General features: G+C 47.3%; 40 protein-coding genes. 24 read left to right on the top strand and 16 right to left on the bottom strand.

The window, feature by feature from the left end; translation table 11 throughout:
* Positions 1–928: 928 nt before the first annotated feature.
* Both NE536_RS18715 and NE536_RS18710 read right to left on the bottom strand, forming a co-directional pair.
* The gene (locus NE536_RS18715; RefSeq protein ID WP_006083558.1) at positions 929–1,834 is read right to left on the bottom strand and encodes a helix-turn-helix transcriptional regulator; all 906 of its coding nucleotides are present in this window, start codon (positions 1,832–1,834) and stop codon (positions 929–931) included.
* A 69-nt stretch (positions 1,835–1,903) separates the two neighbouring features.
* Complete coding sequence (locus tag NE536_RS18710; RefSeq protein ID WP_106649093.1) at positions 1,904–2,770, bottom strand: formate dehydrogenase accessory sulfurtransferase FdhD; 867 nt, start codon at positions 2,768–2,770, stop codon at positions 1,904–1,906.
* 319 nt (positions 2,771–3,089) lie between these two features.
* Between NE536_RS18710 and NE536_RS18705 the strand changes: the two genes are divergently transcribed.
* The 12 genes from NE536_RS18705 (at position 3,090) to NE536_RS18650 (ending at position 16,802) form a co-directional block, all read left to right on the top strand.
* Complete coding sequence (locus NE536_RS18705) at positions 3,090–3,554, top strand: DUF3305 domain-containing protein (RefSeq protein WP_006083560.1); 465 nt, start codon at positions 3,090–3,092, stop codon at positions 3,552–3,554.
* Complete coding sequence (locus NE536_RS18700) at positions 3,554–4,204, top strand: DUF3306 domain-containing protein (protein WP_261273633.1); 651 nt, start codon at positions 3,554–3,556, stop codon at positions 4,202–4,204. The genes NE536_RS18705 and NE536_RS18700 overlap by 1 nt, the downstream gene beginning before the upstream one ends.
* A gap of 189 nt (positions 4,205–4,393) precedes the next feature.
* A complete protein-coding gene (locus NE536_RS18695; RefSeq protein ID WP_261273636.1) occupies positions 4,394–6,055 on the top strand; it encodes a 4Fe-4S binding protein in 1,662 nt (553 codons plus the stop codon).
* Positions 6,056–6,065: 10 nt separating this feature from the next.
* On the top strand, positions 6,066–6,743 hold the full coding sequence (locus NE536_RS18690; RefSeq protein ID WP_261273632.1) for a TorD/DmsD family molecular chaperone: 678 nt from the start codon (positions 6,066–6,068) through the stop codon (positions 6,741–6,743).
* A gap of 175 nt (positions 6,744–6,918) precedes the next feature.
* Positions 6,919–7,116, top strand: coding sequence for a twin-arginine translocation signal domain-containing protein (locus NE536_RS18685; protein WP_006083564.1), 198 nt, complete (start codon positions 6,919–6,921; stop codon positions 7,114–7,116).
* Positions 7,117–7,133: 17 nt separating this feature from the next.
* Complete coding sequence (locus NE536_RS18680; RefSeq protein ID WP_261273635.1) at positions 7,134–9,986, top strand: molybdopterin-dependent oxidoreductase; 2,853 nt, start codon at positions 7,134–7,136, stop codon at positions 9,984–9,986.
* 26 nt (positions 9,987–10,012) lie between these two features.
* Positions 10,013–10,609, top strand: a complete 597-nt coding sequence (gene fdh3B, locus NE536_RS18675; RefSeq protein WP_006083566.1) for a formate dehydrogenase FDH3 subunit beta — start codon at positions 10,013–10,015, stop codon at positions 10,607–10,609.
* A gap of 49 nt (positions 10,610–10,658) precedes the next feature.
* On the top strand, positions 10,659–11,687 hold the full coding sequence (locus NE536_RS18670) for a formate dehydrogenase subunit gamma (protein WP_006083567.1): 1,029 nt from the start codon (positions 10,659–10,661) through the stop codon (positions 11,685–11,687).
* Positions 11,688–12,069: 382 nt separating this feature from the next.
* On the top strand, positions 12,070–12,270 hold the full coding sequence (locus NE536_RS18665; protein ID WP_012090499.1) for a twin-arginine translocation signal domain-containing protein: 201 nt from the start codon (positions 12,070–12,072) through the stop codon (positions 12,268–12,270).
* Between the two features lie 17 nt (positions 12,271–12,287).
* Positions 12,288–15,140, top strand: coding sequence for a molybdopterin-dependent oxidoreductase (locus NE536_RS18660; RefSeq protein ID WP_261273631.1), 2,853 nt, complete (start codon positions 12,288–12,290; stop codon positions 15,138–15,140).
* A gap of 29 nt (positions 15,141–15,169) precedes the next feature.
* Positions 15,170–15,739, top strand: a complete 570-nt coding sequence (fdh3B, locus tag NE536_RS18655; RefSeq protein ID WP_006083570.1) for a formate dehydrogenase FDH3 subunit beta — start codon at positions 15,170–15,172, stop codon at positions 15,737–15,739.
* A gap of 79 nt (positions 15,740–15,818) precedes the next feature.
* The gene (locus NE536_RS18650) at positions 15,819–16,802 is read left to right on the top strand and encodes a formate dehydrogenase subunit gamma (RefSeq protein WP_261273634.1); all 984 of its coding nucleotides are present in this window, start codon (positions 15,819–15,821) and stop codon (positions 16,800–16,802) included.
* 80 nt (positions 16,803–16,882) lie between these two features.
* On the opposite strand, the gene NE536_RS18645 is transcribed toward NE536_RS18650, so the two are convergent.
* Positions 16,883–18,940: a TonB-dependent receptor gene (locus NE536_RS18645; protein ID WP_261273630.1), complete on the bottom strand. Its 2,058-nt coding sequence runs from the start codon at positions 18,938–18,940 to the stop codon at positions 16,883–16,885.
* A 664-nt stretch (positions 18,941–19,604) separates the two neighbouring features.
* Between NE536_RS18645 and NE536_RS18640 the strand changes: the two genes are divergently transcribed.
* Positions 19,605–21,188 (top strand): methyl-accepting chemotaxis protein, encoded by a 1,584-nt coding sequence (locus NE536_RS18640; protein ID WP_261273629.1) that lies wholly within the window; start codon positions 19,605–19,607, stop codon positions 21,186–21,188.
* A gap of 117 nt (positions 21,189–21,305) precedes the next feature.
* Here the strand turns inward: NE536_RS18640 and NE536_RS18635 are convergent, their stop codons facing one another.
* On the bottom strand, positions 21,306–22,424 hold the full coding sequence (locus NE536_RS18635; RefSeq protein WP_261273628.1) for a hypothetical protein: 1,119 nt from the start codon (positions 22,422–22,424) through the stop codon (positions 21,306–21,308).
* Positions 22,425–22,649: 225 nt separating this feature from the next.
* Here NE536_RS18635 and NE536_RS18630 point away from each other — a divergent pair, with 225 nt between their 5' ends.
* Together NE536_RS18630 and NE536_RS18625 are read left to right on the top strand one after the other, a co-directional pair.
* A complete protein-coding gene (locus tag NE536_RS18630) occupies positions 22,650–24,191 on the top strand; it encodes an esterase-like activity of phytase family protein (RefSeq protein WP_261273627.1) in 1,542 nt (513 codons plus the stop codon).
* A 132-nt stretch (positions 24,192–24,323) separates the two neighbouring features.
* A complete protein-coding gene (locus tag NE536_RS18625; protein WP_261273626.1) occupies positions 24,324–25,214 on the top strand; it encodes a hypothetical protein in 891 nt (296 codons plus the stop codon).
* Here the strand turns inward: NE536_RS18625 and NE536_RS18620 are convergent.
* Positions 25,177–25,368: a hypothetical protein gene (locus NE536_RS18620; RefSeq protein WP_261273625.1), complete on the bottom strand. Its 192-nt coding sequence runs from the start codon at positions 25,366–25,368 to the stop codon at positions 25,177–25,179. The two genes, NE536_RS18625 and NE536_RS18620, sit on opposite strands and share 38 nt — an antisense overlap.
* A gap of 395 nt (positions 25,369–25,763) precedes the next feature.
* On the opposite strand from NE536_RS18620, the gene NE536_RS18615 reads away from it, so the two are divergent.
* Positions 25,764–27,155: a tetratricopeptide repeat protein gene (locus tag NE536_RS18615; RefSeq protein ID WP_261273624.1), complete on the top strand. Its 1,392-nt coding sequence runs from the start codon at positions 25,764–25,766 to the stop codon at positions 27,153–27,155.
* A 69-nt stretch (positions 27,156–27,224) separates the two neighbouring features.
* Here the strand turns inward: NE536_RS18615 and NE536_RS18610 are convergent, their stop codons facing one another.
* The gene (locus tag NE536_RS18610; RefSeq protein ID WP_261273623.1) at positions 27,225–28,136 is read right to left on the bottom strand and encodes a bile acid:sodium symporter family protein; all 912 of its coding nucleotides are present in this window, start codon (positions 28,134–28,136) and stop codon (positions 27,225–27,227) included.
* Between the two features lie 379 nt (positions 28,137–28,515).
* On the opposite strand from NE536_RS18610, the gene NE536_RS18605 reads away from it, so the two are divergent.
* From NE536_RS18605 to NE536_RS18595, 3 genes are all read left to right on the top strand, one after another.
* Positions 28,516–29,853, top strand: a complete 1,338-nt coding sequence (locus NE536_RS18605; RefSeq protein WP_261273622.1) for a coproporphyrinogen III oxidase family protein — start codon at positions 28,516–28,518, stop codon at positions 29,851–29,853.
* 132 nt (positions 29,854–29,985) lie between these two features.
* Entirely contained in the window at positions 29,986–30,219 is a 234-nt protein-coding gene (locus NE536_RS18600; RefSeq protein WP_261273621.1) for a helix-hairpin-helix domain-containing protein, read from the top strand.
* Between the two features lie 46 nt (positions 30,220–30,265).
* Positions 30,266–31,207 (top strand): DUF4424 domain-containing protein, encoded by a 942-nt coding sequence (locus NE536_RS18595; protein ID WP_261273620.1) that lies wholly within the window; start codon positions 30,266–30,268, stop codon positions 31,205–31,207.
* Positions 31,208–31,263: 56 nt separating this feature from the next.
* On the opposite strand, the gene NE536_RS18590 is transcribed toward NE536_RS18595, so the two are convergent.
* The gene (locus NE536_RS18590; RefSeq protein WP_261273619.1) at positions 31,264–33,264 is read right to left on the bottom strand and encodes a ligand-gated channel protein; all 2,001 of its coding nucleotides are present in this window, start codon (positions 33,262–33,264) and stop codon (positions 31,264–31,266) included.
* A 124-nt stretch (positions 33,265–33,388) separates the two neighbouring features.
* Here NE536_RS18590 and NE536_RS18585 point away from each other — a divergent pair, with 124 nt between their 5' ends.
* The gene (locus NE536_RS18585) at positions 33,389–34,402 is read left to right on the top strand and encodes a LysR family transcriptional regulator (protein WP_261273618.1); all 1,014 of its coding nucleotides are present in this window, start codon (positions 33,389–33,391) and stop codon (positions 34,400–34,402) included.
* Between the two features lie 78 nt (positions 34,403–34,480).
* Positions 34,481–35,362 (top strand): patatin-like phospholipase family protein, encoded by an 882-nt coding sequence (locus NE536_RS18580; protein WP_063882372.1) that lies wholly within the window; start codon positions 34,481–34,483, stop codon positions 35,360–35,362.
* Here the strand turns inward: NE536_RS18580 and NE536_RS18575 are convergent.
* From NE536_RS18575 to NE536_RS18565, 3 genes are all read right to left on the bottom strand, one after another.
* Positions 35,346–36,287, bottom strand: coding sequence for a LysR family transcriptional regulator (locus NE536_RS18575; RefSeq protein WP_261273617.1), 942 nt, complete (start codon positions 36,285–36,287; stop codon positions 35,346–35,348). The two genes, NE536_RS18580 and NE536_RS18575, sit on opposite strands and share 17 nt — an antisense overlap.
* Before the next feature lie 28 nt (positions 36,288–36,315).
* Positions 36,316–37,173 (bottom strand): DMT family transporter, encoded by an 858-nt coding sequence (locus NE536_RS18570; protein ID WP_261273616.1) that lies wholly within the window; start codon positions 37,171–37,173, stop codon positions 36,316–36,318.
* A gap of 126 nt (positions 37,174–37,299) precedes the next feature.
* Positions 37,300–38,073, bottom strand: coding sequence for a type 2 periplasmic-binding domain-containing protein (locus tag NE536_RS18565; protein ID WP_261273615.1), 774 nt, complete (start codon positions 38,071–38,073; stop codon positions 37,300–37,302).
* Between the two features lie 159 nt (positions 38,074–38,232).
* Here NE536_RS18565 and trmL point away from each other — a divergent pair, with 159 nt between their 5' ends.
* The gene (gene trmL, locus NE536_RS18560) at positions 38,233–38,697 is read left to right on the top strand and encodes a tRNA (uridine(34)/cytosine(34)/5-carboxymethylaminomethyluridine(34)-2'-O)-methyltransferase TrmL (RefSeq protein WP_006079682.1); all 465 of its coding nucleotides are present in this window, start codon (positions 38,233–38,235) and stop codon (positions 38,695–38,697) included.
* Positions 38,698–38,751: 54 nt separating this feature from the next.
* Here trmL and NE536_RS18555 read toward each other — a convergent pair whose 3' ends face one another.
* Positions 38,752–39,330, bottom strand: coding sequence for a hypothetical protein (locus NE536_RS18555; protein WP_261273614.1), 579 nt, complete (start codon positions 39,328–39,330; stop codon positions 38,752–38,754).
* A 294-nt stretch (positions 39,331–39,624) separates the two neighbouring features.
* Between NE536_RS18555 and NE536_RS18550 the strand changes: the two genes are divergently transcribed.
* Positions 39,625–41,646 (top strand): S9 family peptidase, encoded by a 2,022-nt coding sequence (locus NE536_RS18550; RefSeq protein WP_261273613.1) that lies wholly within the window; start codon positions 39,625–39,627, stop codon positions 41,644–41,646.
* Positions 41,647–41,762: 116 nt separating this feature from the next.
* Here NE536_RS18550 and NE536_RS18545 read toward each other — a convergent pair whose 3' ends face one another.
* From NE536_RS18545 to NE536_RS18535, 3 genes are all read right to left on the bottom strand, one after another.
* Positions 41,763–43,226 carry a M16 family metallopeptidase gene (locus NE536_RS18545; RefSeq protein WP_425347540.1) on the bottom strand — a complete coding sequence of 488 codons (1,464 nt, stop codon included), beginning with the start codon at positions 43,224–43,226 and terminating at the stop codon, positions 41,763–41,765.
* 26 nt (positions 43,227–43,252) lie between these two features.
* Positions 43,253–44,584 (bottom strand): M16 family metallopeptidase, encoded by a 1,332-nt coding sequence (locus tag NE536_RS18540; protein ID WP_261273611.1) that lies wholly within the window; start codon positions 44,582–44,584, stop codon positions 43,253–43,255.
* Positions 44,585–44,721: 137 nt separating this feature from the next.
* The gene (locus NE536_RS18535) at positions 44,722–46,143 is read right to left on the bottom strand and encodes an amidohydrolase (protein WP_261273610.1); all 1,422 of its coding nucleotides are present in this window, start codon (positions 46,141–46,143) and stop codon (positions 44,722–44,724) included.
* Here NE536_RS18535 and NE536_RS18530 point away from each other — a divergent pair.
* Positions 46,040–46,429: a hypothetical protein gene (locus NE536_RS18530; protein ID WP_261273637.1), complete on the top strand. Its 390-nt coding sequence runs from the start codon at positions 46,040–46,042 to the stop codon at positions 46,427–46,429. The genes NE536_RS18535 and NE536_RS18530 overlap by 104 nt on opposite strands.
* A gap of 439 nt (positions 46,430–46,868) precedes the next feature.
* On the opposite strand, the gene NE536_RS18525 is transcribed toward NE536_RS18530, so the two are convergent.
* On the bottom strand, positions 46,869–47,948 hold the full coding sequence (locus NE536_RS18525; RefSeq protein WP_261273609.1) for a histidine kinase: 1,080 nt from the start codon (positions 47,946–47,948) through the stop codon (positions 46,869–46,871).
* Positions 47,948–48,607 (bottom strand): DNA-binding transcriptional response regulator, encoded by a 660-nt coding sequence (locus NE536_RS18520; RefSeq protein ID WP_261273608.1) that lies wholly within the window; start codon positions 48,605–48,607, stop codon positions 47,948–47,950. Before NE536_RS18520 ends, NE536_RS18525 begins: the two co-directional genes overlap by 1 nt.
* Between the last annotated feature and the right edge of the window lie 320 nt (positions 48,608–48,927).

Genomic DNA, 48,927 nt, shown 5'->3' with positions numbered 1-48,927 from the left:
TGCTTCCGTCTTGCGACTTCAGCGGCTCAATGAATTCTGATTTTTTGTTTCTAACTAAAGAAACAAACTGTACATATTGCTATGAACACTCATTGTTACATTGATTTAAATTTTTGACTGCCAACCCGAAGGTAAGCAGTTTCGATTAACTCAACACCTGTGAGTGTCCACACAGATTTCTTGTTTTATCTTGTTAAAGAGCAACTCAATATCCGTAAGAGAACTTGAGCACCACACTGAGCGCCGAACGCTTCCAGTTGGCTAGGGCTGCGTATTCTACGCATTTCCCGTTTCGCGTCAAGGAGTATTTTTCAACTTCTTGCCGTGCTTGAATTAAATGCTTAAAAGCGACTCAATTCAACCTAACTCGTCAGCTTGCTTTCGCTGTCTGCCGTGTCAGTGGATGCGCATTATAGGGAGCAGGAGATTTTGTGCAACCCCTATTTTAAGGAAATTTGCAGTTAATTCTGATTACCTAAACTAGCCACAAGATACCCACCACTTACCCCCAAAGTTATCCACAAAATAGCATTTTCTCTGCAGTTCTACCTCATATTTTGAGGATGTACTGCATCAAGGCGAAGAGATTTACGCATAGATTCTATAAATTTTAGATAAGGATAACGACTGCTCGAACCGGAATATCTCCTCCTAACTCTTATATAGAGCCGTTAATGGAATATAACGGGGAGCAATTATAGATGACGCGTTAACACATTCGGCGATAAAGATACTTTAGCTATATAGCTATATAGTCATAGTCGCAGCCTTCATCCCATCGCCATAGAAAGCCGAAATGACTTACTCAGGGACAGGGAGAGATCTCTTTAATACTTATTCGGTAACTAGCTATGTATAAGTAGCAGCGTAAGTAACTGTCATAACTAATGCAGAGATCGTTCGACTCTATTCAGCTTGATCGAGCGGATTAGCTCGCACTCCAAAGTAATTGTCCGCAGTCGGTAAGATCATAGCCACCCAGTAGCGCCGCCATTTGCCTCGAGTGGCCGCTCGCCAACATAGTAAAGAGTTGTTGAAGCTGACGACGGAAGTAAATGCTTTGCGGCATAACGAAATCGAAGGACTCTTTAATCAGTGGCACGAAACTCAAACCACTCTCCAATGCCACCGATTGGCAACCAAAACCTATATCGGCATCACCACGGGCGATATAACCTGCCAGCTCGCGTTCACTATAGGCCGTCAGCACGACATTAAGCTGATCTAAGCGAGCGCCTTGCTTTAACAACCAATGCTCTAAATGTTGCTGGCTACCCGCGCCGCCCTGACGACTCACCCAACGCCAAGGTAAGTTCACGACTTTATCTTCCTCTTGGCATCTGTGGTGCATATCGGCACGCATGATCAACCCTTGTTGACGAGAGTAACCGTGCACCATGATCCATTGTTGGTGATTGTTATACCCTTTAAGTAAGGCGGGATGGCGGATATTGCGATCCTCCATACTGCCCCAGTGCAAGGTACACACATCGGCATAACCTTTAGCGAGTAACTCTAATCCTAAGCGCGAACCTGTCGCGCTGTAGCTTATCAACTCACGACTACCGACTTGTGCCATCAAGCGCGCCACCAGCATAGATAAGAGTGGATCGTCACTGCCGGTGATCAATAAACGGTCGGTGAGCATGCCGCTGTGGCACGAATCCATCACCCAACGGTCGATTAGCACTTTCGGGAATAGCCATTTACCGGTGATTTTAGTGGCAGGGAGAATTCTGTCATTGGCCATGGCGTAGACTTTTTTCTCGTTAAGATCTAAATACTCGGCCACTTGCTTCGCGCTCATGTAAACCAATTCACTGGCAGACGTCATCTTGTTTCCTTGTCTTATTCTTTATTACTGCATGTAAGTCTTAGCATTACTATCTTAGCTAATTAGGGACTAAGGAGTGGTATTGGCATCAAATTGCAGATTTTCACTGCCGTGATACACCAAAAAGTGACGACCTTTGGCGCGGGCGATAATAGTAATGCCTAACTGCTGCGCCAGTGCTAAGCCCATCTGAGTCACGCCGCTGCGTGATAGTAAAATGGGGATCCCCATCTTGGCGACTTTAATCACCATTTCAGAGGTTAAGCGGCCTGTGGTATAAAAAATCTTGTTATCACCACGATCCTGCGTCAGCCACATATCCCCTGCCAAGGTATCAACGGCGTTGTGACGGCCGACATCTTCAACGAAGGCCATAATCCTATCGTCTTCGCACAAACCACAGCCATGCACAGCGCCAGCATTCTTATAGGTTTCGTTATAGTCGTTGATATTTTTCAATAAGCTATACAAGGTGCTTTGCTTCAAACTCGGTGTAGGTAAATTGATGTTATCGAGATCCTGCATAAAGCTGCCATAAACCGTGCCTTGACCACAGCCTGACGTCACGGTTTTTTCGGAGAGTTTCTCGTCGAGATCGGCGATTTGTTCGCGGGTAATCACAGCCGCAGAACTCACATCCCAATCGACGATAACAGAGTCCAGCAGGCTCACATCCGAAATAAAACCTTGGTTCTTCAGATAACCTAACGCCAGAGACTCAGGTTTTGCCCCTAGGGTCATTAGCGTCACTATGGGACGCCAGTTTAAATAAACGGTAAGTGGCCGTTCACAGGCAACAAATTTATCCAGCACTTCCCCCGCCTCATTCACTGCTTTTACGGCAATGGTTAAGGGCACTTCTGCTTGGGTTCTCACAAAAGAACACTGATGAGACTTTCGAGTGGAGTTCACTGCAACTTCTTTATCTGTGCCCATGCTGTTTTCCGAAATCATAATACTACCGCTTAACGAGTCATGGCCTGAGCATAGCAATATTTGTACCTAGGCATAAAACTCGGGGTTAAATGCGTGATCTGCCGCAATACTGATTTTTCATTAGCCCTTTTATGTCCCAAACAAAAACCAGCATTGGACAAAATGTCCAATTTTTAGAGGTTTTTTGATGATCTACTTCAAACTAATACCCCATGTTTACTGGCACCAATATTGCAGTGACCTTTTATTGCAATTTGTTGGTAAAACCGATCCGTTCAATCGACGGTTCGTCCATCAACACGGCTGAGACGGAGAGACAATGCAACATACAACGAATGTTTGGCCCATGTACGTTTCACTCAAAAAAGTAGAGAAACAAGTTGGCCGCTGGACCTCAGTACAATGGGAAATTGAACATCTACTTCCCGCCACCCATCAAGCCCCAGACGACGCCACATTAGTGCTACTCGAACTGCACAAAGACGAACGAGCCAGCTATCGCCTCAATCTCGATGTCGATAACGCTATGCTGTATTTAGTGTGCGATGAAACGGCCGATGGCACTTGGATACCCGCAGCGCTGTCGGCGGATCAAAACGTCGCCGCAGGTTGTCTTGAGGGTAATACCCCTGTTATCAACCTACTGATGCCAGAAGCAATAGCTTGCTGGATTGAAGCCTTTATTACCCAGCATGGCGAAGTCGAAATCGCCGCCCATCGCCGTAAGCATGTCGATGGCCGTAAGAATCAAGGCCCGAGTCACGATCCACTTCGGAGGGACTAATGGCTGAATCCACGCAAAAAACGCCTGGGCTACTGAGTCGCTGGAACCAAAGGCGCGAACAAGTTGCCGCTGAGCAAGCACGAGAAACTCAAGCGCCGATCGCGACCGAAGCCACTGTGGCAGTTGAGCCGCTTCAATCGACAGAGCCCGCAGTAGAGTCCAATACTGCCGAACATGACGATCCGAATCGCATGCTCACGGCCGCGGATTTACCTAATCCTGACGAAATTGAAATTGGCGGTAGCTTTGCGAGTTTTATGGGCGCGAATGTCGATCCGGCGGCGAAATCTGCGGCACTGAGAGCGCTGTGGAAACAACCGCATTTCAACGAGATAGATGGGCTTTTAGAATATGCGCTCGATTACAGTAATCAGCCCAAACTCAGCGCCGAAGTTTCAGCAGAATTAGCGCAAAAAGTCTTCCGCTACATCACCAAAGACAGCGAAACGCCGGATGAAGAATTAACCTTAGCTAAACAAGCTGCAGAAACTAATCCATCCGCTAGTCTTGATGTAAGCGAAACCACGACTCAAGCAGTCGACACCGAATTGGCAGCAGAGCCGATAGCGGACAATTTGGATGGGGAGACTGATGACCTACCCCAAAATGCACCAGAGCCCTCGGCTCAGGCCCAAACCCGAGTTGTTTAACGTCAGTTTAGCTAATTTTAATGTCCGTAACTTTGGTATGTGAATTGCTGTACTAAGACATAAAAAAGCTTAGATAAAAGCAGAAAAGGCAATGACTTACTTATTACCAGCCGCCTAAATCTGCCCAGATACAGTAAAACAAGAAACAGCCAAAGTACTGTTCAGGAACGCAATGTGAGCACTCATTTGATGACCAATCAAACCCAAGAAGCGTTAAAACAAGCGCGGCAACAGGTGTTAGCGCAAACTCAGATGTTGCAGAATCTGATCCCGCCAACCGTCAGCTACACCACCGAAGGCAATGTCCTCATTATCGGCCCAGAAGATCTGGCTCGCCTTGCCGCGGACAAATTGTCCACTATGGCCCATCGCGTGATTTTAGCCAATGAAGCCATTACCAGCCAAGATGAAGCGCACCTTGAGCGTGTGATGGCGGCGGCAATCGATGTCGAAAGTTACTACAACAAACTCATTGGCGTAAAAGGCTTTTTAGGCCAATTCCAAGTCAGTGTTGAACATCAAGATGGCGCGGCCGAACTCAGTTTAGTGTCGATTCGTAAACCCCATTTCGATATCGTGCTCGATTTGAGCAGCACAGCTTGTTTGAACTTAGAGATGCTGCCACCCGGTTATTTCTATGTCGGTCAAGACGCTGAGAAACTCGAAGATGCCCTCGCGCAAATTCCCGATCTTGTCGGCCAATTCGATAAGCCTCGCTACGTCAAAATCAACCTAGATATTTGTGCCCATGACCGCAATGGCATCAATGGTTGTAATCGTTGCCTTAACTTTTGCCCAGCCGATGCAATTAGTAGCGTGGCGAAGAAAATTGAAATCGACCCATACCTTTGCCACGGCGCAGGCAGTTGTACCAGCGCTTGCCCAACGGGTGCTATCAGTTACGATTTACCGACGCCACATGCCTTACATTCATATCTAAACAAAGTCGTTAGCCGTTTCCGCGAGCACGCCCAAACCGCACCGGTGATTTTGTTTCACGATAATGCCGTCGGCGCCGACTTTATTACCGATGATCTAGCGGGTGATATTATCCCCGTCGCCTTAGAAGAAATTACGGTTGCCAGCTTAGATCATTGGCTGTCGGTACTCGCATGGGGCGCACGCCAAGTGCTGATCCTCAATACCGACGCCACAGCGCCAACCCTCACGCAAATGCTTAAAGGCGAACTTTCGTTAGCCAACAGTATTTTAGATGAGATGGGTCAGCCGCAACGTATCAGCCTCATCGACCCAAGCATGCTTGCCGATTTAGATGCGATGCTCGATATCAGCTTAGATTGGCCCGTGATCGTGCCCGCTGCATTTGCCTCGACCACTAAACGCAACACGCTATTTGAAGCGATAGATCACCTCAATAGCCAAGCGGGTGAAATCGATACTTGCCTTAGCCTCAACAACATTCCCTTTGGCAAAGTCAGCGTGAATGTCGAAAAGTGCACTATGTGTATGTCCTGCGTGGCAATTTGCCCAGCCGTGGCATTGCAAGATGGCGGCGACAAACCTGCACTACACTTTATTGAGCAAAACTGCGTGCAATGCGGTTTATGTGAAGCGGCCTGTCCTGAAAAAGTGATTAGCCTAACGCCACAAATTAATTTTGATAAAGCTGCTCGTCAGCAACAACACACCCTGAAAGAAGAAGCCCCCTTCGAATGTATTCGCTGCGGCTCTCCTTTTGCGACCCAATCTATGGTGCATCGGATGCTGGATATGGTCGGCGCGCACAGCGCATTTTCTGCCAATATTGAGCGCTTGAAAATGTGTGGCGACTGCCGGGTAAAAGACATGTTTGAAGACATTCTTCAAGATCCTGAAAAGCAACTGCGATAAGAGATCCGCTATGACCGAATCAGTAAGACAAGTTTCAGAAAACGATCAGTTGAGAGCCGATATCTATCAACTGTTAGCCGCCCTATTGCGCCGTCAGCCGAGCCCTGAACTGCTGCAATTTTTGGCCAATCTTGAAATCGATGCCAATGAAGACAACGAGATGACCAAGGCTTGGTTATCCGTGCAGCTCGCCGCCCAGCAGTTCAACAATGAACAGCTCGAAGACGAGTATTTTGCGCTATTCCTCGGTGTAGGTTCTGGCGAGATCTTGCCCTACGGCAGCTGGTTTATGACCGGCTCTTTAATGGATAAACCGCTGGCATTACTGCGCCAAGACCTAATGCAACTCGGATTTGAGCGCGAAGACAACGTTAAAGAACCCGAAGATCACGTAGCCGCCCTGTGTGAAGTGATGGGAACCCTGATTTTAGAAGCGCCGAGCTATCGCCAACTGGCTTTTTACCAACGCCATATCGGCAGTTGGATTGGCCGCTTCTGCGACAACTTAGCTAAAGCGCCCAGCGCTGCGTTTTACGCGACCGTCGCCCAGCTGGCAAAAGCCTTCTTTGAAATGGAAGCCAGTGCCTTTGAACAATTGAGCTTAGATATTCCCGTCAACTGCCCAGGCAGCGCCGACCTACAACCGGCCACCAGCGATTTAGCAAAACCAGTGGAATTAATGAACTAAGACTAAGCTTAATAATAGCGCGACATGTGCGCGCTAGATATCAGTGCTAAATGGATTTAAACAGCGAAGGTGAAGTCACACGCACCTTCGCAACAATAACGAAAGCTTAAGCTTTCACAATAACCGAGGTGGTCGCCGTTTGTGCCACCTTCATCCCGCAACACAAGGAGACACTATGAAGAAGCCAGCTTCCGACATGGGCCGTCGTCAATTGCTCAAAGCATTGGCACTCGGCAGTGCGGCAGGCGCAGTGGTAACCGTGAGCAGTCAGGCATTAGCTTCGACAAAAACGGCTGCAACCACAGAGCCTAAGAGTGAGAACTACCGCGAAACCGACCATATCCGCAACTATTATGCGTCGTTGAACAACTAACCAGAGGAGAGTGTGTGATGCGATTAACCCGCAAAACAGACCAGGTTGTCGAATCTAAAGCGCCAGCACTGGGTCTCAATCGTCGTCAGTTCTTAAAATCGGCAGGTCTTGCCACAGGTGGCATCGCTGCGGCGTCCATGCTAGGTACAGGCATGATGCGTAAAGCTCAAGCCCAAGAAGACATAGGCCACAACGTTCCCACCGAAGTTAAACGTACCATCTGTTCTCACTGCGCCGTCGGTTGTGGTGTATATGCAGAAGTACAAAACGGCGTGTGGACAGGTCAAGAACCGGCATTTGACCATCCCTTTAACCAAGGTGGACACTGCGCGAAAGGTGCGGCACTGCGTGAGCACGGCCACGGTGAAAAACGCCTGAAATACCCAATGAAGTTAGAAGGCGGCAAGTGGAAAAAGATCTCTTGGGATCAAGCAATTAATGAAGTCGGCGACAAGATGGCAGCGATTCGTCAAGAGTCGGGTCCAGATTCCGTTTACTTTATGGGTAGCGCCAAGTTTTCTAACGAACAAGCTTATTTATATCGCAAATTAGCGGCACTGTGGGGCACGAACAACGTCGACCACTCAGCCCGTATTTGTCACTCTACCACGGTAGCCGGTGTTGCTAACACTTGGGGCTACGGTGCGCAAACCAACTCGTTAAACGATATCCGCAACTCTAAGTGCGTCATGTTTGTGGGTTCAAACCCAAGTGAAGCCCACCCAGTCGCAATGCAACACATTTTGGTGGCTAAAGAACGCGGCGCCAAAATTATCGTAGTAGATCCTCGTTTCACCCGTACTGCAGCTAAGTCTGACGAGTACGTGCATATCCGCCCAGGTACAGATATCCCCTTCATTTATGGCCTGTTATGGCACATTTTTGAAAACGGCTGGGAAGATAAAGACTTCTTAAAACAACGTGTATACGGTATGGAACGTATCCGCGAAGAAGCCAAAAAATACACTCCAGAAGAAGTTGAGTTGGTTGCAGGCGTGCCTAAGGCGCAAATGTACCGCGTTGCCAAGATGATGGCCGAAACCAAACCCGGCACTATCGTTTGGTGTATGGGCGGTACTCAGCATCACGTTGGTAATGCCAATACCCGTTCATACTGTATTTTACAGTTAGCCCTTGGCAACATGGGGGTTTCTGGTGGTGGAACTAACATCTTCCGTGGTCACGATAACGTACAAGGTGCAACGGACTTCGGTCTGTTATTCGACAACTTACCCGGTTACTACGGTTTAACCTCTGGCGCTTGGGCTCACTGGTCGAATGTATGGGACTTAGATCCAAAATGGGTAGCCAGTCGTTTCGACCAAGGTGAATACTTAGGTCAAACACCACAAACCTCAACTGGTATTCCTTGCTCTCGCTGGCACGATGGGGTGTTAGAAGATAAAACCAAAATTGCGCAGAAAGACAATATCCGTCTGGCGTTCTTCTGGGGACAATCGGTGAACACTGAAACCCGTGGTCGCGAAGTGCGTGAAGCATTGAACAAGATGGATACTGTGGTGGTGGTCGATCCGTTCCCAACCATGGCAGGGGTGATGCACCAACGTAAAGACGGTGTATATCTGTTGCCTGCGGCGACCCAGTTCGAAACCTATGGTTCAGTTTCAGCGACCAACCGCTCAATCCAATGGCGCACTAAGGTCATCGAGCCGCTGTTCGAATCTCTACCAGATCATGTGATCATGTATAAGTTCGCCAAAAAATGGGGCGTTGAAAAAGAATTCTGTAAGCACATTCAAGTGAATGGCGACGAGCCTTTAATTGAAGATGTGACCCGCGAATTCAATACCGGTATGTGGACTGTAGGTTACACGGGGCAAAGTCCTGAGCGTTTAAAGATGCACCAAGAAAACTGGGGTACTTTCGACGTCAACAGCTTACAAGCTCCCGGCGGCCCAGCTAAGGGTGAAACCTATGGCTTACCTTGGCCATGTTGGGGCACTCCAGAGATGAAACATCCTGGTACCCAGATCCTGTATGACCAATCAAAACACGTAAAAGACGGTGGCGGTAACTTCCGTGCCCGTTACGGTGTTGAGCACGATGGCGTCAACATTCTCGCCGAAGGTTCATTCTCTAAAGGCAGTGAAATTCAAGATGGTTATCCTGAATTTACCGCCGACATGCTCAAGCAATTGGGTTGGTGGGATGAACTTACTGATGCGGAGAAAAAACGCGCCGAAGGCAAAAACTGGAAGACAGATATCTCTGGTGGCATCCAACGTGTTGCGATCAAGCATGGTTGTATTCCATTTGGTAATGCGAAAGCCCGTTGTATCGTTTGTACTTTCCCAGATGATATCCCGAAACATCGTGAACCACTTTACACTCCTCGTCGTGACTTAGTCGCTAAGTACCCAACCTACGAAGACCGTATGGTTGCGCGTCTGCCGACCTTGTATAAGTCAATTCAAGATAAGGACTTTACCCAAGGCTTCCCTCTGACACTGACCTCTGGTCGTCTAGTGGAATACGAAGGCGGTGGTGAAGAATCCCGTTCTAACCCTTGGCTTGCTGAGCTGCAACAAGAAATGTTCATCGAGATGAACCCTGCGGATGCTGCGGATCGCGGCGTGCGTGACGGTGACAATGTCTTTGTACATGGCCCAGAAGGCGCCAAGATCACGGTTAAGGCTATGGTGACACCACGGGTTGTTCCGGGTGAATGTTTTATGCCATACCACTTTGCTGGTGTGTTTGAGGGCGAAAGCCTAGCGAAAAACTATCCTGAAGGCACAGTGCCTTACGTGATAGGCGAATCGGCAAACACCATTTTAACTTATGGCTACGACGTTGTGACTCAGATGCAAGAAACTAAGTCCAGCCTATGCCAAATCAGCAAAGCCTAACCTACTTGATGAGGAGATAAGCCATTATGGCAGTCATGAAATTTCTGTGTGACACCAAGCGCTGCATCGAGTGTAACGGTTGTGTCACTGCATGTAAGAACGAAAACGACTCCGCTCTCGAGTGGGGAATCCAACGTCGCCGCGTGGTGACGATTAACGATGGTCTACCTGGCGAAGCCTCAATTTCAGTGGCATGTATGCACTGTACTGACGCTCCCTGTATGGCTGTATGTCCGGCAGATTGTTTCTACCGTACCGAAGACGGCATAGTGCTACACAACAAAGATACCTGTATCGGTTGTGGTTATTGCTTCTATGCTTGTCCATTTGGTGCACCGCAATTCCCGAAAAAGACTGCCTTTGGTAGTCGTGGCAAGATGGACAAGTGTACTTTCTGCGCCGGTGGCCCAGAAGAAACCTTCTCCGAAGCCGAGCGTAAAAAATACGGTGCAAACCGTATTGCTGAGGGCAAGTTACCTATGTGTGCTGAGCTTTGTTCGACAAAAGCCCTGCTCGCGGGTGATGCGGAAGTGGTATCCAATATCTACCGTCAACGTATGGCCTCTCGTGGCAATCCTAACGTGATTTGGGGTTACAACCCCAAGACAGGTGAGATTAACTAAGCAGAGCGAGGGTTAGGGAGTCATCCCTAACCTCTGGCAAGGAGTGAAAATGTTAAACAAACAGTTAAACAAATCACTGCGCAGTCTGTTTGCTCTGTTGGTGCTCGTCATGGGATTGGGATTAGGTTCAGTAATGAGCGCAAGCCCAGTACACGCAAGTGATCAGCAATCGAGTCAACAACAGGCGAAAGCGCAAACCAGCGATGCCGATCTTTGGCGGGCGGTAAAAGCAGGCGATGCCGGCTATACCACTGCCAAAGGGATAGATACTGGGGTGTTGATTAACGTTGCCGGTAACCAAGGTAAAGAACTGAGAAACCAATATCTGACCCCGATTATGGCTTTGGCCGTTGTCGGTGTGTTCGGGGCTTTCTTATTGTTTTATCTGGTGAATGGTCCATCAAAACTCAGCAAGGGCTTTTCAGGCAAGTTAGTGGCGCGTTGGTCTAAGGCGGATCTGTGGATCCACTGGATCATGGCGAGCAGCTGCCTGACACTGATGTTTACCGGTTTAACCATAATGTTAGGTAAGCATGTTGTTCAGCCCATGTTAGGGCCTGATCTGTGGGCGCCATTGATCTACGGCAGCAAAACCATCCACGATTGGGCAGGTCCCATCTTTATCGCGGCTTGGGCTGTCTGTGTCGTCAAATGGATGCCGCTACAAACCTTCAAGATGTATGATTTGAAATGGTTTTTAGTGGTCGGTGGTTATATCAACTTTGGTCCATTCAAAGGTAAACACCCCGACAGTGGTTTTGCTAACGCTGGTGAAAAAATGTGGTTCTGGACCCTGATGTTATTTGGTTTATTCATCAGTGTTTCAGGCATCATGTTGGTGTTACCAGGCTTAGACTTGCCGCGCGAAGCCTCCATGGGCGCGTTACTGATCCACTCTATCAGCGCCATTATCCTGATTGCCTTTACCATAGTGCATATCTGGATGGCGACCGTACTCAGCGAAGGCGGTATGGAGTGTATGAAGTCAGGCTATTGTGATGAAAACTGGGCAATCCAGCACCACAATCTCTGGTATGACGAAATCAAAGCCAACGGCAACTTAAAGTATAAAGACTAAGTTAAACCGCAGCTTTTAGGTCCTTAAAACACCCCGCCATGCGGGGTGTTCTTTTATCTGCACTTCATTAGACAATACAAAAACTTAACACCTGAAACACCGTGATACAAAAAGCCGCCAACGCCCTGCTCCCAAGGGATTTACGAAACTATGAGCGAGTTAACGCTTTAAGAGAACGGCAGCCGATTTCAACACTGCAAACTGTCCTAGATCAATTCCTACTCAACCCTTTCCTACTATATTGCCGTCACGCGCGATGATTGATGGCAAACAAGATGATTTCATTATCTTTCCCACCGCTAATCTTCACTTTTTGATAACAAGATAAACCCCACAAAAAGCCGTGCGATCTCAAAACTAAACCCTAATTTCAGGAGTCAGCATGAAGCAGCAACCCAGCGATTTATCTCGCCGATCTTTGCTCAAAGCGCTCACCGTCGGCAGCGTAGCGGGTGCCACGATTGCCGCAACCGGCATGAGCGTGGCACAGGCCAGCGAGAGCAGCAAGGTAACCACCAAAGCGTCAAAGGGTTACCACGAAACTGCGCACATCAGCAGCTATTACAATAGCTTGCGCAGCTAATCTAGGAGAAGTCAGCGATGAAGTTAACTCGCAAGTCTAGTGTCGCCCCAGTGGCAGACAAACCAGCGTTAGGCATTAGCCGTCGTCAATTTATGAAGCACGCAGGTATCGCCACCGGTGGTATTGCCGCAGCATCTCTGATGGGCACAGGCATGATGCGTCGCGTCGAAGCCAAAGAAGTACCGCATGATGCCCCTATCGAAGTCAAACGTACTATTTGTAGTGCCTGCGCCGTCGGTTGTGGTCTGTATGCTGAAGTACAAAATGGCGTGTGGACGGGTCAAGAACCTGCATTCGATCACCCCTTCAACGCCGGAGGTCACTGTGCTAAAGGTGCGGCACTGCGTGAGCATGGCCATGGTGAAAAACGCCTGAAATACCCAATGAAATTGGTTGATGGCAAGTGGAAAAAAATCTCTTGGGAAGATGCGATTAACGAAGTGGGCGACCAAATGCTCAACATTCGTAAAGAATCCGGCCCAGACTCAGTGTACTTCATGGGTAGCGCTAAGTTCTCAAACGAAGGTTGCTACATGTACCGCAAACTGGCGGCCATGTGGGGCACAAACAACGTCGACCATTCAGCTCGTATTTGTCACTCTACCACGGTAGCCGGTGTTGCTAACACTTGGGGCTACGGTGCGCAAACTAACTCCTTTAACGATATCCAAAACGCAAATGCGATTTTCTTTATCGGTGCTAACCCTGCAGAAGCCCACCCAGTGGCGATGCAACATATTCTGATCGCGAAAGAAAGAAACAACGCTAAGTTGATCGTGGTTGATCCACGTTTCTCTCGTACCGCGGCGCATTCAGATCTGCACTGCGCATTGCGTCCAGGTACAGATATTCCCTTTATTTACGGTATGTTATGGCACATTTTTGAAAACGGTTGGGAAGATAAAACTTTTATCCAACAACGTGTTTTTGAGATGGATACCATTCGCGCCGAAGCGAAAAAGTTCCCACCTAAAGAAGTGGAAAACATCACTGGCGTGAGCGAAGCCGAGGTTTATCAAGCCGCGAAACTCATGGCAGATAACCGCCCTGGTACTGTGATTTGGTGTATGGGTGGTACTCAACACCACGTCGGTAACGCCAACACTCGCGCTTACTGTATTCTGCAATTAGCGCTAGGTAACATGGGTGTGTCAGGCGGCGGTACTAACATTTTCCGTGGTCACGATAACGTGCAAGGCGCGACTGACTTAGGTTTGTTATTCGATAACTTACCGGGTTACTACGGCTTAACAACGGGTGCTTGGACCCACTGGACCCACGTGTGGGATCTGGACATGGAATGGATGAAGAGCCGTTTCGATCAAGGCACTTATCTTGGCCGTGAACCTATGACTACGCCCGGTATCCCTTGCTCTCGCTGGCACGATGGTGTGTTAGAAGAAAAAGGCAAACTTGCGCAGCAAGATAACATCCGTATGGCGTTTTTCTGGGGACAATCGGTCAACACCGAAACCCGTCAACGTGATGTACGTGATGCTTTAGACAAGATGGACACTGTGGTCGTTGTCGACCCGTTCCCAACTATGGCAGGTGTGATGCATCGCCGTAAGAATGGTGTTTACTTGCTACCAGCAGCGACACAGTTTGAAACTGAAGGCTCAGTGTCTAACTCTGGCCGCAGCCAACAATGGCGCGAAAAAGTCATAGAGCCACTGTTTGAATCTAAAACCGATATCGAAATTATGTATCGCTTAGCGCAAAAACTGGGTATTGCCGAGCAGTACACTAAACGCATCGCGATTGAAAATGGTTTACCTGTGATTGAAGAAATCACCCGTGAAATCAACCGCGGTATGTGGACTATCGGTATGACGGGCCAAAGCCCTGAACGCCTGAAACTGCACACCCAAAACTGGGGCACCTTCAGCAATAAGACGCTCGAAGCTGCAGGCGGCCCAGCGAAAGGCGAAACCTACGGTTTACCTTGGCCATGTTGGGGCACACCAGAAGCGAAACACCCTGGCACCCAAATTCTGTATAACCAATCGAAACACGTTAAAGACGGTGGTGGTAACTTCCGCGCCCGTTATGGTGTTGAATACAATGGTAAAAACCTATTGGCCGAAGGATCTTTCTCTAAAGGTGCTGAAATCCAAGACGGTTATCCAGAGTTCTCCGACAAGCTGCTCAAGCAACTCGGTTGGTGGGATGATCTGACGGCGGCAGAAAAAGCCGAAGCCGAAGGCAGAAACTGGAAGACAGATTTGTCAGGCGGCATAGTTCGCGTAGCGATCAAGCATGGCTGTATTCCTTTCGGTAACGCTAAAGCCCGTTGTATTGTTTGGACTTTCCCAGACCAAGCGCCAGTTCACCGCGAACCGTTATACACGCCGCGCCGTGACTTAGTGGCCAAATACCCAACCTATGCCGACATGCAAGTGCACCGTCTGCCAACTCTGTATAAGTCAATCCAAGACAAAGACATGAGCGGCAAGTACCCACTGGTACTGACCTCAGGCCGTCTGGTTGAATACGAGGGTGGTGGTGAAGAATCTCGTTGTAACCCTTGGCTAGCAGAACTTCAACAGGAAATGTTTGTTGAGATAAGCCCTGCCGATGCTGCTGATCGCGGCATTCGTAACGGTGAAGACGTCTGGCTAGAAGGCGCCGAAGGTGGCCGCATTAAGGTACAAGCTATGGTGACGCCACGCGTTAAACCTGGCGTGACCTTTATGCCATACCACTTTGCGGGTGTGATGCACGGTGAAAGTTTAGCGCCTAATTATCCAGAGGGCACAGTGCCTTACGTTATCGGTGAATCCGCTAACACTGCGCTGACCTATGGTTATGATCCTGTGACACAAATGCAGGAAACCAAGGCATCACTCTGTCAGATCGTTAAAGCGTAAGTGCAGCTTAAGCTAGGAGAATTGCCATTATGGCTACAATGAAATTTTTGTGTGATACCAAGCGCTGCATCGAATGTAACGGTTGTGTCACTGCCTGTAAAAACGAAAACGACTCCGCTCTCGAGTGGGGGATCCAACGCCGCCGCGTAGTGACCATTAACGATGGTCAACGTGGAGAAGCCTCTATCTCTGTCGCCTGTATGCATTGCAGCGATGCACCTTGTATGGCAGTTTGCCCAGCAAATTGCTTCTACAGAACCGACGACGGCATAGTGCTACACAACAAAGATGCCTGTATTGGTTGCGGTTACTGCTTGTACGCCTGTCCGTTTGGCGCACCACAGTTCCCGAAAAAAGGTGCCTTTGGTAGCCGTGGCAAGATGGATAAATGTACCTTCTGCGCTGGCGGCCCAGAAGAAAACCACTCAGAGGCAGAGCGCCAAAAATACGGTTCAAACCGTATTGCCGAAGGCAAACTGCCTATGTGTGCAGAACTGTGTGCCACTAAGGCCCTGTTAGCGGGTGATGCTGAAATTGTTTCAAACATCTTCCGTGAACGTGTGGCTTACCGTGGTGCTAAAAACGCGGCTTGGAATTAATTCAGGTCAACAGGATCTGTCCACAGACTTAGCTTAGCGCCTGCTCAGGCGGGCGCGACTAAGTGAGAGAGGATGTATGATGAACAAATGGTTCAAACACATAGGTTTAGCCATAGCACTGCTATTTAGTGCCGTGTGTATAGCCAATGGTGGTGATGAACTGGCGAATCAAGTTCAACAGTCTGATGCCAAAATTTGGGCGCAACTGAAGGATGGTGCCACGGGATACACTACCTCCCAAAGTGAGTTTCATGCTCAACCCATCAATACCTATGATTTACGGGTATTAGAGCTACGTAGCGACTGGTTAGCGCCGGCCTTAATGGCGGCACTATTCGGCATGATCATTATTTTTGTCTTATTTATCAAGGTGAACGGCATCTCCAAGCTGCACCATGGTTTTTCAGGCAAGTTAGTGCATCGCTGGTCTAAGTTTGATGTTTCAATCCACTGGTTAGGCGCGATCCCGTGCTTACTGTTGATTTTAACGGGCTTAACCTTGCTGGCAGGTCGCTTCTTCTTCCAACCTTGGTTGGGCGAAGGCATCTGGGAAGCCATCGTCTACGGTGCGAAGCAAATCCATGACGTTATGGCGATTCCCTTCATGATAGGTTGGGCATTAATGACCACCCTATGGGCGAAAAACCAGCTGCCAAAAATGTACGATGTAAAATGGTTCTTAGTCGTGGGCGGTTACATTAACTTTGGCCCGTTTAAAGGTAAGCACCCAGACGCAGGTTTTGCCAACGCCGGTGAGAAAATGTGGTTCTGGGCCTTTGCCCTGTTTGGATTAGTGATTTCGGCCTCTGGCATGTTGTTACTCTTCCCTAACCTATTCGAACCTAGCCGTACATTAAGCTTGATCGCACTCGTGCTGCACTCTGTAAGCGCAATCGTGATCTGTGCTTTCTCTATCGTACACATCTTCATGGCAACCGTAATGTCAGAAGGCGGTATGGAATGTATGGTGTCTGGTTATTGTGATGAAAACTGGGCAACTCAACACCACAACCTGTGGTACGACGAAATCAAAGCCAACGGCACTTTGACATATAAAGAGTAAAAGTCGCTGAAAATAAAAAACCTCCACAGCATGCTGTGGAGGTTTTTTTATGGGTAAAATAAGTGCGTTAAATCGAGCGCTTAAAAGCGGTACATCACAGAGACACCGAGATTTCTGGGGTCGATAATCGCCGCATAACCATCGGGGTAACTGCGGCTGGCGGGTTCATTTACCGTCAATGCTTGCTCATCAAACAGGTTGTTTATAAAACCGCTGACTCTCCAGCTATCAGTTTGATAATCGAGGCTTAAGCGGGCAACCACATAGTCACCAGCCACCCGTGATTCGGTATTATTGATATCCGCAAAATACTCACCTACGTAGTTGCCTGAAAAACCGAAAGAAAACGCATCGCCCAACCAATATTTTAAGCCCGCATTGGCGGTCACGTGCGGCGCCGAGTTCAGCTGATTGCCGATAATGTCACCATAGCTAGGATCCGCTTGTTTGATCTCACTATCGAGCAAACCTACGCCCGAAATAAATTGCAGGTTATCGGTTAACATGGCACTAAATTCAGCCTCAATACCGTAGCTGACCGCTTTATCGATATTGGTAATTTTGCGGGCGCTATTAGACGCCTGATAACCATCAAAATCGTTGTAGAAGAGGTTGGCACTCAAGTTAACATCGCCATTGGCAAATGAGCTGCGACTGCTGAGTTCATAGGTATTGACGTACTCTTCGTCGTAATAGTAATACTCACTTTCGGCTAGCGACAGCGCACCACCGCCCGAGTTATAACCCCGGCGAACACTGGCCGCCAAGGTCGTGCTGTCATTCAGCGCATATTGCAACACCAGCTTGGGCAGGGTGACAGTATTGGCATCGTCGAGTTTTTCCTGCAATTGGCTGCCCTGATAGAGCATATTGAAGTTACGTAATTGCTCGTCACGCATCACGCGGCCGCCGACAGTAACCCAGAGTGACTCGGCAAGCCCATAGGTTATTTCACCGTAAATGGAGGTGGACTTAGTGCTGTCATCACCACTGTAAACGGAACTGCCAGTACTGCCAAAATCTTGGCTGCGTTTAAAGTACGCTAAACCCACAAAGCCGTTGAAGTCTTTATCTTTAAGGCCAAAGCTGTATTTACCATCGACAGTGTAACTCTGGTCGCTCATATCCACATATTGCTGCGCCGTGACAAGGGGTTCATAGGATTCAAAGCCCCAGTCATAATCCATATAAGCGACGATAAGATCTAAGGCGCGCCCTTCACCGAGGTCATAATCAACTTTCACTGAGTGAGTCGTCGATTTAGTCTCGATATATCGCTGGAAAATAGGCTTAAACGCCCAAGGATCATCACCGGTAAAATAGTTACGCCCAGAGTCACCTTTCTCATCATTGTATGAAAAGCTGTAGAGCACTTTGAGATCTTCAATCGCACTCGGCTGCCACAGGAATTTGCCGCGCCAGCGATTGGTGATCAGTTCATTTTGATCAAAAGTGGCGGGATTAGTCTCGTATTCCAAGCCTTTATTGAAGGTATTCCCTGTCACATTTTGTCCGCTCACCCTAAATGCCAACTCATCATCGAGGATCGGGCCTGAGAGCATCACAGCACTGTCGATAAAGTTATCTTGATTACGATAACCGACACGAGCCGCGCCTTGCCAATCGAAGGTCGGATCTTCGGTTTTAATAAACACTGTGCCGCCAATGCTGTTACGGCCGTTAATAGTCGATTGTGGGCCGCGATACACCTCAATTTGTTGGATATCCCATAGGCCAGTGTCACCAGTAAGATCGGCAACAAAAGGCTCAGCAACCCCATCGACTAAGGTGGATACCCGCGCCCGAGCGCCACCGGTAAAAGAGTTAAATCCAGAGGCAGAGCCGTTACCTGAAACCCCACGGATATCCGGCACAGAACCCGATAGCACCACCACGTTAGGTACTTCAGATAAAGCACTCGAGGTGGATTGATATTGACCGCTGTCGAGCGCTTCCTTGTCGATCACCGAAATAGAAGAGGTTGTATCCTTAAGACTACGCTCAATCTTTTCACCATAAACAGTAATCTTCTCAATAGGTTCAGAAGATTCAGCTTCTACGCCTGCATAAGCTGAAGATATCAACAAACTCGAAACTATTGCGGCAATTGCACTTATTTTAAACGCCCTGCATTCCATAAAAACCTCGACAGCAATCATTGATTAAACGGTGTTAGCTTGAAATGCCGACAATCTACATTAAAACAACCTTAAATCCAAATGATAACCAATATCATTTACATTAAGCTTGTGACTTTGTGACTGACCGCAAATTTGCGTGTGATGATAAGTAAAAGAGTGAACCGGGAATAATTGCGACTTACGTTGACAGGGGCTAGAGCTTGTTGACGTTTTGAGATTAAATTTTGTTCGCCCTGACAAGCTCGTAATCGCGAAACAAAGAGTGAAGTGCCGTTATTCCTCCCAAATGAGGAGCAGATCGTGTAATTGATAGTACGAGCAGGAGCTTGCCAGACGAACCCTTTGGGCAGCGTTTGCGTGTTTTGCGATCTGCGTCACAATCGTCTTTTGCACTGTTAATAAGCTGTAGAATGGCGGCTAACCCTGCTTTATTTTTACCTTAAAAATCAATTAACTGAGATATTATTGAATTTTAATTACACAATATATAGCAACCAGGACGTTATTTCAAACCAACACAATAATAACAACTCCTTTAAAAACATAAATTTACGTAAAAGACTCAGAATATCACCTTGCGACTGTGTAATTCCAAGCGTTAAAATGGCCGCCATATGTAATTTAATTACACCTCTCTTGATTTATACCTCAGTAGGCCACCATGTTTAACAATGCAAAAACCAGCACATTGACGGCGCTGCCTTCAGTATTTTCGAGTATTCTATTGATCATTATCGGTATTTTCTCCTATCGAGGCTTTGCCGAACTCAATGACACCAGCAGCAAACTGGTCAACAATACCCAGCTCGCCGAAACCTTCACTAGTGTGCGTGAATCCTTCTTTGAACTGCGTTTAGCAACATTAGTCCATAACACTGACGCCATCAGCTCACAACAACGAAATGTGCAGCGGCTCATAGAGAAACTCGCAAACTTCAACACCGATTTTATGGGGCCAGATGCCAGAACGATCCGTACGCTGTTGCCGCAAATTGAGCAATATGTGCGTCTGTATCAGCAAGAAATCAACTACGCCAAACAAACTGGCGCAGAGCCTGAACTAACACTCGAGCGCAAGGCCCTTGGACCCAAAGTAAGCAATGAGATTAATCAATTAGTTAAGTTGATCACTCAGCGAAACCATGATCTTGGCAAACAAGCCGAAGACAAAGTGAACGCCACCGAGGCATTGCTCCTTGGCCTAATCCTAATTGCCATCGTCGCCTCACTCCTTAGTGCACTCTTTATGAGCAAACGCTTAGTCAGGATAGTCAATGACATTAAGCGGGTAATGGAACGCCTAGCCAATGGCGATCTGACACATAAAACAAATATCAAAGGTGACAACGAACTCTGCTCACTCGCCACAGATCTCGATCGCGTTATCGATAATCTACGCCATATCATCTCGGATATTACCCAAGCCTCAGACCATATCTCAGATCAAATTGGCCAACTGAACGTGCAGTCTAATGCCAATACCCATGCATTGCAGACCCACGCGGTAGAAACCGACCAAGTCGTTACGGCCATGACAGAAATGAGCGCGACTGCCCACAATGTCGCAGGTGATGCTGCATCTGCCGCCCAGTTTACTCAGCAAGCCAATGAACAAGCAGATAGATCGAAGAAATCCGTTGAACAGGCCGCCAACACTGTGATTGCCTTAGTGACTAAAGTGGATGTCGCTGCCGATGCGATTAATGATATGAATGAAAACACCCGCCATATCGCTACTATCTTAGATGTGATTGGGGATATTGCCGATCAAACCAATCTGCTCGCGCTCAATGCAGCTATCGAAGCTGCCCGTGCCGGTGAACAGGGTCGGGGCTTTGCCGTTGTCGCCGACGAAGTACGTACGCTGGCCGCTCGCACTCAAGCCAGCACATCCGAGATCAATCAAATGCTTGAACGCTTACGCCACGGCGCCGACGCGGCCGTCACAGCAATGGAGCAAACCAAACAAAGTTGCCAACAAGCCGCCGACACCACGACTCTGGTAACAGAAAATCTCGATACCCTGACCACGTATGTGTTCGATATTAATGGGCTCAGTAATCAAATCGCGACCGCAGCAGAAGAGCAAAGCGCTGTCACCGAAGAGATAAATCGTAATCTGACCACCATTCGTGAAATGGTCGATGAACTGAATCAAAGCGGTAAAGCCACCCTCAATAGCGCAACCTCTTTGGCCGCGACGAAAGAACAACTCGTCGGCGTGGTCTCGCATTTTAAGCTTTAAGTTTATATTTACTCGTCCACTCTCGACACAAATCCCTTGCGTGTCATAACTCGCAAGGGATTTCGCTTAATTTTTATTGAGTCACTATTTAACTGCAAAGAACGTATCAAGTCACGGCTACTGAATTACAGCTGGCCCAATATCACAGCTAGCATCACGGGAGATAATTGCAGCATGAAGATTATGATCACCCTCTAATACGACTTTTCCTTGCTCGACAAAGGTAATGAGTACTTCTCCAGTATTAAGACGATGGGGAGTCGGCTTAGCAATATTGCCGAAACTAGGCTCAACCACTAATTCCTCAACACCTAATTGACCATTAGGGTTCAAACATCGACGCCACAGGGATAATCCACTACTGCCTTGAATTGGGTAAACATAATAAATATCAATATTACCATCTGGTCTGGTAATAGCCTTAGCATCGTGCACTGTCACATCAGTCAAGTTAATAGGTATAGCCTCTGTCCAAGTTTTCCCTAAATTATGGGATAATCTAAAATGGGTCTTAATGATATAGACAGATTTACCGCTGGGCTGAGTTTGACTTGTGCGGAAGGATTTTTGAAAAAAATAGACTATATCACCACCGGAGAAAGATGAAAGATAAGGCATAAAACCTGAACTATCTATATCCAATGGGCTATCAAATTTGACGCCATCATTACTTAGTGCAAAATAAAGACTGCAACATTTTTTGGCGGTATACACAATAGCAACACTGTTGCGACTAACTCGATGAAATTTAATATTACTTGATGGCGCAATCGCATCCTTTAATAATACCGGTTCTATTTCGACTAAAACCCCATTACGCAATTTGGCTCGAAATACATCAGCCTCAGACTTAAAGCTGCGGGCCTCAAGATAATACAACCAATCTTCGCCATTAAAGTTAACTAAACTCACGGACGAGACTATATTAGAAGGACTTTCAGGTAAAATATTGACTAATGAACCTTTATCTAACACGCCATGATCAAAATTTAAAGAAGTATACCTCAACCAAGCTTTTTCCATCTTATATCCACTCCAAGATTCATACACTAAAGTATTGGATGTTCCAGATTGGATTAGAGCACTTGCATATTGAATGGCGCTGGGATGCTCTACGCGCAGTATGCTTTCTCTTTTTAAAGGCAGTTCATTGCCACTCGCAGTAAATGAAAATGCAATAACAACATATATAATTACCCGCTTTATTATCATCCATTCACCAGGTAAATATTTCATATCTATTCATCCTTAAATATTGAATACCACTAAAAACTTCGGGTTCAGCCAATCAACGACGCCATCATGGGCTTTCATACACAACCAACACACTGTATTACTCGTGAGCACCGTATTCGTACTCGATACGTTAAGCGGCACACTTGTCACATTTAGTTCACAGCCTAACTTTATATTACCTGCCAACAACATAGCTAATCACTTTAAGAATCGGGATATATTAAGATGAAGAATGTGCTCGTCACCTCAGGCTTGTGCCTGTCAGTTTTGCTACTGAGTGCTTGTAATTCGGATGATAAAGACATCAATAGCCTGACCACACAAACCACCTTAATTGGCGGTGATGGCCACTGCTGGATGGGCGGCACTCGCACAGATTCGGGTCTTGATAGCAACGATAACGGCAAGCTCGACAGTAATGAAGTGGTTGAAAGTAGCTATGCATGTAACGCCGACCTGTTTACGGATAAAGCGGTGCATTTACCTTTCACAGTGCTGCGCGATGATTTAGACAATGGCGCTATGCCTGGAACTAAATTTGAAATTCGTAACGGCGGCTATGGCTCTGATGCAGCGCCCAACCCCAATAACCCAATTCAATTTTATGCCCTCACCGATCGCGGCCCGAATGCCGATTACAGTGGTAGTTTAGGCAAAGGAAAAATGTTTCCAACGCCGGACTACACGCCACGTATCGGTTTGTTTGAACTGCAGACCAATGGCACTATCACTAAGATCAAAGACATCTTATTTAAACGCCCTAATGGCAGCTTGATCACCGGACTTCCCAATAGCAGCAGCCTTGGCGGCACAGGAGAAATCCCCTATGACGCAGCAGGTGAAGTCATTCGTCAAGACATGAGCCAACCTTATAATGCCCAGACCAACCCCATCAAACTCGATGATTATGGGTTAGATTCCGAAGGTCTTGCAGCCATGGATGATGGCAGTTTTTGGGTCAGCGACGAGTATGGTCCACATATAGTGCATTACTCGGCTGAAGGCGTAGAAATAGCGCGTATTAATCCTTTCGCAGACGATGCACGCAACTTATATAGCCTGCCGGCAGAGTTTGCTCATCGCCGCGCCAACCGAGGGATGGAAGGGCTGACTATCACACCCGATCAGTCGACACTTGTGGGCATAATGCAATCGACCATTTCCAATCCCGATAAGAGTGTTAACAACAATACCCTCACTCGAATCGTGACTATCAACTTGGCGACCGGCGCTATTGGCCAATATTTATATCAGCAAGAAATTGCCCAGAACTCTAACTCAGCTATCGTTGCCTTAAGTAACAGCCAATTTTTAGTGTTAGAACGTGATGGCAAGTTTTTTAATATCGACACTGATGTGATGAAGCATGTGTACAAGATAGATATAAGCGGCGCGACGGATCTCGAGACCGTCACTGCACAAGCTGATATCGCCCAAGATGCGGCGTTAGGTTTAACCCTTAAAGGTAAAACCTTAGAACAGGTAGCGCTAAGCGATGGTTGGGAGGCACTTGCAGCCAATGGCATCATACCCGTGACAAAATCACTGGTGCTAGATATGGCCGCCAAAACACAATATCCCCATGACAAAATGGAAGGTTTGTGGCTAATTGATAATAAGCGTTTGGGTGTGCTAAATGACGACGACTTCGCCACTTGGAGTAATAACAACACCTTAGAACAGAAATATCTCGATAGTGCGCAAAGTGATATCGACGGCAACACTTTGTATATCGTTGACGACTTACCCTTATCGGCTGACAAATAACTATTAAGTATTCAGCCACATGAGTCATCACTGTCTTTAGTGGTGGCTTATGACACACTCAGGTTGTAATAGAAGTCGTTATCGCGAAAACATAAACCACCTTGCATCAGCACATCACTTAAGGATTAACCGATGAAAACAGCTTCACAGGCGATGATGTCATTCACGTTAGCCTCAACTGCCCTGCTAGCCTCATATGCAGCACAGGCCAATCCTGTTGAAACATCAAGGGAATATAAGTTACTGCTCGACCCAAGCCACTTTAATTACGCCACTCAAAGTACAACCGCCAATAACTATCTAACTGATGCTAAACAAGTCATTAGCAACGCTATCAGTCGTAATATCACAGGCTCTTGGGCATTAACCAAAACACGTCAAGTAGCCTTCTATGACACCCCAACCAGTTGTCAGTTAAAGCAGTTAGGTTATATCTTTCGTAACCGAACGAGCGATGGCAAAAGTGAAGTAACCCTTAAATTTCGCAGCCCTGACCGATTTATTGCTGACTTTGAAGATCTCAGCTCACCCGATAATCAAGCCGACACAAAACTCGAAGCCGACCTCAGTACCGATATCAATAATGGCATCCGCATCGTGTATAGCCATTCAACCACCACGCCAAACACCCGCACCTTAAATGATATGGCCGATGTAAATAGTCATTTCTCAGGCTTTGCCGACGCTTACGGTTTAAGTAACAATCTCACACTCGCCAAAGTCGGTGGCCTTACGATTAATGAATATGTGTTTGAAGGCAGTGAAATCGATTTAGGCAGCATAGACGCCTCACTCGAACTCACGCTGTGGTACACCAGCTCCCCAAGTGCCTCGCAGCAACCCGTTATTGCCGAAGTGTCCTTTAAATATAAAGATCCCAATGGCAATTACACCGCCAAAGTCGTGCAAAGAGCTAAGCTGGCTTTAGACGCTATGGCGCAAATGAGTGCGTGGAACTCAACGAGTTCACTGACTAAAACTGCTTTTATCTATGCAGCAACACCCAATTTTTGCAGTCAATAACGACACACAAATCAGCGTCGTTAACACTAATACCAATCGTATTAAATATCTGTTCATTCAGCGGGAGTTCAACGCGCTTTAGACAAGGCGAAGGCTTGAAGGCATAGTGGTGCTCTGTCGAAAGCCTTGAACGCAGTATAAAGCGCGTTGCCATGCCGTTAACATCAGCCGCCCTTCGGGAGCCTCACAGGCATCCCACTCCCGTGTTGCATTGACTTAAAAGGGAATAACCATTTCTGCGTCAATGCGCCTTGGATTGAAATGCCTGTGAGGCTCTGAACTGATTAGATATTTAATGTGATTGGTATAAGGCATAAAGCCGTAAAACGGCTATTGGGGCAGGTAAACTAGGTATCAAGGAAAATGTCGGTAGCTCCTTCAAACTGGCAATGCCACACATTAGTCACGGCAGTGCTATCGCTGCAATTCATCCGCAAGTCATAACACAGTGGCAAACAGCAGGGCTTGCTTGTAGCATAACAAGCCTCTATGTTAGCCAACTTCACTCGCACTACCGCTTGCAAGTACCCGCTTAACTACAAGGATGTTATGAAGATATTCACGATTGCGACTCTCCTATTACTGTTGACCCTAAGCTTTGCAGCAACGGCGGAAAAATCCACGCTGGAACAGTTATTTGAGCAACAACAATACGACGCTTTCTTGCAACAAGCGCAACAGCAAGCCGCAGAAAACAATGCTGAGGCGTTATTTCTCCTGGGTAAAGCCTACCATCTCGGCCGCGGCGTCCCCCAAGACAATGCCACCGCCAGCCAATACTATGAACAGGCCAGAGCCTTAGGTTCGGCCCGTGCCAGCCATAACCTAGGCAGTATGGCGCTGGATAATGATCGAAAAATGCTGGCCATCCCCCTGTTAGAAGAAGCGCTGGCGCGGGGTCTTAAACTACCGACCTTATATAACCTAGGGCGAGCACACAGTCCGGCAGATCCCATTTCAAGGTTCTATCTAACGAAAGCAATCGCAGCGGCGCAGCAAGCAGGGAGTTACTTTGGACAAGCCTTTGAACTCCAACCCGATAATCTCTATCTGGATAATGCCTCACGCGAGTATCTGCGCGCTTACTTAATAGCAATGCAAAGTGTCGGCAGCGAAAGAGAAAGTCTCGACCTCCCGCAGTTACGCCAGCAAGCCATAAAGTGGCTGGAATTGGGTATGGCAGCAGATAACGGTACGGCGTGGACAAACTACGGCGCCCTGCTGTTGAACGAAAATGACTACAGCGGTGCGAAAGCCGCATTTTTACAAGGTGCTAAGCGTCAAGTTGCCATCGCTAACTATCATTTAGGCAGTATGGAAGAGCGCGGTTTGGGCGCAGAAGCCGATAAAGTGCAAGCACTGGCATACTACGAGAAAGCGGCGTTAGCGGGCATGGAACAAGCGAAGGCTCCCGCTTATGAACTGCTTAAGTCACAACTGGAATATGAAGACGATCTCACTAAATTGGAACAAGGCATTGCCCGCTTTAATGCATTAAAACAGCAAGATCAGTATGTTCCCATCTCACTGGACTCAGTTATAAATCGGCTGGCGTGGGGCACGTTTCTGGCACAGCAGCGGCAACAGACTATTTCGCTACCAACAGCGGCCAAAACCCAATTAAGCTTGCAAGCCTGTGGTTTAGGCTACAACCAATTGCATGGCAGCACATACAATATTGGAGAAAACTCGCACTGGCGTATGGCGGCGTATCTAACCTTAGCTGACAAAATCGCTTTACCACTTGAAGGCAGAGTCGACGAACATGGCTGTGCCAGCTTAACGATTGCCATGACAGATCAGCTGTATCGCTTGTTACAACAAGGTGCCGTATTCGGATTGCGCTTTCCCAACTACACCCTGCCACTGGCATTAAGCCAGCAAGAAAATATCTTGCAGCTGACACTTATGCCCGTCGAGACCCCATTACCGGTTAATTAGTCACAGCAATTTAACCCTGTGGCCGCGCTTGCTAGGCCACAGGTATTGTCTATTTTCGCCAGCAACATCTTAATCTTGCGCTTCCCTCGCCCAATATCCCGCCAAGATGGCGCCTGATAGGTTATGCCATATCGAGAATATCGCGCTGGGGATGGCAGAAATAGGGCTAAAAAACTTGATACACAAAGCCGTGGCGAGACCGGAGTTTTGTAGGCCAACTTCGATGGAAATGGTTTTGCAGACTGTATGGTTAAAGCCTAATAAACGGCAGCAAAAGTAGCCTAAAGCGAGGCCTAAACCATTATGTAAGAACACTGCCAGCAAAATAATGGGGCCAACTTTATCAAACTGATTGGCATTTAATGCCACGATAATGGTAATCGCCATCACGATTGCCAAGATTGAAATCAACGGCAATGCGAGAGCGACTTTGGCCACCAGCGATTTAAAGAAATGATTGATGATCACGCCTGCGCTAACGGGGAATAGCACGATTTTCACTAAACTCAGCAGCATATCGGCGAAGGGGATATCGATCATTTCGCCAATCAACAGCTTAATAATCAGTGGTGTTAACACTACGCCCGCTAAGGTCGACAGTGCCGTCATAGTTATCGATAAAGCCACGTCGCCTTTGGCCAAATAACAGACCACGTTTGAGGCGGTGCCGCCTGCAACACTGCCCACCAACACCATGCCGATGGTGAGTTCCCTATCTAATCCTAATAACTGGCTGATCAATAATGCGCTGAGCGGCATGACCGAAAATTGCAGCACGAGTCCCGTAAGTACTGCACGTTTCTGTTTGAATGCATTAGCAAAATTCTGCAGATCTAAGGTGAGCCCCATAGAGAGCATGATGATCACCAACAGCGGCACTATGGCGGATTTAAGCTCAGTAAACCAACTCGGCATCAGATAAGCTGTCACTGCGCCTATCAGTGCCAACAGCGGGAAGAAGCGGTTTACGTTTACCAACATAGCTAGCCCTTTAGATCATGAGGTTATTTCATCGCTCGGATGATGACAGTCGAGCATTGGATAGACAAGCGCTAATCCGTAAGCAATAAAAGCCTTTAATGGTGATATTTTAATCTCCACATTTAGACTGACACCTTAAGTTAACTCCTCAAATTCACAGTAAATTCCTCCAAAAAGTACAGGTTAAAAATGCATGCTTAATCGCTAAAACATGATCTGCTTAACAAAAAGCCCGTGATTTCCTTGTTAGGAAACCGTAACTTATAACCAGTTCACGTTTTAACAATTGCATACGAGGTAGTCTAATTGCGCTAGGTGGTCGTGAATTACCTAAAGCAATTTCGGTGTTTACGGTTAGCACTCACAGATAGGAATCGTTATGTCATCAGTTATCCAAACGCTCAGCGGCGCTATCGCAACGCCTTATCAAGCGAATATTACCGTCCCTAACTGGATGCTCGGCTCGATGGAACGAGTCATGCAGTACTACGTCGATAAGAATCTTCGCCTCGATACCCTTTCCGCAGAAATGATGCCAGCGCCCGTAGAAGGCAAAAAGTATATGCTGTACGCGCATATCCCCTTCTGCCATACCCTGTGTTCTTACTGCACCTTCCACCGTTTTATGTTCAAGGAAGACAAGGCACGCGCCTATTTCATCTCATTGCGTAAAGAGATGGAAATGGTCAAAGCCCTAGGCTATGACTTTGAATCTATGTACATTGGCGGCGGCACCACCACAGTATTAGAAGATGAATTAGCCCGTACTATCGAACACGCGAAAACCCTATTCCCGAGCATTAAAGAAGTCTCCTGCGAGTCCGATCCGCAGCATTTAGACAGCCCAGGCTTTAAGCAACTCAAAGGCCTAGTGGATCGCATGTCCATCGGCGTACAAAGTTTTAATGACGATATTTTAAAAATGACTGACCGACTCGATAAGTTCGGTACGGGTCAACAAACCTTCGACAAGATCATGGGCGCCAAAGAGCTGTTCCCGATCATCAACGTCGATCTGATTTTTGGTTTCCGCGGCCAAACCGATGAAGTGATCCAACACGATCTCGACATGGCATCGCGTTTGGATCCAAGACAAATTACCACTTATCCGCTGATGATCACCCACCAGACTCGCAAGAGCGTGAAAGGCAAGTTAGCGGCGCCGCAGGCGGATATGGCTAACCAATATCGCCAGATCTTAAACAGCCTGAATGGCCAATATAATCAATTATCTGCATGGGCATTTGGTAAAACCGATGACGAAGGATTTGACGAATACGTTATCGATTACGACGAGTATTTAGGCGTAGGTTCAGGCTCATTCAGCTTCTTAAATGACACGCTTTATGTGAACACTTTCTCGCTGCGCAAGTACCAAGAACGCATTGCAGCTGGCCACATGGGCGTCGAGCAGCAAAAGAACTACAGCAAAAAAGATGTGATGCAATATCGCTTTTTGCTGGGCATGTTCTCCGGCCGTTTATCACGTAAATATTTCCGCGACACCTTTGGCGTCAACTTAGATACCGCCTTGTTTAAAGAAATGACCTCGATGAAGTTAATTGGCGCGATTAAAAATGATCCAACCGATCCCGACAAGCTGATCGTCACCGATAACGGCAAGATGATGGGTCTATTGATGATGAAAGAGTTTTACGCCGGTATGGATAACGTACGCGCCCAATTGCGTAAACCGCTCAAACCCTGTGATATGTAACACTTATTGATGATTATTGATTCATAAAGACTAAACAGGCCCTTCGAGGGCCTTTTTGTTAACTCGGTTTAAAGGTAGTCTTGCCCAGTTCTATTAATTGAGCACAATCCCAACAATAAAGGAGTATTCGTTATGGGTTTTAATGAACAAGAAAAACATGCTTTATTGGCACTCAAAGGCGTTGGCCCCACTGTGATAAAGCGCTTCGAAGAAATAGGTATCAGTTCACTGCAACAACTGGCACAACACGAAGTGGATGATATCGCGAACTTAGTAGCCAGCATGCTGCGCACTACTTGCTGGAAAAATAGCCCACAAGCGCGAAATGCGATAAGTGCGGCCATCGACCTCGCCCGCGCGCAATAATCGTTCCCCATTGATACTAAAACATCCAACTAGAGTTAAGAAGTACATGTCAGCACACTTAGCCATACCCCTTTTTGCTATAGTTTTACTCGTCTACGGAGAAACTGCCTCTGCCAACGATAGCAGTTTTGGCGATGCTAATGGCTCTATTACCTTGAAATATCAGCCTAATATCAGTATGGATAAAGAGTCCCTCTTCATCAGCGAGACCGAAGTCAGGGTCGATTATGTGTTTACCAACACCAGTTCGCAGGATCTTATCGTCCCCATCGCCTTCCCCATGCCACCGATGTTTTTTGGCTCCGCCGATCACAGCAGCATTGATAACTTCACCCTTAAAGTGAATGGCAAAACCCAGCCAACTCAGCACAGGCTGGTGGCCCAACTTGCCGATAAAACCGATATTTCAACCGAGCTGAAACAGCTTGGCTGGGGGGTAGATGAAGTCGCTTACTTTGCCGAATATGCCGAAGTCCCCGAGGGCAAACCCGCACTCCCCAAGCAATGGTTGGATGAGGACCAACAAATCGCCTTTACCCTAAGTGATTACTTTGTGTGGGAACAAACCTTTCCCGCGGGCCAATCTGTCGCTATCAGCCATAGCTACACGCCAAGCCTCTCAACGGGCATCCCCGATACTGCCAGTAGTATTATTGATACTTACACTGAACTGGCCTGTTTAGATGAAAGCGCCAAGCAAGGGATTAAGAAACGCAATCTCATCGTCAAACAAGACGGTGAAGATCAGGAGATTGGCGTCGAATGGAGCCACCTTAGCTATATTTTGGTGACGGCCAATAACTGGCAAGGGGCGATTAAGGACTTCAAACTCACCGTGAAAAAATCCCAACCCACAGATCTCATCAGCTTGTGTTTTGATGGCGAGCTTAAAAAAACCGATCCACTCACCTTTGAATTCCAACAAAAACAGTTCACGCCAAAGCAAGATCTCAGCATACTGTTTATTCGTAAACCGAATATTGAATAATCAGAAAAGAAGCCAGCTAAGTGCTGGCTTCTTTCAGGACGAGATATGTTTTTAATTTAAAAACTGTAGGTCATACCTAACCAATAGCGGCGGCCGTCTTCGATATAACCGTATTCTTCTTGGGTAATGTCCTTATCGAAGGCGTTGTAAATACCCGCGCTAAATTTCAGGCTATCGTTCAACTGATAGTTAGCGCCTAAATCTAGCAGAGTGTAAGAAGGGGCGATTAAACTGCTCGATGACGGTCCCGTCGTCGGTTGGCTCTCTTCGCCACGGTAGTTCACTCTCAACCAAGTGCTTAAGTTATCAATAGGCTCGTAGTTGAACGACGCTTGGATCAAATGCTTAGGCAATTGATTCAATGGGCTACCTTTGTAAGCACCCGTCTTTTGCTCTGAATCCGTGTAAGTGTAGTTACCCGTAAAGCTCAGGTTTGAGCGAATCCGATAGTCGATACTCAGCTCAATCCCTTGAGTCACAGCATCGTCAATATTCACGTAAGTGGTTGGGTCGGAACCAAATTGATTGGGACCATCGGTACATTGAGTCGCAGGACAGGCCACGCGAGTGATCTTGTCTTTAAACTCGTTATAGAACACACCCGCACTGGCGGTAATGCTCTCGGTCAGATCCGAATACACACCTAACTCATAGTTCACAGAGGTTTCGGGTTGTAAATCTGGATTACCGTACATGTTGCCGCCACGGCTCACTTGTCCCCAATCGGGCACTGTCTGGCGCAAACTCGGCGCCCTAAAGCCCGTCGACACACCGCCCTTTAAGGTGGTGCTGTCAGTTAATCCCCACACGCCGTAAACACGCGGGCTGACATGGTGACCAAAGTTTTCATCGTCATCCAAACGCAGCCCCATGGTCAGGGCAAAGTTATCGACTATGCGCCATTCATCCTCAGAAAATACCGACCATTGTCTGCGGCTGATATCGGTTAAATCACTGACCTGATTGCCGGTTTCGTCAGTTAAATCTTGATGGTTAAATGCCGCACCAAAAGTCGCCGTATGGCTTTGGCCTAAGGTGGTGATCAGGCTAGATTGCGCATCCGTGTTAGTGATCTTCATCTTGCGGGTTTTGTTATCAAAAACCTCATGCTTGATATAAGAATCCGAGGTACCAAAGTCCCAACGCCCTGTGTGTGACAGCGAAATGGTGCTGTTTTCGTATTCTGTCGTTGAAGATTGAGGACAACCGCGACGACCACAGGCTTCGCCCGGCGCCAGCGGTGTAACGGTTTTGCCTAAGCTGCTGTCGAGTTCTTGGTTTGACACCCCAACTTCGAGCATGATGTCGTGGTTTTCATTAGGGGTGAGCGCAAAACGCGCGGTCAGATTCGTCGCATCACGGCCACGGTAACCGCCGTAGATATTATCTTCTTCGCGCTGAGTATATTGACCGTAAAGTTGCATCCCCAGCAGATCTTTAATCAAGCCACCGTTGACGAAAAAGTTACTCTGGTACACATTTCCTGAGGTCGACTTTTCCTGCAATGTCGTGTCGAGTCGCACTTCACCCTGCCACTCGTTCGGCACTTTACGGGTGATAATGTTGATCACGCCGCCAATGGCATCCGAACCATAAAGTGATGACATAGGCCCGCGAACAATTTCAATTCTATCGATGGCCGCCAATGGTGGAGTCCAAGCACCTTCAACACCTGGACCGTCGCTGTTAGTACGTGTCTCGCGCGAAGATTGGCGTTTACCATCCACTAAAATTAACGTGTATTGGCTGCCCATGCCCCGCAGGCTGATGTCCTGACGGTCAGCGCCGCCGGTAATCACTACACCGGGGACTTCTAACATGGCATCGGTTAAGTCGCGGTAAAAGCGGTTATCCAGATCCTCACGGGTGATCACACTGATAGATGCGGGTGCGTCGCGAATTTGTTGTTCAAATCCCGATGCAGTCACCACGATTCTTTCCATCATCTTTTCTTTATCAGGCGCGGTATCCGCAAGGACATTTGTCGCAGATACTGCGGGCAACAAACATAAAGCGGTGATCACTTGAGCGAGGTACTTCTTACGACTTAACAACATAACCGACAAGTCTCCATTGGGTACAGATTGTAAATGAGAACAATTTTCAATACGGCAATGTATCCCTATGTTACAATCAGCTCAAGTTAGACTTTAGGTATTCACTTGTAAGAGTTACTTAAAAATGAATAAAAACATGATCAAAGGCATGATCGTTTTTGCGGCAATAGCTGAAAAGGGCTCAATGAGCGCCGCAGCGCAGCAATTAAATCTCAGCTCGTCGGCGGTGAGTCAACAAGTAACTAAGCTCGAAATGGACATGGGGATCAGTCTATTCCATCGCAATACTCGCAATCTTACCCTTACAGAGGCGGGCAGCTTGTTCTATGAGAATTGCTGCAAAGTCATTGCGATAGTCGAAAGCACTGAGCAGAAACTCAATAACTTGAAAGGGATTCCTTCGGGGGAATTAAAGATTGCCGCGCCCATAGGTTTTGGCGGCGGCTTGTTGAGCGAGCCCTTTAACTACCTATTAGCGGCGCATCCGCAGATAAGTTTGAATTTACTGCTACAGGATGGCCCAATAGATATAGTCAACGAGGGCATAGATCTGGCGATTTGTATCGGTCCTTTATCAGATTCCAACTTAATTGCCCGCCACTTAGCCGATTGGCGCATGTTGCTGTGCGCCTCACCCGATTATCTGCCAATGCATAAAATTTTTAAGCATCCCGCTGAATTGGCGGCCTTTAATCGCATTAATCACCCCTGCGCTAACAGTGAAACCTTAACTCACGTCCGCAACAAAGAATGCTTCGAGCTGACAAGCCAGCGCATTACGGTCAACAATATGCAGGCATTAATCCAACTCACTCTCGATGGTCTCGGATTTGCCGCCCTGCCCGAACCTGAAGTGCACAAATATCTCGAAAGCGGCCAGCTTGTCACCCTCTTACCCGAGTGGTCACTCAATACCTACAGCGTTTATAGCGTCACTTCGGCGCGGGATAAGCAGCCCGCGAAAGTGAAAGAAGCGCTCAATACACTTAGCCAATACTTCAGTCAGGCGGATTTTACCCCTGCCGTTCAATCTAAACAGCCTGTTCAAAATGGTGGCACAAAGGATTGCGTGACCAATATTTTACCCATAAAGCCCAAGCAAGCGTCCCATCACACCAACGTCGATCACGCATCTTAAGTGTGCCTTTTGCGCATTCATTTCTGCGCTAAGCTGAGGTATTCTGCTGGGATAAACCAATAAAAAAGATGTAACTCAATGAAAGATGTGGCCTTAGTGTTGGAAGGTGGCGGCCTTCGAGCCATTTATACCGCAGGTGTGTTAGACGCGTTTTTGCAGCAGTCGCTCAACTTCAGCTATGTGATTGGGGTGTCTGCGGGCGCCATTTATCCAGCTTCCTATGTGTCACGCCAATTTGGGCGTAATCTTCAAATTCAGCAGCAATATCTCAACGATAAACGCTATATGGGCCTGCGCCATTGGTTGGCGACAGGCAACTATGTCAACACAGACTTTACCTATCGCCGCATGGCCTATGAGTTACTGCCATTTGATTTTGATACATTTTTAAATAGTCATACCGAATTTAAGGTCGGCGCCTTTAACTGCAATACAGGGAAAACCGATTACTTCGGTATGGCCGATTTTAATGACCACGATAAATTACTCGACGTGCTCATCGCCTCCTCTAGCCTGCCTTTTATGTCTAAACCCAGCGTGATTAACCAACACCATTACCTCGATGGCGGCATCGGCGAACCGATACCGTTAGCGCAATCACGCAAAGATGGTTATGCACGCCAAGTGGTGATCTTGACTCAAGATCAGCATTACCAAAAGTCCGCAATGAAAATGAATTGGTTAGCCCACAAAGCCTACAAACGCTACCCCGCAGTTGCCCATGCGTTAAGTGAGCGCCACCGAGTTTATAATCACGCATTAACCGAGTTAGACCAAGCCGTTGCAGCGAATAACGCCTTTGTGATCCGCCCAGCACTGCCGCTTAATTTATCCAGGCTCGATCGCAATATCGATAAAGTGACCGCCGTCTATCAACAAGGGCTAGCGGATGGAAAAGCAGTCTTACCCACATTAACCGCTTGGTTAGCGGCGCCAAAAGAGCCTAAACCCGAGGCGTAATCGACGGCAGCACTTGGCTAATGATCAACTCACGTAGCCATTTATGGCTCAAGTCATGCTCGAAGTGTTTATGCCACATCAATAAATACGCGCCGGGGATCAGCTTGATAGGAGATGGTAAAGACTGAAGCTCGAAGGATTTCATCACAGCAAAGGCATAACGGGACGGCGCGCAAAGAATTAAATCGCTTTGTTCACACAGGGCCATAGCACTCTGAAAGTCGGTCATGTTCACGGCGATATCGCGCTGACGGCCCTCAAGTTGCAGCACATCATCCAACAACCAATGCTCTATGCCACCAAAAGCCACTTGCAGATGGCGATAGCTCAAGAAGGTGTCTAGATTCCACTCTTGTGCTAACGCCGGATGATCGCGGCGCATCAAGCACACAGTATAATCCTGCACTAACTCGACATGGCACAAGTCATCGGGAATATGACTCACATGCATGGGCGAACGCTCGTCCCACTCGCGACAACCTATGGCTAAGTCGATGTCACAGCGCAGTAATCTGTCCATAGTATCGAGCCGCCAGGTTTGGCAATTGAGACTCACACCGGGCGCTTGGGCGAGCAGCGATGGCATAAAATGCGGGAAGGTCAGCGAGTATGTGGTTTCAACCAAATGCATTCTAAACTGTCGCTGACTTAAGGCGGGCTCGAAGGTGTCGGGCAGCGTAAATTGCGCCAATTGCTGTAAACATTGGCGCAATTCAGGCGCGAGGGACAAAGCCTTAGGCGTTGGCTTTAAGCCGTAGGCGGTGCGCTCAAACAGAGGATCATCAAACACTTCCCTCAGGCGTGTCAGTTGTTTACTCACCGCCGACTGGCTCAAATGCAAACGCGCCGCAGCGGCCGTCACACTTTGTTCCTCAAGCAGGATTTCAAGTACGGGTAGTAAATTCAGATCCAAACGTTTTAGCATCTATCCCTCATTTACCCCAAAATACTGACTAGGGCTGCACTTTTTTAAATGGGTTTAACCTTAAATTCTGTGGCAACTTCATCAACAGCAGCGACAGTAATATTACACCTATCCCCGTCCACTGACGCATGTCTAATGTCTCACCCACGATCATAACCCCTAATGATACGGCAACCACGGGATTGACTAAAGCAACCATGCCCATGATTTCTGGCCCTAAATTTCGCATCGACCACAACCAAGCCCAATAAGCGATGGCGGTGTTGGCAATCACTAACCATATTAACGATGGCACCACTGTCAGGCTCGGTAATTGCGGCGGGCCAGCCATAAACCACGCCAGCGGGATTAACATCAAGCCTCCCAAAAACAGTTGCCATGCTGTGAGCACTAAAAAGTCACCCACATCCCACTTTTGCATCCAGCGAGAAGAGAAAGCAATTAACGTCGTGGCACTCAACATGCACAACACGCCGATAGGATCGAGATCCGCCGACGGGTTAAGCAGTAAAATCACCCCTCCTAATCCCATTAAGCCTAATAGCAACCACTTAACCTCAGGGCGTTTTTTATCAATCACCCAAGCTAAGATTAAGAAAATTAACGGCAGCGTCGCCCCTAATGTCCCCGCCACTGCGCCCGGCAAACGATACGCGCCGATAAATAACAAGGTGAAGAAGGCACCGATATTACAAAAAGCCAGCAAACCGAGCTTTGACCACACCAGCGTTGGCAAGCGAGGACGCAGCATCAACACCAGTATCCCCGCAGGCAGCGCGCGCCACACAGCCACCCAATAGGGTGACATATCATGTAAGTAGAGACTCACTAACGCATAGGTCGTCCCCCAAAATACAGGGGCGAGTAAGGCGATTACAAAAGGCATAATAACTCTTCAAAAAGTATCTTGATGTGAAGATATGTTATTCTTAGTCTTCACTCCTAGCAAGTGAAGTTTATGAATATCTCGTTATCGATGGGAGTTAATCAAGTTAACTATTTGATTTAAAAACTAAGGTTGCCAGTCATTGTAGGACAGATGGATAGTTTGATAAATCTGGCTTAACTCTCCAGTCTGCCGCAGTAGCTCAATCATGCGGCTCAAATATGCATCCACGGCATCCCCTTCGGGGCCCTTGGCAATCACAAACACATCTTCAAAATCGCCAAAGTCTTCACGGTGGATATTATGCAACTTCAACTGTTTCAGCATCATATCGGCCTCTTCCTGCGCCCAAACGAAGGCATCGATACGGCCATGGGAAAGTTTTAGCAAAGAACGTTTAATGGTTATTGAAGGCTCCGCAGGGATAGGCATGTAATCTGGAATCGCCTCCACGGTAAATACGCGCCCCGTTTGCTGCTGATCAAATAACATGGCCTTCGTTATCGGCTTATCCACATTGGTATAAAGCACGTGGGTGACTTGCCCAAATGAAACAGAACTAAAACGGTAAGGTAAGGCATCTAACGCGGCATTATTACGGATTGCGGGCAAACCAAAATCAGCACGACCAAGCGTCACCCCTAGCATCGCCCGTGAAAGCGGGAAAACCTTAATCTCAATTTCAACCTCAGGATCTGCCCTATCAATTGCTTTAACCAGTTCCACAAATGGCCCTGTGCCATCGGCATTAATTAATCCAGGGATCTCCCCTAAATAAGCCGTCATTTGCCGCTTGCCGCCAGCATTAATGACAGCATCATCCGCGGCATAGGCTGGGGTGAAAATGCTGTGAAGGAAAAGCACGGAAAAAATACACAAGGTGATAAAGTGACTGAACATGGGTGGTCCCTCGGTGGCTTTCTCAAGCTTAGCAGAGGACAACGATTGTGGCGTTCATTCCTCGCATCCAAATGAGAACGTGTAAAGCATCACTCTGTCACTGCGCTTAGCCGCCGTTTACCGTATAATCAGCCGTCATTTTTCTATAGGCGGGCCAGTATGTTCCATATCGCACTCTATGAGCCAGAAATCGCACCTAACACAGGTAATATCATTCGCTTATGCGCCAACAACGGTTGTCAGCTGCATTTGATTGAGCCATTAGGTTTTGATCTAGAAGAGAAAAAGTTACGCCGCGCTGGTTTAGATTATGCCGACTTAACCAATGTGACTCGCCACAAAGACTTCGATGCCTTCCTCGAAGCCATGGCAGGTAAGCGCATTATGGCCTGCACCACTAAAGGCAGTCGTCCGCATACTGAGCTGAGTTTTGCCAAAGACGATGTGCTGCTATTCGGCCCAGAAACCCGAGGTTTACCGATGGCGATTATCGAATCTATCCCCACTGAGCAGCGATTACGCATCCCCATGGCGGCCACCAGCCGTAGCTTGAATCTTTCTAATGCGGTGGCGATTATCAGCTATGAAGCGTGGCGCCAACTGGATTTTGCTGGCGCACTTTAAGCGCTACCGCAGCTAAATCGCGGATTTGTGGCTAAGGGGCGGCTAAGAAGGCGGCTATGGAGATGGTGCGACAGGCGTCATCTCTATCCCACGAAATAGCTGATAGCGGTCGATATCATCATCGAGATATTGGATGTTCTGCGTCCATTGCCATCCCCCCGCTTGATTTTGAGCCCGAGCCCGAGTCTGAGTCTGAGTCTGAGTCTGAGCATCAAAGAGTAACTGGATCAACGCGGGTCTCGCATTGACAACCCCTTCCCCTAGCAGGGAATAATCCCCATTTTGTCGATATAAACTAAAGACTTGTTGTTTATCTTCCGCCACACCGTCGTAATAGGTCAGTAATACTTGATCGCCCTGCTCCCTAAACCACCAGGTTTCACTAAAAGGCGCCCGCGTGCCGATACTCACAGATAAGATCAACTGGCGCTGATCGTGGGAGCAAAAGCCCGTTACAGCCACTTTTTTCGGAATCTCCCCCGCCTTGGCAGCATCACCCGCCCATTGCCCCACCAATTGTGGGCAAAATTCCTTGAAACTGACCTTAGCGGCCATGACTGAGGAGGACGAAAACACGCTCAGTGCGATGGCAAGACCCAGCATAAGGTTCAAACGGTCGATTTTAAGCGGCATATCTCTAGCACCTACCCGAAACATATCAATACATTAGCGTTAAAAGCATCAATCGACAAATTCCCCATCACAAACGATTCCTTTAACGACGAAATGAGCGCTTTGGTATTGCAGTTAGTCTGACTGTTTACCGCCTACATCAACCACTTTTGAGCTGAGATGCCCAATAAAGATTCACAGTTGCTTACATAACAGTTTATTCAGGCATAGCGGGTTTTCATGCTAACTTGCCACTTAGCAAAAATACGCAACATCATAATTCTAGTAACTGTTTGTATCACAAGGAGACTCGTAGTGAAGAAGACAGGCATTTTATTACTCTGTTTACTGCAGCCCTTTAGCTCGGCATTTGCAGAACAGGGCAAACCACTCTCAGCAGAATTGCTTTGGCAACTCAAACGTATCGGTAGCCCGATTGTATCTCCAACGGGCGAACACATTATCGCGCCAGTCACAGAGTACGATCTAAAAGCCGATAAAGGCTCAACCCAGCTGTGGCATTTCGATGGCAAGCATAACCGAGCCATCACAGCCAAAGGTTTAAGGGTGAGCGAGCCCGTGTTTTCCCCCGACGGCAAAACCTTGGCCTTTGTAAGTAAGCGCAATGAAGACGAGGCGAGCCAAATTTACCTGCTGCCGATGGATGGTCCGGGTGAAGCGCAGCGCTTAACCGATATTCCCACTGGCGTTAACAGCATTAAGTGGGTTGGCAAGCATCTGTATTTCATCAGCAATATCTTTCCTAATCAAAGCTGGGAGGAAATGAAAACCCAGCTTGCCACAGATACCGACAATAAGGTTTCTGCCCATCAATGGAACGCCTTGCCCTATTCCCAATTTGATCACTGGTTAGATGAACGTCGCCAAGCCCATGTATTTAGAATTCCGGCCAAAGGCGGTAAGGTCGAAAACATCACCCAGCCTGCGGGCCATGAATTACCACGCTCAGATCAAAGCAGTGCAAGCTATGATGTTTCCCCCAATGAACGCTGGATCGCCTTCAATGCCTATGGCTCAGAAAATAAAGTCGATCCTAAAATTGATATATTTCTCGCTGCGATTGGAAACAACAAGGCCGAAAATCTCACTGCTGATAATCAAGCGCCGGATCTGAATCCTAGCTTTAGCCCTAACGGTAAAACGCTCGCCTTTACCCGCCAGAAAATCCCCGGTTTCTACGCCGATACCTCAAGGCTGATGCTGCTGGATATCGACAGTCGTAAACTCACAACACTCACAGCTGACTGGGACCGTTCTGTCTCTCAATTCAGTTGGACACCCGACAACAAGGGCTTTTATGCCACTGTGGAAGACGCCGCCACAAACCGCATTTACTCTATCGATGCCAAGAACGGCAAAGTAAAAGTCATCACAGAGGCGACCGATTTTAGCCAACCCGCCATAGGCAAAGACGGTGCACTGATTGCCACCAATCAGAGCTTCTTGTATCCCGCTCGCTTAGTCAGCATCAATCCCCGCAATGGCAAGATTGAACGCCTAGAAAACTTTAACGACGATATTCTCAAAGATGTCGACCTAGGTACCTATGAATCAGTTACCTACAAAGGCTATCAAGGTAAAGATATTCAAATGTGGGTTCACTATCCCGCAGGGTTTGATCGCAGCAAAAAATACCCACTGTTTATGCTCGTCCACGGCGGGCCACACAATGCCATTACCGACGGTTTCCATTTCCGTTGGAACGCGCAAACCTTTGCTTCTTGGGGTTATGTCACGGCGTGGCCAAACTTCCACGGTTCGAGTGGCTTTGGTCAGGAATTTGCCGATTCCATCAATCCCGATTGGAAGACAAAACCCCTTGAGGATGTGCTCAAGGCGGCAGACTGGTTTAAACAACAAAGCTGGATAGACAGTGATCGCATGGTGGCGGGTGGTGCAAGTTATGGTGGTTACCTGACCTCGATTATTTTAGGTCAGCCGCATCCCTTTAAAGCGCTATTGATCCATGCTGCGGTCTACGACATGTATGCACAAATGGCGTCGGACTTTGCCGTACACAGCACCCGATTTGGCAACTATTGGGATAATCCAGAACTGTATAAAGCCATTTCGCCCCATTACTATGCTAGCAATTTCAACACTCCAACCTTAGTCAGTCACGGCCAACTCGATTACTTAGTGCCGGCGACCCAAGGGTTCGAACTGTTCCACACCCTGCAAAGTCGACATGTTGAATCGCGGATGATTTATTTCCCCGATGAAAATCATTGGATTATGAAGCCCAATAACTCAGTCTACTGGTATAACGAAGTGAAGAAGTGGATGACCCACTTTGCCGAACCTGGCGCGCGTTAAACGCGATCCATAGATACAAAAAAGGTCTGCAATGCAGACCTTTTTAATGGGTTTACTTAAACTAAAGCGTAGGCTAACGCTTTAGTTTGAAATGACTTAGCTTGGAATGACTGAGCTTATTGGCCAAAGCCAGTGGCTTTAATATCCACGGTTTGCACTTTGCCATACTTAGCGGCGATAGGTGCAATCTTAGCCGCATTGCCAATCAACACAAATTGCAGGTCTTTTTGCGGGAAGTAAGTTTTCACCAGTCTTTGGGTTTCTTCTAAGGTCAAACCATCCACCTTAGCTTGGAACTCATTGATAAACTTATCATCGAAGCCGTATAGATACATGCCAGACAATAATCCCGCCAGCTGACCTGAGGTTTCAAACTTAGGTGGGAACTGGCCTTTCACATAGGCTTTAGCCGAATCTAAGGTGGTTTGATCTACGCCTTTCTCCCATAAACGAGCATAGGTTTTCAGTGCGAGATCAATCGCTTCTTGAGTGGTTTCCGTCTTAGTGAAAGTGCTAATAGTAAACACACCCGAGTAGGTATAAGGACTAAAACCTGAGCGTGCGCCATAGGTTAAGCCAGCGTTTACCCGCAGTTCGTCGTTAAGCCAAGAGGTAAAACGACCACCTAAAATAGTGTTCACTACCGTTAAACCGACATAGTCTGGATTGTCACGACTAATGCCTAAACCGCCGATAACAAAGGTGGTTTCGATTGCATCGGGTTTATCCACCAGCAAAACTTTCGCTGCGGTTAACTGAGGTAGGCCTTGGTTTAAGTCAGGCTGCACCAGTTTCTCGCTGCCTTTCCACTGACCAAAGGTTTGCGTCAGCTTGGTCTTCATCGCAGCAACATCAAAGTCACCCACGACGGTAATCGCAGTATTGGCTGGTTGGTAGTAACTCTTATGGAAAGCACGCAGTTGCGACACTGTCACTTGTTCAAGCGAATCGCTGTTACCCGAAGCCGCATTACCATAAGGATGGGCACCAAATACCAGCTTATCGAAGTAACGACCAATCACAGCCCGTGGGCTTTCTTTATCTTGCTGCAAACCCGCAATCGCGCGTTGCTTGAGTTTATCGAACTCGGCGGCGTCAAAGTCCGGCGTTAACATCGCCGCGCTAAATAAGCCCAGCATGACGTCAGTGTCTTTCGCCATAAAATCGGCGCTGAGATAGCTGCCTTCTTTATCCGCTTCAGCGCCTAAACTGGCACCGAGAAAATCCACTTGCTGCTCGATATCCGCCTTAGATTTACCCGCCGCCCCTAACAACAAACCTTCTGCCGTCATTTGCGCCACGCCTGCGGTGGTGTCATTGACAGCACCCGCACGTACCACGGCATTTAAGGTGACTAAAGGCACTTCGCGCTGCGGCATTAAATACACAGTTAAGCCGTTATCCAGCACGAACTTGTCGTAACTTGGCATCACAAAGCTGCCAGTTTCAACGCGTTTTGGCGCAGATGTCGTAGCGCAACCCGCTAAGGCTAAACTTGTGCCTAGGGCTAATGCGGCCATTAACTTAGAAGGTTTCCCGAGTGATGCCATCTTAAGTGATTTCATTGCTGTCGATTTCATTGCCATCGATTTCGCTGCCGTTGATTTCATTGAGAGATCTCCTCGTTTGCCGCCAGCACAGCTACAGTGCGATTCGATTTACGTAAGTAGGTTTGGGCAACACGTTGAATATCCGCTGGCGTCACCTTGTTATAGGCTTCTGGCGCATTAAATAGCTTGTCGTAACTGCCAAAATACATCTCATAGGTGCCTATGGTATTGGCCTTGCCATTGATGGTTTCCATCGAACGATAGAAATCCATCAACTTGATATTTTTAACTTTATCCAGTTCTTGCTGAGTAACACCCGTTTTAGCAATCGCATCGATTTGTTCAATCAGCGCCTGCTCCAGCGTCGAGGCTTTCACCTCAGGTGTGGCAACACCCATCACGTAGAAGAGGTTAGGATCGACCGACATTGGCATGTAGGTTTGCGCTTCTAAGGCCACTTGTTTATCAACCAGTGATTGATATAAACGCGAGCTATTACCTTGGCTCAAAATCGAGCTTAATAAATCCAGCGCATAAAAATCTGCGTGAGTCGCCGCCGGAATATGGTAAGCCAGCATCACATTCGGTGTGCTCACCGATGCCTTTTGCACAAAGGTACGACGCTCGCCCTTTTGCTCAGGTTCTACGGTGCGAATCGCTTTAGGCGGAGTTTGTGCCGGAATAGGCGCAAAGTATTTGTCGGCCAAGGCTTTAACTTGGGCAACCTTCACATCACCGGCAATCACAACCACGGCATTGTTCGGCGCATAATAGGTTTTGTGGTACTGCACGAGATCTTCCAGCGTCCAAGCGGCAATATCCGACTCATGGCCGATCACCGACCACGAATAAGGATGAGCTAAAAACGCCACACCTTTAATTTCGCCTTCGAGGGCATTCCAGTTAGAGTTTTCTAAGCCAGTGGAACGTTCCGACTGCACTACACCACGTTCGCTATCGACCATAGTTTGGTTGATATCTAAGTTTGCGATACGGTCGGCTTCAAGATCGAACATAGTTTCGAGCGCATTGGCGGGGAACCAATCGGTATAAACCGTCATATCTTCAGTGGTATACGCATTGTTCGCGCCACCTGCGGCTTCCATAGTGCGGTCGAACATTTTCGGGCCGTACTTTTTCGAACCGTTGAACATCATGTGTTCGAAAAAGTGCGAAATACCGGTGATGCCGGGCACTTCGTTACGTGAACCGACTTTCCAAAACAAATACATGTTGGCATTGGGAATTGAGGCATCTTCTAGCACCATGATTTTCATGCCGTTATCTAGCGTGAAACTCTTAATGTCTTCTGCCGTGGTGGCCTGTGCTTGGCTTAGGGGATTCAAAAGTCCCATGGCCAACACAAGAGCCGATAGCGTGCGCTTCATCTTGTTCGCTCCTTGCTGTAAATATCCACATATAGAGGTAAATTGTTTAACAAATCAAGCTCTGGATGCTTATCCCGCGCCGATTTTTTGTAAGCTCAAGTTATACCGAAGAGCTTACGGAATAAGGCTTGCGTGGCTTATTGAGCGTTTAACGCAGTCAGCGCCACTTTAGTCATGGCCTCAACCCCCACTTTTAGCGCGCTTTCATCCACATAAAATGCCGGAGAATGATTGCTGGCCGCGGTTTCTGGATCCGTTCCCTTTGGCGTCACCCCAAGGAAGAAAAACATTCCCGGCGCTTCTAAGGCGTAATAAGAAAAGTCTTCGGCACCTGTGATTAACCCAGATTCAATCAGCATCTTATCGCCCACCACACTGGCGAGCACAGGACGCATACTGGCGACTAATTCGGGATTATTCACCACGACAGGATAACCTGGGTGGATCTCTGTGGTCGCACTCGCACCAAGCGTTTTCGCCGATAACTCGGCCATTTCAGCTAAACGCAGTTTGATATCGGCGCGCATGGGCTGGTCGAAGGTGCGAATCGTGCCAATCAGTTCGACTTCATCGGGAATAATATTAGAGCGAATGCCACCATTAACCGCACCAAAACTCACCACGGCAGGGGCTTTAGTGATATCCACCTGACGGCTGACAATCGTTTGCACGTTAGTGATAATTTGCGCCGCAGCGACAATAGGATCGACCCCATTCCAAGGACGAGAACCATGGGTTTGGCGGCCTTTCACTTTGATCGTAAAGGAATCTTCACTCGCCATCGCCGGACCACTGCGCACACCAATCATGCCACTCGGCATGCTAGAGGTAACATGCATACCAAACACTTGGTCAGGTTTACGCTTAGCAAACAGCCCTTCTTTAAGCATTAACTCCGCGCCGCCTTCTTCCCCGTCTGGCGCGCCTTCTTCGGCAGGTTGGAAGATAAACATCACATCACCCGCGAGGCTATCTTTCACTTTAACGAGGTTTTCAGCCACGCCCATCAACATGGCCACATGGGTATCGTGCCCACAGGCATGCATCACCCCCACCTTTTGATCACGATAGGTATCGGTCGCTTTAGAGGCAAAGGGCAAATCGACCACCTCAGTCACAGGTAAAGCATCCATATCCGCCCGAATTGCAATCAAGGGACCAGACTTGCCACCTTTCAGCTTCCCGCCTTTCAAAATGGCCACCACGCCTGTATGCGCCACACCCGTTTGTACTTCCAATCCTAATGATTTCAGATGCTTTTCAATAATCTTACTGGTGCGAAACTCACGATTTGACAACTCAGGGTGTTGATGCAAATCTCGGCGCCAGTCGATCACCTTTTGCTCCACACCCGCCGTCAATTTAGCCGCATCCGGCATAGCACTGGTCGCCGCTTGCGCCGAACTCAAACCCGCGCCCATAAAGCTCAAGGCTAAGGCCGAAGCGAGTAAGGTCTTGGAAAAAATGGCTTTGTTTGCTGAGGATTTAGAGCCAAATGCCTTCGGGATTGCTGATTTTGAAATAACTGATACAGCAAGTGATACAGAGGGTAAAGTCATAGCGATAGCCTATTGTTGTTTTTATAAGCTACCTAAACTACACGGACATGGATTAATTGTTAATAGATTTAATGATGAAGGTAAAAGAGACCGTGCTTCATTACAGGCAGTCTTTAACCGTCATTCCCGCAATACTTGTGGGCGGGTATCCAGCTTAAACCGTCATTCCCGCAATGCTTCTGAGCGGGAATCCAGCTTAAACCGTCATTCCCGCAATGCTTCTGAGCGGGAATCCAGCTTAAACCGTCATTCCCGCAATGCTTCTGAGCGGGAATCCAGCTTTTAGGGATCTTAAGCTTTAAACATAGGAAGAATTGAACTGGTAGTTCACAGGCAAAGAAGGCCAGGATGATATTACATATTGCTAAAACAGTGACTTATTACTCTGTTTCTGCGATTAAGCACTGCCATGGCAGCGCTGAATACCGTTAATCCCGGCGTATATCTGAAAGCCCGCATTTTCCGGCCATGTATAAGCTTTACCCCTAGATCAGCTTTAACCTTGGGTGACTCGCTAAATTTACAAAAATACTGGCTCGCTCGCTAAGGGCTAGTCATGTCTGCACAAAAGTCCCTTTCACAATACGACCTTTAGACCCTCAAATTCTCAACCAGCCATTTGAATAACAAAGTGTCAACAACCAGCCTCGGGCTTGTTCAACACTTGCCAAGCGTCATAAAAATGGGTCACGGCTACGCGCGGCCTATCCTTATTTGTTATAAGACTATTTGTTGATTCTGAGCGTTACAGTAAAAGTGGCGTATTCAATTCCATTGAATGTCAGGTTGGTTTCACCTGATTCTATGATCATATTTATTTCATGCAAATCACAGATCAAAGTAGCAAAATAAAGCCCATAGCCACCACCGGATTCATCAATAATTTTTGCGTGGTTCCCTCTTTTGCCTTTTTTTATTATATTCGATAGCTCGTCCTTAGAGTTCTTTGGGCCAATTGATGACAATATTATTGTTAGTTCATTGGTGCCGCCTTCGAACTCTAAATTGACATCTTGATGCTCTGGAGAATATTTTATTGCATTTTCGATTAATACAAATGGCAGAAAGTCGAATACTTGATAGATTTCTATTTCCTGAAAAGAATTTCCTGTGATAGGCAATAAATTCACATTCTTGTCTTTGGCATAACCACTTAAGATACGGCGCGCCTTGTCAAATTTCTTATATATATTTGCACTTCTCGCTGCTTGGGATGTAATGATCTGCGGATTAACTTCAAAGTCATAAATATTTAGTCTTGTTGAAATCATTGACGAGGCGGCAAAAATACTTTGCGCCTTAGATTCAATATGTTGAGTTGGTAATGACTTCAGTCCGCTCAGTATTTCTTCAGAGTACCTTTTTATCTGTCTGTTGAATTTTCTGACTTCGTGCAATGAAAAGTCTACAAGCTGCTTATCTTCAAAGCCTTCAGCTTCTTCTGTATCTGCTATTTCATGGACTCTTTTTTTTACTTGGTCTTTTGATCTAACCAATGAAGATAAAATGAGTTTTTTAGGTAGTGTTGGTAGGTAGTCGCCGCTGTTTTTAATTTTACTATTGTTATAAGTATCCTCTATACGGATAGCTGTTACTATATCTTCTTGGTTGTCACCTGTGCTGTAACAACTCAAGCCTTCTGGGCATTCATGGAAGCCTTTTTTGTCTGCGACGGCCTTGTAGAATCGACGGCAGTTTTTTCGCTTTGCTTTTTGACATATCGAAGGGATCTCAAATAGCGTTCCTTCAATAGGCGAATCAGAGTTTGCATCCCAAACCGGGAACGGAAAATTATTTCGCATCATTAGCCAATCACCAACTTGAAAATTAAGCTTGCAACAAACCCTTGCAAAACACCTCGTACATCGGCGCTTAATCCTAGCGTGGTCTTATTTTTCGCAAATTTACTTTTATCTTTCGATAGGATCGAATCAATATATTCCATTTCAAGGAGGTAAACTTGCTTGGTTGTCACTTCGTTTTTATATAAAAAGTCGCGCATCCTTTTCCATTGCTCAATTGGGTCAACAACCTTTTTAATGGTGCTATCTAGGTTCTCAATCCATTCGTCAGAATCTATATCTTTTGGAAGGGTAAAGTCTGACATTTCAAAAAACTTGTTATAGCGCGCGTCGTGTTTTTGTCCTGTATGAGCTATAACAATCTTTTCTGGATAATGCTTTTTGATTTCTTGAATGATGTGCGCACCTTCATACTTAGATCCGAAGGATTTTCCCACTCCTTGAATATCACAAATTACGATTGGGTATTCTTTGACAGCTTTGATGTCTTCAATATCTCTCAGTACACGAATATTAAATCCGTGATTTCTAATTATTTCTTCATACTCCAAGCCTTCGTCATCAATACATAATATTGGCACGCTTGCTCGGGAGTGATTCTCAAGGGGATTTATATCTTTTAACTGAGAAAGTGAAAATTGTTTTCCGATTATATATACCAAAATTTGACTCCGGCATTTAGGTAGACTTATAACGTCTTAGTATTTATGCGCAGCGCTGTTTGCAGGGCATAAATCGCTTGTTGGACTTGGCCGCTGCCACATCCATGTAAATGGGTATAAATGATGCTATAGGAATTTGCTTTTTTGCGGTAGTGGTTTTTTATACAGTTTGATGGGTAATTACTTGATATCTTTTTAGCTTTCTCATTTTTCGCGCTTATTTTTTGCTGATGAATCGCTATCTAACGACTCAAAACTCCAAGGAATACACCTCCTCTCGGAGTTGCCGCAGGGCGAATAGACAAATTGCGTGAGTTCGG

It is taken from the genome of Shewanella septentrionalis (genome assembly GCF_025370265.1).
In the GTDB taxonomy this organism is placed as follows: Bacteria; Pseudomonadota; Gammaproteobacteria; order Enterobacterales; family Shewanellaceae; genus Shewanella; species Shewanella hafniensis.
This window is presented reverse-complemented; position numbering and strand designations above follow the sequence as displayed.

Coding starts and splice junctions, on each gene's coding strand:
- NE536_RS18620 (WP_261273625.1), bottom strand. CDS start 25,368: ATGGCAACGCGCTTTATACTGCGTTCAAGGCTTTCGACAGAGCACCAC.
- NE536_RS18700 (WP_261273633.1), top strand. CDS start 3,554: ATGGCTGAATCCACGCAAAAAACGCCTGGGCTACTGAGTCGCTGGAAC.
- NE536_RS18690 (WP_261273632.1), top strand. CDS start 6,066: ATGACCGAATCAGTAAGACAAGTTTCAGAAAACGATCAGTTGAGAGCC.
- NE536_RS18575 (WP_261273617.1), bottom strand. CDS start 36,287: ATGCTAAAACGTTTGGATCTGAATTTACTACCCGTACTTGAAATCCTG.
- NE536_RS18610 (WP_261273623.1), bottom strand. CDS start 28,136: ATGTTGGTAAACGTAAACCGCTTCTTCCCGCTGTTGGCACTGATAGGC.
- NE536_RS18665 (WP_012090499.1), top strand. CDS start 12,070: ATGAAGCAGCAACCCAGCGATTTATCTCGCCGATCTTTGCTCAAAGCG.
- NE536_RS18630 (WP_261273627.1), top strand. CDS start 22,650: ATGAAGAATGTGCTCGTCACCTCAGGCTTGTGCCTGTCAGTTTTGCTA.
- NE536_RS18535 (WP_261273610.1), bottom strand. CDS start 46,143: ATGACTTTACCCTCTGTATCACTTGCTGTATCAGTTATTTCAAAATCA.
- NE536_RS18565 (WP_261273615.1), bottom strand. CDS start 38,073: ATGTTCAGTCACTTTATCACCTTGTGTATTTTTTCCGTGCTTTTCCTT.
- NE536_RS18660 (WP_261273631.1), top strand. CDS start 12,288: ATGAAGTTAACTCGCAAGTCTAGTGTCGCCCCAGTGGCAGACAAACCA.
- NE536_RS18645 (WP_261273630.1), bottom strand. CDS start 18,940: ATGGAATGCAGGGCGTTTAAAATAAGTGCAATTGCCGCAATAGTTTCG.
- NE536_RS18525 (WP_261273609.1), bottom strand. CDS start 47,948: ATGATGCGAAATAATTTTCCGTTCCCGGTTTGGGATGCAAACTCTGAT.
- fdh3B (WP_006083570.1), top strand. CDS start 15,170: ATGGCTACAATGAAATTTTTGTGTGATACCAAGCGCTGCATCGAATGT.
- NE536_RS18605 (WP_261273622.1), top strand. CDS start 28,516: ATGTCATCAGTTATCCAAACGCTCAGCGGCGCTATCGCAACGCCTTAT.
- NE536_RS18625 (WP_261273626.1), top strand. CDS start 24,324: ATGAAAACAGCTTCACAGGCGATGATGTCATTCACGTTAGCCTCAACT.
- NE536_RS18635 (WP_261273628.1), bottom strand. CDS start 22,424: ATGAAATATTTACCTGGTGAATGGATGATAATAAAGCGGGTAATTATA.
- NE536_RS18585 (WP_261273618.1), top strand. CDS start 33,389: ATGAATAAAAACATGATCAAAGGCATGATCGTTTTTGCGGCAATAGCT.
- NE536_RS18545 (WP_425347540.1), bottom strand. CDS start 43,226: ATGAAATCGACAGCAATGAAATCACTTAAGATGGCATCACTCGGGAAA.
- NE536_RS18650 (WP_261273634.1), top strand. CDS start 15,819: ATGAACAAATGGTTCAAACACATAGGTTTAGCCATAGCACTGCTATTT.
- NE536_RS18615 (WP_261273624.1), top strand. CDS start 25,764: ATGAAGATATTCACGATTGCGACTCTCCTATTACTGTTGACCCTAAGC.
- NE536_RS18670 (WP_006083567.1), top strand. CDS start 10,659: ATGTTAAACAAACAGTTAAACAAATCACTGCGCAGTCTGTTTGCTCTG.
- NE536_RS18640 (WP_261273629.1), top strand. CDS start 19,605: ATGTTTAACAATGCAAAAACCAGCACATTGACGGCGCTGCCTTCAGTA.
- NE536_RS18555 (WP_261273614.1), bottom strand. CDS start 39,330: ATGCCGCTTAAAATCGACCGTTTGAACCTTATGCTGGGTCTTGCCATC.
- NE536_RS18580 (WP_063882372.1), top strand. CDS start 34,481: ATGAAAGATGTGGCCTTAGTGTTGGAAGGTGGCGGCCTTCGAGCCATT.
- NE536_RS18595 (WP_261273620.1), top strand. CDS start 30,266: ATGTCAGCACACTTAGCCATACCCCTTTTTGCTATAGTTTTACTCGTC.
- fdh3B (WP_006083566.1), top strand. CDS start 10,013: ATGGCAGTCATGAAATTTCTGTGTGACACCAAGCGCTGCATCGAGTGT.
- NE536_RS18570 (WP_261273616.1), bottom strand. CDS start 37,173: ATGCCTTTTGTAATCGCCTTACTCGCCCCTGTATTTTGGGGGACGACC.
- NE536_RS18540 (WP_261273611.1), bottom strand. CDS start 44,584: ATGAAGCGCACGCTATCGGCTCTTGTGTTGGCCATGGGACTTTTGAAT.
- NE536_RS18600 (WP_261273621.1), top strand. CDS start 29,986: ATGGGTTTTAATGAACAAGAAAAACATGCTTTATTGGCACTCAAAGGC.
- NE536_RS18680 (WP_261273635.1), top strand. CDS start 7,134: ATGCGATTAACCCGCAAAACAGACCAGGTTGTCGAATCTAAAGCGCCA.
- NE536_RS18695 (WP_261273636.1), top strand. CDS start 4,394: ATGACCAATCAAACCCAAGAAGCGTTAAAACAAGCGCGGCAACAGGTG.
- trmL (WP_006079682.1), top strand. CDS start 38,233: ATGTTCCATATCGCACTCTATGAGCCAGAAATCGCACCTAACACAGGT.
- NE536_RS18685 (WP_006083564.1), top strand. CDS start 6,919: ATGAAGAAGCCAGCTTCCGACATGGGCCGTCGTCAATTGCTCAAAGCA.
- NE536_RS18715 (WP_006083558.1), bottom strand. CDS start 1,834: ATGACGTCTGCCAGTGAATTGGTTTACATGAGCGCGAAGCAAGTGGCC.
- NE536_RS18705 (WP_006083560.1), top strand. CDS start 3,090: ATGCAACATACAACGAATGTTTGGCCCATGTACGTTTCACTCAAAAAA.
- NE536_RS18710 (WP_106649093.1), bottom strand. CDS start 2,770: ATGGGCACAGATAAAGAAGTTGCAGTGAACTCCACTCGAAAGTCTCAT.
- NE536_RS18590 (WP_261273619.1), bottom strand. CDS start 33,264: ATGTTGTTAAGTCGTAAGAAGTACCTCGCTCAAGTGATCACCGCTTTA.